This window comes from Spirosoma pomorum (assembly GCF_054776615.1).
The window spans coordinates 173015-221232 of the sequence record NZ_BAAHBP010000003.1 but is presented as its reverse complement, the minus strand read 5'-3'; the positions used below and the strand labels follow the sequence as shown (position 1 = coordinate 221232).

Sequence of the window (48218 nt, the reverse complement as noted above, 5' to 3'; positions counted from 1 at the left end):
TATCGTGGGTGCGGTTCTCGTTGCTCCAGGGCGTATTGGCCTGCCAGCTCAGACTGATCCGGCCCTGGCTGGGACTCACCGACAAGCGCACGCTCGAGGCCGGATCGGCCACGTCAGCCAACTGGGTGAGCTGGCCGTTGGGGGCGGTGTAGAAGAACTGGACGCGGTAGCGGTAGGCGTTGGCCACCGTGTTGAGGGCCGTCGTCGAGCTGCCCCGGTCTACGTAGAGTGTGTCGGGTGCCCCGGCCTGCAGGGTGGTGTTGATGGTGGTAACGGTGGTCCAATTCTCCCCGGCCAGGCCCGTGGCCCGCTGCAAACGGTACTGGTAGGGACCGCCCAGATCCGCGGGATTGAAACCCAGGGGGCGGGTCCAGCGGACGGTGATCTGGCCCCGGCGGGTGGCCTCGGGGCCGGTGCTGTCGACGGTGACCTGGGTAAGGACGGGGGCCAGCAGGGGCAGCTCGACGCAGGCGTTGGTGGAGGAGACGCTGGCCCCGCCATTGTTGCCGCCGTTGCGGTCGGGGTACTCGGCCACCAGCACGTAGGAGTAGGCCCCGCCCCGGCTCAGGGCGGTGGTGTCGATGAAGGAGGTGGCGCTGGCGGATGTGGTGCCAACGCGTTGGTAGCCCGCCGGTGGGCCCGTTACGCAGGGTTCGATCGTCACCGGTTCACAACCCTGGCGTCGGTAGATGACCAGACGGGTGGTGTCGGATCCGTAGCGGGGGGCGCAGCTGTAGGGCGTCCAGTTGAGCTGCACGGCCCGACTGCCAGCCGAGGCTGTGGGGCGGGCCTGTAGTCCTTTGACGGAGGGCCCCACAATGCGAATGCTGAAGGTCTGGAAAGTTACCAGCGAGACGGCTCGGCCGCCGGGTACGTCGTTGGCCTTGAACGTAACATCATAGGGCTGCTGGCGGATGTGGTTGCAGCTGGTCTGCCAGGTGAAGGTGGCCGTGCCGGGCTGGTTGATCGCCACGCCCCCGTTGACCAGGCGGGCGTACTCGGGCTGGATAAGTTCGCCCGCGGGCAGGGGCTGGCCATCCTGGCCCACGTTGAAGACGCCCCCGAAGCCGTTGATGATGACTCGGTTACCGTCGGGATCGGTGGCGGAGACGGCCTGTCGGATCAGGGTGCCGGCCTCGACGCAGATGGGGGGGATGGGGGCCAGCACGGGCTGGCGGTTTGGCTGGTCGACGACGATGATCTGCATGTCGCGGGTGACCTCGCCGATGAGCACGCCGTTGCGCCACTCTTCGACGATGAAGGCGAAGTTGAACTGGCCCTCCTCGCCGGGGGCGTCCCAGGCCAACTCACCGGTGCGGGGGTTGATCGAGAAGGTCGGTGTGCCACCAGCTTCGCTGGTGCGGCTAAAGCGGGTCGGGTCCTGGTAGACCGAAATAGGTCGATTACGAGGACAATCTTCGCCCAGTCCTTCTTTTGGCACGCTCAGGCGGAAGGCCAGGCTGTCGCCATCGGCGTCGAAGGCGGCCGGGTTGTGGACGAAGCGCTGGCCCACGCGGGCCGAGTCAAGGGGCGGGTTGAGCAGGACAGGCGTCGAGTTCAGGCCCAGCTGGGCATTAATGAGAATCGTCGTCGAAACGAAAAAACTAATGTTAAATGACTGGGAGGCTGGAGGTAGGTTTTTTGTATCCGCATTACGGTTGACAACCGTGACCGAAATCGTGTAGGGCGCGGCCGCCGGAAAGGTATGAGTCGTTCGGTAGACGTTGATGGATGAGGTACGGCCGTTGATATAACGCCGGGGCAATCGGCTCACCCGCGTTGAGGTTCCATCCCCAAAGCAGATCAGGTAGTCATTGGCGACGTCGGCCGCTGGCTTTCCCTTGTTTTCGTCAAAGTAAGCGGTAAACGTAATTTCGTAAGTCAGCGAGGTCGCGGATATCCGTCGGGTTGTAATCTCCCCGGCCCGTACGTGGGTTGCCTGACTGACAGTTGGCTTTAGCAACAGGGTAAACAACAAGCCAAGAAAGGTGAGGGTGTAGAAGAACCGCATAGAGGAAATCCATTTCCCCAACAACGGTTTTACCCATCGAAATTGTATCGTCCGTAACCCTTAATCGCGGCTATTTCTAGCCTGATAGTCAAAACCAGAAAAATCTGGATTAACGAATAATCGAGTTGCCTACCTTAGTGGTATCACAAGTACAGTTTGCGACTAGCTAACCGCATCAGTAGTTGACTAAAACTAACTTTGTGCAACCGTTTATCAGTGCCAATAGTGGGTAGTAGTATTACCAATCGATGGCGTACTCTCGAACCCAAAATCTATCTGGAACGAAAACGTAAAATTAGCTTTATGAACAGGTTTCTATCAGTTGTACTCCTCGCCGGCATTTCGGCTTTCGTTTCAATCAGCGCGAACGGCCAGGCAAAAAACACATTGAGTAAATCGCCTGACTACTCGATCAAAGCTGTTCATCCCAAACCTGATTCGATCAAACCTGCCTTTGGCCTATCCACAAACCTCTTTCGTAACGTTAGCGATTCGGCGAATAACTCACCAATAAAAAAAGACCTACCAGATTATTTATGAATTACTCAATATAAGTAGACGGATCAACTCGCAACGTGTTGTAGGCCAGACTCTACTCGGCACCTCTCCTACTGGTAAGAAGTAGAAGTTAGATTTTTCAAACCGTTACCTCTCTTTCGGTCTGAGCGTTGATTTTTTAGCGTTTCTCAAATACTAACGTCTTGCCATTATCGGGATCACCAATAAAGTAGAAAAGTACCGGCGATTTATTCACTTGGTAAATCTGATATTCGATATTTAAGCCGGGTTTACGGATTCCTGCCTTTTGAAGATCTCTTTTATCAAACATCAGTTGAAGTCCCCATTCTGTTGGGGCATTTGAATTGGTCGAGTCAACTTCCCATGTTCCAGTCGCATCCATTAGTTTACCATTAATAGGATGCCCAAAGTCATCGGCAACCAGGTCTGGTAGATTAATTATTTTGAACGTTCCGTTTGACCGAATAGACAAGGTTATCGAGTCGACAGGGTAAACGTTTTGCTCTTTTATGAACGAGTAACAGAAACGATTTAATTTCCATAATCCTACCAAGTCGTCTTCTGTTGGCTTTTCTTTAGTGGGTTTGTAGTAGGACTCATCAATAACACCAAACGGATTTACGCCCCAACAACCGATTAGGCTATAAAGCATTCCTAAGTATAAAATTCCTTTTCTCGCCAGTTTCTGATAAACAGACAAACGCTTCAACTTCTTTTCTATCACGACTTTTTGATCGTTGGCTGCTCGAAAAAATGTCGCATAAACAGGAGTTGATACATGACGGCGTTGCTCCAGTAATTCCAGTCGTGAACCCCTGGTCGGCTGATGAAGCTGTGGGCAATGTTACGTTCCAGCAACTGCTCGTGCAGGTTCGTGTTGGCTCGATAGAAAAAATCGCCTGTTCCGCAGTCGATAATAAGCGATAACGCATTTGGCGTCAGCAGATAAAGCATGTTTACGACCGTATTCCGTTCCCAGTTTTCGGGTTCCTTCGCGTACGGTCCCAGCCGTTTGGCAATATCCCAGTTGTTGGGAAACGGACGTATATCGACGCCCCCACTCATGCTCCCAGCGGCTCCAAACGTATCCTGATTGCGAAAGGCCAGGTACAGCGCCCCGTGACCGCCCATGCTGAGGCCCGTGATAGCCCGCCCCGTTCGATTGCGGATGGTTTTGTAGCGACTATCGATCCAGTTCACCAGCTCGTGGGCAACGTACGTTTCATAGCGGGACGTCGAATCAATGGGGCTGTCGAAATACCAGCTGGAGTAGTTCCCGTCGGGGCAAACGACAATGAGCTGTTGCGTATCAACCGCCTGGCGCAAAGCGGGTACTTTCTTGATCCAGTCGGCGTAATTACCGCTGTACCCGTGCAGCAGGTAAACTACGGGCAACTCACGGGCATTGGTGTAGCTGTCGGGGGTTATCACAACGGCTTTGATGTTCTTTTTCATCGACTCGCTGTACGTAGCGACGGTATCCACCTTAGCCGCCCACAAAAGACTCGTCAAACAACAAAACAGGCCTGTCAGGAAAGTAATACGTAAGAAATTCATCGGTTCGTTTGCTTCCGGGTCAGCGTCTCCTGCACTAGAGACGCTATTCTATAGCCACAAAAATAAGCAGAGAGTTTCCTAAGTGCCTATCCAGCTGCATCTACTGCAACTAATTTCAGTCATGCATGGCCGTCAGATAACGCGTTATTTCTTTCCGTCGATAGCATAGAAACGCCATTTTGTTTTGAAATCCCGGTCGAGCTGCTGATTGATCAGGATGGCGCGGATCAGTTCGACAGGCATCGAGTTCATCTGCATAATCGAGTCGTGGAACTGTTTGTAAGTCATTTTACCACTATCGACCAGTTCTTTTTTAAGGGCGTAAAATTGAAAGCCACCCGTCATGTATGCCAGCTGGTAGAGTGGCTCATATCCCCCTACGAACGACCGACGCACTTCCCCTTCGGCATTGGCCCGTTCGTGCCCTACCCGATCCACCAGGAAATCGATACACTGCTGCGGCCCCCATTTGCCCAGGTGGTAATTGAGCGAGAAAATAATCCGGGCACAGCGATGCATCCGCCAGAACAGCATCCCAACCCGATCTTCGGGCGACTGCGGGAAGTTCATGTCCCACAGTATCATCTCCCAGTAGAGCGCCCATCCTTCGGTCCAGAATGGCGTTCGAAAGCGCCGGTACGTCTTGTAGCGATTGTTCATGAAGCCCTGGAGGTGGTGCCCCGCGATCAGTTCGTGATGCACCGTTGACCGCGAAAAATGGGGATTGTTGCCCCGCATACTCATCAGCTTGTCTTCGTGCGACATGCTGGACGTCGGGTACGAAATCAGGATCGTTTCGCCCCCCAGGAAGAACGGACTTACTTTCTGCCGCTCGGCCGACATCATGTTCATGCGCCAGGTTTCCTCGGCAATGGGAGGTATCGTGATCAGATCTTTCTGCTTAAGAAACGCAATCGACTCATTGTACAGCCGCAGGATCAATTCCGGCTGCTTGCCCACCGGCACGATGCTGTTTTTTACCTTCTCCTGGGCCGCTTTCCAATTCTCCCCAAACCCCATCTCGCGCGACGCTTTCAGCAACTCGCGGTCGCACCAGGCAAACTCTTTATTGGCGATCTCGATCAGTTCTTCGGGGGAGTACGGTATGTATTCAAAAGCCAGTTGCTGCATCAACGCATCGCGGCCAACGGCTACCCCGGCAATACCGCTACCATCGTCTTTGACCGGTGGTGGGACTTTTGCCTTTTTAGCAAAAAAAGCGGCATAACCTGCCAGCAGGCTATCGGTTTTGCGGTACGGCTCCGGCACCCACCACGTAAATAGGGGATCGTAGTTGTTGTAGAACTCATAAACACTTTTCAGCGCCGAGCGCAGGCCGTTGGCCGTGCCTTCGGCCCGTTGCGCCAGCGCCGGGTCGATCTTATCCAGCTTCTCTGTTGCTTTACGTGCTTCGGCAATGTCGCGGCCCCACTGCGTCAGATCGCGGGCCACCTGCTCGCCATTCATAGTCGTTCCCCGCCGACGTAATTTTTCCAGCGCGTAGAACTTGTCGGCAAACGGAAACCAGGCTTTAGTCTTTTCAACTTCAGCAGCTTCATCGGCCAATTCCCGTTGATCAACCTGAATGGTGCGTTGGAATAGGACGTAATCCACCTGACTATCGACGGAAAGCTGATTAAACTTCAGTTGCTGAAGTTGCTGTAGATAATCGGTGTTCAGTTTTTGAAACCGTTCCCGACGCTCGGGTGAGTTTTCGATGGTATAAAACCGGTTCAGACTCCCCCGATCGGCGCCATACTGCGTCATCAGGAAATGCACATCGCTGGTCTGCGGATTGATGGTAGCCAGTGGCGCGGGCTGGGGCTGCGCAGTTGTCGACAGGTTCGTCAGCAACGTAATACTGGCCGCCAGTGCTAGTGGCAGCTGACTCAAGCGTAGTTGTTTTGGCATCGGTAGGCAGTAATTAGGTCAGGAAAGCGATTCAACCAAAAATACGCGAACCTCCCCGATCCCTGTCGTGCCACCTTCGCGAAAACTGATATTATTTTATCATTCTTCCAGTAGCGTTGCCTATCGAGTTTTTCCTGCTCTTACCGCTGAATGCGTCGATCCTGAATAAACTCGGGACGTGGCCCCATGCCAACCATACGCCCGATCAACCGACGTAACGCGGGCACATGTCCCAGCAACCAGAACACAACCGGTGGAACTGACCCACCAGTAGCGTTGGCGATATACCGATGAGCAACTAGCTGCGCCCGTTGGATGATGCGCACGGGAAATAGACGACGCCGTTGAATACGCTCGAATACCGACTCGTTTACGTTCCCCTTCTGTAAGGGTCCCGCCAGATAGCGAGCTGCGGCTACAGCATCCTGAATGGCTAGGTTTACCCCAACGCCCCCGGCGGGCGACATCGCGTGAGCGGCATCACCAATGCATAGCAAACCCGGCCGATACCATCTTATCAGTCGATCAATCTTAACCGTCAGTAAACTGATTTTGTCCCAGGTATCCAGCTCCCGTACGTGCTCACCGACGAAGGGGGCAAGTTTCAGAATACTTTCCTGAAGCGCCGGTAAGCCTTGCTGCTTGACCCTTTCGAACTGCCCTTTCGGAATCAGATAGCCAGCCTGAAAGTAGTCGTGCCGATCGATGAGCACCATAAATTTCCCGTCGTACACGTACGCCAGCGCCTGTTCGGTCAGGGTTGGATCTTTGGGAATGCGCATCCATAATGCGCATCCATAATACGTCAATGGGAGCCCTAAAATCTTGTACGGTCATCTTCGCCTTCTCGCGCACCCGTGAATGCCGCCCGTCGGTACCCACAACCAGGTCGGCGTTAATTATGACCTCGCCCGTTGGCGACGACGCCCGTACGCCGATCGCCCGACCAGAGCAAATCGGTCATCTCGGTTTCCATCAGGAGCGTGAATGAGGGGAAGGCTTTTGCCTTTGCGCTGAGGAAATTCAAAAAATCCCACTGCGGCATAAAGACAATAAACTGCTTGTGAACCGGCAGGCTCGAAAACTCGGCGATTGGCACAACGCGCGGCCCTGATGCCAGATTGACCCGGTGCAACTCCTGATGAGGCTGTCGAAGAAATTCATCAACCAGACCAAGGTCATACAACAGTTCCAGCGTCGATGGGTGAATGGTGTCACCCCGGAAATCGCGCAGGAAATCGGCATGTTTTTCCAGCACGGTAACGGCTACTCCCGCCCGAGCCAGCAGAAAGCCCAACATCATTCCAGCGGGGCCGCCCCCTACAATGCAGCAGGTTGTTTGGTGCGTATTCATAGGCATTACTCAATGGATGATAGACCAGCATCATCTGGACTTAGGTCATGAGGTTACTGCTGCCCAGAAATCAGCCAAGCTAATCCGAATAACAAACTAGCGAACCTTACCATCCAGAGCAGATAAATACTTAGATTATATACTTACGCTTTTAAAAACTTAAAATGCAATTAAAAGTAAATATCACTTGTATTTACATCATTTACATACCATATATTTGACAAAGTATCATTAATACCAAATGATATTCTGATCAGCAAAAAAAGAAAATCTAAATCTTCGCTTTTTCTATCGGCTGCTGATCTTCTTTCTAACCTAACTAAATTATTGGTAAGCTTATGAGGAAGTTTTTATTCCTGAGTCTGCTCTTGCTGTGTTTCTGCGGTATCAATGCCTGGGCGCAGGGGCGAAGAATTATTGGTAAAGTTACTTCAGCCGAGGACAATTCACCCCTTCCTGGTGTGTCCGTTGTCATCAAAGGGTCTAACCGGGGGGCCACTACCGATGCCGCCGGCATTTATGATATAACCATTCCGGATGCTAAAGGCGCCATACTGGTATTCAGCTATGTGGGCGTTAAAACGCAGGAAATCAGAATCGGTAACGAATCCGAACTAAACGTTAGCCTGGTTTCCGATTCGCAGACGCTTACAGAGGTTGTTGTGACCGGTAGTGGGGTCGAAACTAGCAAAGCCAAATTGGGTATCGCCGTTGAAAGCGTATCTGGCAAAAATCTGCCCCAGACACCCCAGGCTTCTATCGACCAGGCACTGATTGGTAAGATTCCGGGCGCGCAGATTTCGTCGGTCAGCGGTAACCCCGGCGATCCGGTCAACATTCTGTTACGTGGTATCAACTCCGTGCAGGGCGGTACCAAACCGTTGATCATGGTCGACGGAGTGCAGGTGGCCGCCACGGACATCAACTCACTCGATCTGAGCAACGTAGACCGGATTGAAGTAGCCCAGGGCGCGGCATCAGCCTCAATCTACGGCGCGCAGGGAGCCAACGGGGTTATCCAGGTATTTACCAAGAAAGGAAAGAAAGGCCGCGTGTCGGTTAACTATACGACCAGCTTCTCGACGAATGAATTTCTTAATACGGGCAACGTGCACAAAGCCGATCGGCACCCGTACCTGACCGACGCCAACAATAACATCGTTGATGCCACGGGCAAAGTTTTATCGGTGAACGATCTGGGTTCGCTGACGGGGATTTCCTACCAGTACGGTGGTGCCACGCGTTACGCCATCCAGGACATTCGTAACGACGCCAGCAAGGCCTATGACGCGAACCTGAAGTACTACGACCATTTCAAACAGGTATTTCAGGCCGGAACAACGACCAATAATACGCTAAATATTTCGGGCGCTTCGGAGAAAAGCGATTTCAACATCTCGGTTGCCAACAACCATAACGTTACGCCAATTCTGAAGAACGGCTATATCGACCGTAGCAACCTCTCGGCCAACCTGGGAACGGAACTGTTTAAGGGCTTTACGATCCGGTCGACGACGCAATTAGTTTATACCAAGAATACCCTGAAACCTGGCCTCGGTGCAGCCGGTGGTCCGCTTTACGGTCAGGGTAACTCGCTGGGCAACATTGGTTCGGTCTATGGTTTTCTGAACACCTCGCCATTCTTCGATCTGACGGCAAAGCTGCCGGATGGCAACTACCCGCGCATTCAGCGTGCCGACTTTGTCAGCATAAACGCCAGCAACCCGTACTATAATCTACAATACACGGACGGGATCGATAATAAAATCGACGTTCTCCAGAATTTTGACGCGAACTATAAAGTCAACAAATTCCTGGAACTGGATGCCAAATACGGCATCAACTATCGGAACGAGAACGCACGATGGACGTACTACAATCAGTCGACTAATACCAACTCGGCTTACTACAACACGTATTCAAGTTATTATGCGCCAGACAACAAAGGCGAAATTGATAACTGGCAGTACAGCACGACCTTCCAGAATTTTCTGGGCACGGCATACATTCGGACTGACTTCCAGAATGATTTTCACATCAATCTTCCTATTCAGACCAGCACGCAGGTTTCGTTCGACTACCGAAAGAACAAATACACCGAGTACGATACGTATGGTCTAGGCCTAGGGACGGCTCCGCCCTACAACATCCAAGCTACGTCAACGCAGGCAGTAGCTCTGGATTACGTTCGTCCGTTCGTCACATACGGCTATCTAGTTAACCAGAAAGTTGATTTTGGCGACTACGGCGGTATCACCGCGGGCTTCCGTAGTGACTGGTCGTCGGCGTTCGGTGGCGGCTCGACCCCGTTCACCTTTCCGCACTTCGACGGGCACATTGCTCCCCTGTCCTTCTTCAAGAACAGCACCATCACGAACGCTATTCCGTACTTCAAACTGCGGGCGGCTTACGGCGAAGCGGGTATTCAGCCCGGTGCATTTGATCGGTACCCCGTGCTGAGTCAGCAAAACCTGGGCACCTCGCTGGTGTACTCAGTTCCTATGACCAACAACAATCCAAATCTGAAAGTAGAGGTCTCGAAAGAGCTGGAAATGGGGACAGACTTCACGATTGGTGGTACTTCCGGTCGGACCTGGCTGAATTCAATATCGGGTTCGTTCACCTACTGGAAGCGCAAGAGCGAAAACGTAATTTACACGGTCAGCGCCCCTCCTTCCACTGGTTCGACGGGACAACTAACCAACGCTATCAATATGTCGTCGAACGGGGTTCAGTTCTCTTTGTCGCTGCCCATCTACAAATCCCGTGACCTGACCTGGGACTTCACGACGAACTTCGGCCACCAGATTTCCAGAATCGATGCCATTTCGGGCGGGGCCGATATCATCCTGACCTCAAACGCGGGCAGTACGGCACTAGTACTGACGCCTGGTCAGCAAATCGGCCAGATTTACGGCTACAAGGCGCTAACGAGCCTGGACTATACCAACCAGGAAGGACAGCGCTACATTACGGCGGCCAACGAAGGCAATTATACCCTCGTGGACGGGCGGGTAGTTGATAAGCGAACGTACCAGATTCAGTTCACGAACGAAACATACCCACTGGCGAACCCCAACCCAAAATTCAATGCGTCGTTCATCAATGGTATCAGCTTCCGGAACTTCCTGACCCTGAATTTCCAGTTTGACTGGGTATACGGTAACCACCTCTACAACCAGACGAAAGAGTGGATGTACCGCGACGGTATCAGCGGTGATTTCAGCAAGCCTGTCACCATCGACGGCAAAACGGGCGCCTATACGGCCTACTGGTCCAGTGCTTACTACGGTCTTTGGGGCAGCCTGCGGGGCGCTGGCAACAACGCGACCAAAGATTTCTTCCTGGAAGATGCCTCCTTCGTCCGGCTACGTAATATTTCGCTGGCCTTCGACCTGGCTAAAGTGGTTAAGCTGCCTTACCTCAACAAATGCCAGCTGGTGCTGACGGGCCGGAACATCATGACCTGGACCAAGTACACCGGCTATGATCCGGAAATCAGTTCGGGTTCGTCCAACTCGTCGTTCGACCGGGGTGTCGACCACAGTACCCTACCCAATACGAAATCGTACCAGGTGGGTCTGAACATCGGCTTCTAATCATTCAACTCTTTTGCATCCATGAAACTCGGAAATACGACTAAATTTCTTACCACCGTTTGTTTGACAACCTTACTGCTGGGCGCCGTTTCCTGCAAAGATCAACTGGATGTCGGCAACCCAAACGCCCCCACGGTTTCGGCCAACGTCAATACGGAAACCGGGCTGATTGATTTCGCCCAGGGCGCTGTCTACATCAACGGCTTCGCCAACGGCGATGGCTGGCTGGGCGATAGCTATTTCTCCCTGCCCTGGGGGTACAGCGAACTAATGGCAGACATGGTCGGTGCCGACGCGTCGAATAACCAGGTGACCACCATTGGCCAGCCCGACTACATCATTCTGGACGACGGCACTAAATTGACGAACTCGTCTCCGCAGATTGGCATTATCCGGTCGTACAACAGCCGGGCGGCTACTGGGGCGGGCAACAATCCGCTGTATTACCAGTGGTTGAACATGTACGCTCTGAACAACGCCTGTAACCAGGTTTTGAGTCTGGTCGATGGCATTAAGTTCGGCGGTGACGCCACCTCGCGGGCCAATACGGTCAAGGCGTGGTGCTACTGGTGGAAGGGCTACGCCTACGCATCAATTGGCTCGATGTACTACGCCGGCCTGATTAATGACGCAGCGAGTACAATGAATGGGAACTATGTACAGCATGATGCGATCATTAACCAGTCGAATACGTATTTCAACATGGCTGCCACAACGCTGGGCAGCATCTCCAGCGCCAGTGATTACCAAACGGTACTAGGTGAGCTGATTCCATCGGCTAACCAGGTCGGCAACGGTGGCGTCCTGACGATAGACATGTGGAAGCGGAACATCAACACGATGCTGGCGCGGAACATCCTGGTTAACAAGCTAGCCCCTTTTGTCAAAGGTAATCCCAGTGCAACAATCACTAAATCGTCGGCGACAGCTATGACAACCGCCGACTGGAATAACGTACTCACCTTAACTACCAACGGTATCCAGTCGGGTGATAAGGTCTTTACGGGACGTAGCACAAAAGCTAACTCTTTCTTCTCGGCAACCGGCGGCACAGTGGCGTCGCTGACGACGGGGCCAAATAGCGGAACGACGTTCAAAATCAGCGAACGGTTTGTTCAGAATTTCAACTCAGGCGACAAGCGTCTGTCGAACAACTTCAACACGGCCACTACGTACAAAAACAACTACATCTACACGACACGTTACAACCTAATTGATGGGGGTAATGGGGCTTCCGGGGTATATTCGTATGGTAGCCGGACGGTAGGTGCTTACGAGTTGTTTATTGCCGGTAGTTACGAAGAGAACACCCTGATGATGGCCGAAGCCAACATGCGCCTGGGTACTATCGAAACGGGCCTAAAATCGGTTGACGCTGTTCGTTCGTACCAGGGAGCTGGAGTGGCGGCAGTAGCAGGTACCAGCCTGACGCTGGCAAAAGCCCTCACGGAGTTGACGAAAGAACGGCGCACGGCGCTGTTCAGCCGGGGACTGGCCTACTACGACAGCCGTCGTTGGGGCTGGACCTACGACATCGCTAACGGCGGGGGTAGTTACGGCAACACCGTCGTTACGTCGTCGGGAACCGTTAACAAGAACGTAACGATCAACTACAACTTTCTGGACTACTGGGACGTACCCGCCGACGAGGCCGTACTGAACCCTTCCAGCTCCAGCGTAGCGACCAAGAATCCCAATTTTTAATACTAACTCATAGATAATTTGGCTTTAGAGGGTACCGGCGCTGCTGGTACCCTCTTTCATTTTCTGGCTTTCGAGCCCGAATCACTCCTCTATTCACGTTATTATACACACAAGCGCAACAACAAAATGCGAAAACTCGCCCTGTCGCTGCGCTTGTGCGTTGGTTAATTAAACTATTACTCGCCCGACCGCGAGGAGGAAATCTTAGAGGCCGTCGCTTTTTCTTTGGCTATCTGTTTTTTTACCGCTTCCCGCTGATCATCCCGTACGGTTGGGTACGTAATTTTCAGCTGCTCCAGGTACGTTTTGTATTTGCCCGGATCATAATAGAACGGCTCCAGCTTCGGTTTGAACTCAGCCATAATCTTCTGGTTGAGGTAGATCGCGGGCTTTTCTTTCGACGTAATAAGTGGCTCATACTTGATATCTTTCGTCTGTTCGTCTTTGTAATACGCCCAGGCCTCTTTGATGATCTCGGGTTTCATCAGCATATCCAGCAGCGTCATGGCTTCGGCCTTGGCCCCGGCCACGATTCCTTTATGGGCGATGGGTGTGGCCATTGAAATAGCGTTTGCCCAGTGGTGACCCGGTAAGCCCGGAATGTTACTGGGGTAACGTAATACCACCGTCGGCAATGACCACGAAATATCCGCGATGTCGTCCGAGCCACCACCCATCGGCGTCATGGCCTGGCCACCCATCATCACGACGGGGGCTGACGACGTTGGTAAGCCGACCGAATCCAGTTTCATGGCCAGTCCCTCCATTTTGGGAGCCTGCAATTCGAGCTGCGAAGCACGCGCCAGCAGTTGATCCTCGTCCGACCAGGCCGGAAGTCCTACTTTCTTGATGTTGTCGTACATCGCGGCCGCAATCGGGCGATTGGTGTGTACGGGCCAGGCCGACCCCAGAATTTCGTAGGTAAACTTCGTGTCGGTCATCAGAGCGGCCCCCTCGGCTATTTTGATTCCCGTTTCGAAAAGTTTTTTGATTTTGGGATACGTCCGCTCCCGGAAGTAGTACCAGACAGCCGCTTTCGACGGTACAACGTTTGGCTGGTCGCCCCCGTCTGAAATAACGTAATGCGAGCGCTGGGTTAACTCCAGGTGTTCGCGCCGGAAGTTCCAGCCGATATTCATTAGCTCGACCGCGTCCAGGGCACTACGTCCGCGCCAGGGAGCCCCGGCCGCATGAGCCGCCTGTCCTTCGAAATTGAATTTGACGGATACCAGTCCATTATTCCCATTGTCTCCCCACGACACGGCCAGGTTGTTACCGACGTGGGTAAAAATGCAGGCGTCAACATCCTTAAAATACCCGTCCCGAACGTAAAAAGCTTTGGTTCCGACCAATTCTTCGGCCACACCGGGCCAGAGCATTAACGTACCGGGAATCTTCTCGCGCTCCATCAGTTTTTTGACCGCCAGCACCGCCACGATGTTGAGCGCCTGGCCGGAGTTATGCCCTTCTCCGTGGCCGGGAGCACCTTCTACAATCGGATCTTTGTAGGCGACACCGGGTTTCTGGCTCGCTTTTGGAATGCAGTCGATGTCGGAACCAACGGCAATTAATGGCTTGCCCGATCCCCAGGTGGCGATCCAGGCTGTCGGAATACCCGAAATACCTTTCTGCACCGTAAAGCCTTCTTTTTCGAGCAGATCCGTCAGATACTTGAACGACTCTTCCTCTTGGAAGCCCAGTTCGGAGAAGCTGAACAGCATATCGTTAATCTGCTGCGCCTGCACTTTATTGGATTCGACGGCGGCCACGGCTTCGGCTTTGAGCTTGTCGAGCCGGCTATCGGTCGACTTAGTTTTCTTTGCCTGCCCAAATACCAATATCGGCATCAGGACAACCAGTACGAGTAAATTTATTCTACATTTCATACGTAAATCAAAATTTTACAGATGCAAATAAACACTTAGTAAGCTAAATATACGGCACAAAGCATCTATACATCAATTATGCAGAAATTTTTATTGCGTATCGGCTGATCGACTCTTTTGCTTTCTTTTGCTGGGGGCTAAGTACGCGGTGCATCTCCATTATTTTTGCGCGTAACATCCTAAGCTGGTGTTCGTACGCTATGACCATCTGGTATCTGACCGACTTAGTCGGCACGAGTGTTTTTGCTATTTCAGGCGCCCTCTCGGCCTTGCGCAAGAAAATGTACCACGACCTGTTCGGTATATTCTTCGTCGCTTTTCTGACGGCCATCGGCGGTGGTACGGTTCGCGATATTATCATGGGAGCGCACCCAATTGCCTGGATTCGGGACCCCAATTACCTGATCGTCATCATCGCCAGCGTTGTCGTGGCCGTCTTTTGCCGGAAGTGGTGGCTGGGATTGTTGCACCGTCCCTTACTGCTGTTCGATACGTTAGGAATTGGCATTTACGCCATTCTCGGGATGCAAAAAGCGCTGGCTCACGGCGTTAACAACTGGGCGGCTATGCTGCTGGGTATCATCTCAGCGCTCTTCGGCGGGGTTATTCGGGATACGCTGGTCAACGATTTGCCGGTTATTTTCGACCGGCAGCTGTATGCTACGCCCTGCCTGGCTGGCGTCATTGTTTATCAGATTGGCTGGTCGATGCAGATCGATCCCACACTGAACTTTATCGTTTCGGCTGGCACGATCACCATTTTTCGTCTGCTCGCCATCCGCAACAACTGGTCGCTGCCCCGCATCAATGTGTAACGGATGCCTTATTCGGGAATGTGGTACCCCAGATTGTGTTTGATTTCTTTGAGGACGAACGTACTGTTGAGCACGCCAATGTTCTCGATCTGGGATAGTTTGTACTTCACGAAATCATGGTAATCGCTCAGGCTACCGACGTGGATTTTGAGCAGAAAATCAACCTGACCGGCCATGTGGTAGCATTCCTGTACTTCTTCCAGTTTCTGCACTTCCTCCTCAAATTTGTCGATAAACGCTTTGTCGTGGTAACGCATCGACACCTGGCAGAAGGTGGTGATTGGCTGACCCAGCATGCCTTTGTCCAGCACCGCTACGTACTGCTTGATAAAACCGAGTCCTTCCAGCCGTTTGATTCGCTCATAAACGGGCGAGAGCGTTAGTCCCAGCTGAGCAGCTAGCTCTTTCGTAGTCAGCTTGGCGTCCTGCTGGAGCAGGCGCAAAAGTTTTTTATCGGTATCGTCCAGAGCGTCCATAAATTGTAGGAGGTCGGTAGGTAAGCAAAGGTAGGCTGGACTTTGGCAAAACGGATAATTTTGCTCGTAAACAGGCAAGTCAGATCTCGCCCGATATCGGTTACTCGGTTACGAAATAGCTCCGCAGTTTCTATTCCATCAGACGCTCCAGTTCAGCCCGCAGCAATTTGTTGCTGGGTCGTTTGGCATTGGCCGAAACCAGTTTGCCTTTCCGATCGAACAACACGTATCGGGGAATCCCTTTCAGTTGATACTGCTTAGCCAGGGCTGATCGAAACGAGTTGGTCAGCAGATAACTGGGCGCTTGTTCCAGACCAACCTGTCGAACGGCGTTTGACCAGGCATTAGGATCTTCGTCCATTGACACGTAAACGAACGTTACTTTCTTTTCAGGCAACGCGTTACGTAGCTGGTGCGACGCGGGCAACTCGGCCCGGCAGGGTGCACACCAACTCGCCCAGAAATCCACGTAGACGACGCGTCCGCGCTGAGCGGCTAATAACTCGTTCCAGGTTAGCGAATTTCCTGACGCATCACGTAATTTCGTCTCGTTCGGAACGGGTTTGCGCGCTGCCGTGGCCACATTGATCAACTCGTCAATGTATTGAACGTACGATGCCTGCTGACAGTCAATTTTGAATTGCGGAAGCAGGCGGGTAGCCAGCGCCAGGTCAAAGTCAGGATTCGGTAATTTATCCTGTTTGGACTGACTCAGGAGTTTCATCAGACCGAACAGTACGTAATCGCGGGTAGCTCCGGTCAATGAACGGTTGGCGGACTGGTACGCAGCCGAAAAGTTGATCGTACCCGACGGGTCACTGTTCATGACCTGAGCTAAACGTGTAGCAGCGGCTCGATAGTCAGGAATGTAAAGTTTAGTGTCATCCTGAAAAAAACTGACGTACTTGTTAACTGAATCGCGGGGAATCTGAGCTGGCTTATGAAACAGTAACCCACGGATATACTGGTAAAAAAAGTAGTCCTTCCAGGGGCTTAATTGCGGCAAACTTACGTGCTGCTGCTGGGCGTACTGGTTCAGAAAAGCCAGGCGACTTTGGTAACGCTCCCGTAGTCGATCAGCCCGTTGCGCAAATGTGAGCTTACTGTAAGTAGGACCCAGTAAGTGCTCATAGCCACCTTCCTGGGCCGGTTGAGCCGCCAGGTAAATTTGGTGACAGTTCGCGACGGCGTCGACCTCACGCGCCGACGTTTTTGCCGTCAGAAAGCGGTTGGTTCCTTTGGTTAAGGTATACGATGTCCCAGGCGTCAGGAAGTACATAGCCTGACTTCGGTAGTCAGCATCCCGCAAGAAGATAGGTTGGTCGGTTGACCACTGTACCTTTCGATGAGAAGGCGTTAAAATCGTTAGCTGGTTATTGCCGAAGCGATCAACGTATTCCAGATAGGTTTGCCCGTTGGTCTTCCCTTCCAGGACCATATCTATCGTCGTTTGGGCGAAACCAACCTGGCAGAGCCAGATAAAACCCAGGATGATTCCGATTCTTTTCATGCAGAAGCTCTTTTGCGCTGTTACTCTGTCTCCCAAAAGGTTGTGTTCCTGTTGTTCTAACTACACGCTCTGATTAGAACAACAGGAAAATCCGACAAGCAGACGTATTCCTGTCCATCATTCATCCCCCAAAAAATACATTCATCCAGCCAACTCGAACGCTCATCGTCTTTGGTTTTCAGGCCCGTGTTTGTCCGTGCAACTTTGACTCATCGAAACGACGAAATAACAGATAGTCAGGCCGCCGGATCGCTCAAACGAGAAAACAAACAACCAATACAAGCCATGAAAAAAGTACTTATGTTGATGCTGGGTCTGGTAGCCGGAACCACATCGTTCGCTAATTCATCAGATGTTACCCCTTCTGCCCCGGAAGCCCGTTCAACCCGCCTGGTTATGACGACCGATCATAAAATCAAGCTGTATGTTCAGCCGGTTCAGGACAAGGCTAATCTGGCGATTCGGGACGCTGATGGCCGTGTTCTTTACAAGACTGCGGTATCACTTCAGAAAGGATTACAGCAACAGTTCGACATCTCCAGCCTGGAAACAGGAACATATCAGTTAACGCTAACAACAGACCATGAGACACGAACCAAAACATTTGTGGTACAGGCTGATCCCAACACAAGCTTCGTTGTTCAGGACCAACAGTAGTCCGGCGAATCGCTTGCTTCCTCATAACTTGCTCGTCGAAGCCGGTACCCATACCGGTTTCGACGCTTGCCTGTGAGTAGTCGAATGCCAGTAGTACGCTTTCACGTTTACAAACTCCCCTGACGGGTGATGTCACGCTCGGACCAGATTTATGCCTAACCGTCTTACCGCGTTTCAGCGATGGCAGATCGCGCTGTACCTACTGGGTCTTTTCGCGCCTTTGTTACTATACGTTAATCTACCGGATTCGGCCCGCAACTGGTCCGCCATCGTTCGTATTCTGCCTTTCGTTGCCGTCTTTTTACTCATCAACCTGGTTCTGTTCTACATCAGCGTTACAGCAGCAGATTGGTGTCAGCGGCAATTAAGTCGTCACCTGGGTAACGATTTTTTGATGGCGTTCAACGGCAAATCATTTCTGATAACCTTCGTTGTGTCGCTCCTGCTGGCCCTTCTATTTATTCAGTTGCTTCACTGGGTTCTTGGCGGTATTGCGTTTATCGCCCACCAAATCTGGCCGCCATCGACGCAGCCGGCAAAGCCGTCGCCGTTTACTCCCGAAGTACTCATATATATACAACGCGCGCACAATGTTTTTTCGGTTATCATCATGCTCTCCGCTTTTTACCTGACCATCAGCATGCGGGCGTTTCAGCAGTTACGGGATGTCCAGTTGAAGGCCGAGCGACTGGAAAAAGAAGCCTTACTAAGCCAGTTTGAAGCGTTAAAAAATCAGCTAAGCCCGCACTTCCTCTTCAACAGCCTGAGCATTTTGACCTCCCTTATTCACGAGGACATTAACCTATCCGAGCAGTTCATCAAACGATTGTCCAAAGCGTACCGCTACATTCTGGAACAACGTGATCATGACAAGGTGCTTCTGAAAACCGAACTAGACTTTATTCAGGCTTACACGTTCCTGCTCCAGATTCGGTTCGAGAATAAATTCGAGGTGCAGATTGACGTTCCCCCGGAAGACCAGCTCCGGTGCTGGATTGCGCCACTCACGTTACAGCTACTCGTTGAAAATGCGGTGAAGCACAACCGCATGTCGCTTCAGGAGCGGCTTCTGGTACGTATCTACACGCAGGGCGACTGGCTGGTTGTCGAAAATCCCATTCAGGCGAGAGACCAGCCCGAACCGTCGACCGGCGTAGGCCTCCGGAACATTGTCAACCGCTATACCCTTCTCACTGACCAACCGGTTACGGTCAGCCAGGGGGGAAATTCCTTTGTCGTAAACATTCCCCTTTTAACTTAAAGAGCGAAAAAATGAAAGAGCGATACCATCCGGATGACTTCGCTCCTTACCGAAAACGGTTTCACATGTCAACCATCGCTCTTTCATTCTTTCGCTCTTTCACTCTTTACCCATGAACGTACTTATCATCGAAGACGAAGCTCGCTCGGCCCGCCAGCTTGAACGGATGCTGAAAAACTACGACCCATCCATTCAGGTACTGGCCCAACTCCCGTCGGTGCGCGAATCCGTCGATTGGTTTACCAAGCAAAGCAACAGCCCGGCGCCGGGACTCGATCTGGTGCTGATGGATATTCATCTGGAAGACGGGCTGGCTTTTTCGATCTTCGATCAGATCAATCTAACCGTACCGATCATTTTCACGACGGCTTACGACGAGTACATGATCAAGGCGTTCAAGGTTAACAGCATCGATTACCTGCTCAAACCGGTTGACGAAGACGAACTGGTCAACGCGCTCAATAAATACAGGACGTTACGAAGTTCAACCACCAGCCCGGATCTGACGCAGCTCATGCACGTAATGCAGCAGTTCAGGGAGCCAGCGCCAACGTTCAAAGAGCGATTTATGGTCAGCATCGGCACCCGAATTCGCAGCGTAGAAACCGTCGATATTGCTTATTTCTATTCGGAAGAGAAAGCCACGTTTCTGATGACCAAAGAAGGACAGTTTCTACCGCTCGACTACAGCCTCGATCAGTTGGCGGGGCTGCTGAATCCGTCGCAGTTTTTTCGGGTCAACCGGCAGTTTCTGGTCGCCCGTAGCGCCTTACGGAATATCCAGACGTACTCAGCGGGGAAAGTAAAACTGGATCTACAGCCCTCTACCCGACAGGAAATCTTTGTCAGCATACACCGCTTGACTGAATTCAAAGACTGGCTGGGTCGGTAAATTACCTACTGTCAGGACAGCTTATTTCATCTTACCGACGTACAAGGAAAGGTTCAAGCCAATAAAAGAGCGTTTGCCGTTCATGTTCCCGAAGCCGGTTACCCCGATGCCAACGTCCTTTGTCGACGTAATAAATCGGATTTCCGCTGGTACGCCGATCGTCTTATAGCGAATTCGTTCGTAGACCTGACTGCCGTAAATAAGTGGATCAGGATCAGCAAACAGAAACATACCCCGGTTGGTCCCCCAGACTCCACTCAGCCCGGCGGAGAACCGAAATTTGTTTACCCGTAGCCCGTATAGCAATCCCAACTCATTTACGCTGGTACCTGGTTGGCGATCCGAAAAGATTTCCCCGTTAACCACGTAACGGGCAATCAGCTGAGTTGGCTTGTTGGCAAATTCGTAACCAAGGGCCATCATCCCACTGGGAAACTGGCTTTTCCCAAGCCCCACCCCCAACCAATAATTATTCTTGTAGAACGATTGCGCGTGAGTGGTATTCGTGCCCAGAAAGCCCAGTAAAGCAACCCATAGAAACAGATCGTATTTTTTCATCATTCGCATGGTTGTGGTTGAACAGAATAGAGAAGCCTATGCTGCAGATAGAGCCGTAAAGATATACTTCACGGCTCCGTACCCCCTACCATATGATAAAGTATTTATCTGACTACGACGGTTTCCCGATCGGCTCACTTCAGCACAACCAGGTTGTGGGGCGGTTGCCAGGTGCCATTCTGCCAGGTGAATTCGAACGACTCTTCGCTGATGGCCCACATGGACCATTTACCCGCGTGAACGGTATTGCTTACGTTCAGGCGGTACTGCTTGGCTACTACTTTCGTAGAGTGGGCGATCTGGTTATCCGTTCCCTGTTCCGGCAAACTGCTATAGGCTTTTTCGTATGCCTGCTGATTGATGATGTATTCTATCTGTTGGTCTTGTCGTGCCATGTTCTCGCTGTCTTGCCCGCTAACTTATTAAAAAAAGTCTGGCCAGTTTCATCACCACAACCATCGAAAAGCGCTGGACGTTACAACCCTTTTTACACGCCAATTCAGAAGTTTTTTTCGCCTGATCAACCAACACCATTTTATATTCTACTAAATCGTTTATCCGTAAATTAATATCAGACAGAAGAAGCGTTGAGCCAAACATAAAATAGTACTAAACCGTTAAAAAGTAGACCAAAAAATTTTCTACCCATTCCTTACCGACACTTATTTTTTAGAAATTTTCACGGGCAATAATCAATAATGCAACAATATTTACTTAATTATTAAATCGTACTCATCTTATTATCGGCAAAAGTAACTTTGCACCGGAAATAGTACGCAACTATACTATTTCTTTTTAATCCGTTCGTATTCACAATCTTATTCTACCTGGTGATGCAGCGCGAAACCGTTTTAATCATTGGAGCTAACGGGCAGATCGGCACGGCCCTTCTCCCCCGCTTACGGGCTCAGTTTGGCAGTAGCAATGTTATTGCGGCCGACCTACGAAAACCGGCAACCGACTCGGGTCTGTTCACCCTGCTGGATGCCACCAATCCCGAGGCCCTGACCGAAATCGTTCGGCAGTATCGGGTGACTCAGATCTACCATCTGGCGGCAATTCTGTCGGCAAAAGGCGAAAGCGATCCGATTGGGTCCTGGAACCTCAACATGCAGACGTTACTTAACGTACTGGAGGTTTCTCGGCTGCATAAGGTCCGGAAGGTATTCGTTCCCAGTTCGATTGCCGCGTTTGGCGAACATGCCCCCAAGTACGACACGCCACAGAACGCCTACCTGGACCCCACGACGGTGTATGGCATCAGTAAGGTAGCCGCCGAAAACTGGTCAATGTACTACCACAAACGCTACGGACTCGACGTGCGCTCGTTACGTTACCCAGGCGTTATCAGCTACGAGTCGATGCCGGGTGGCGGCACTACCGATTATGCCGTGGCTATCTACCATGCCGCCGTGCAGGGGCAGTCGTTCGATTGTTTTCTGGACGCCGATACGCGCCTGCCCATGATTTATATGGACGACGCGCTCCGGGCTACGCTGGAACTGATGGACGCCCCCGAAGCGCAGATCAGCGTTCGGACGTCGTACAATCTGGCCGGGATGAGCTTTACACCCGCCGAGCAGACAGCCTCTATTCAGGCTTATTTTCCGGATTTTGTTACGCAGTATAAGCCCGATTTTCGGCAGGCCATTGCCGAGTCATGGCCCAGAAGCATCGACGATTCGGTTGCCCGGCAGGACTGGGGCTGGAAGCCCGCCTTCGATCTGCCCCGGATGACCCAAGAAATGATTTCAAACCTGACTGCGGTCTATCAGCCGCTGGTCACAACAGTATAAACACCATGTACGGAGCCATCAAAGAGCAACTTCAGCAGGAGCTGAACAGTATCAAAGAAGCGGGACTGTACAAGTCCGAACGTATCATTGTTTCACCCCAGTCGTCGGTCATTGCCGTGCGCGACGGTCGGGAAGTACTAAATTTCTGCGCCAATAACTACCTTGGTCTGTCGTCTGATCCGACCGTAATCGAAGCCGCTCACCAGACGCTGGACAGTCACGGCTTTGGTATGTCGTCGGTACGCTTTATTTGCGGTACGCAGGATATTCACAAGGAACTGGAGCAGAAAACGGCCGAGTTCGTCGGCGCGGAAGACTGTATTCTGTACGCAGCCGCTTTCGATGCCAACGGTGGTGTGTTTGAACCCCTATTAGGCGAGCAGGATGCCATCATTTCGGACGAGCTAAACCACGCGTCGATCATCGACGGAATTCGGTTGAGCAAAGCGAAACGCTTCCGCTATAAGCATAACGATATGGCTGACCTGGAAACCCAGTTGCAGGCAGCGTCGTCGGCCCGGCGGACGCTGATCGTAACCGACGGTGTTTTCTCGATGGATGGTACGATCGCTCAGCTAGACAAAATCTGTGATCTGGCCGACCAGTACGGTGCGATGGTCATGGTCGACGAATGCCACGCCAGTGGTTTTGTTGGCAAGACCGGCCGTGGCACACCCGAGTTCCGGAATGTGTTTGGCCGTATCGACATCATCACCGGTACGTATGGTAAGGCGCTGGGTGGAGCCTCGGGCGGATTTACGGCGGCACGTAAAGAAATTGTCGACCTGTTGCGGCAACGTTCGCGTCCGTATCTGTTCTCTAATACGTTAGCGCCAACCATCGTGGGCGCGTCGCTCAAAGTGCTGGATATGCTGAAGGCATCGACCGCGCTACGTGACAAACTGGAAAACAACACCCGTTATTTCCGGGATGCCATGACCGCTGCCGGTTTTGACATTCTGCCCGGCGAGCACCCGATCGTACCCATCATGCTGTACGAAGCGCCACTGGCGCAGGAGTTTGCCGCCCGGTTGCTGGAAGAAGGCATTTACGTGATCGGCTTCTTCTACCCCGTCGTACCAAACGGCAAAGCCCGGATTCGGGTGCAGATTTCGGCGGGTCACGAACAGGAGCACCTGGAACGCGCCGTAGCGGCCTTCACTAAAGTTGGCCAGGAACTGGGCGTCCTCAAGGCAGCCGAAACGATCAACTAGACATTTCCGAACACCCTTAACGAAACAGCCCGGCCATCTGGTCGGGCTGTCTGTTTGTGAGCAATACCAATTCCGCAAAGCCATTGAATCAGCTGCTCTGGCAAAGGCCCGTACCGTTCGTTATTGATGCACTGCGTGAGCGATCAACGCGGCTGTTTTAGCCCTATCCTAAAAAGGGCTAAAGTTTATTTGGAATTTTTCTAAACGAGCAGTCGTTCAACACACAGTACGCTGTATATTTGCAGTAACAGATCAGCAGGACTAACTAATTATCGTGACTAGTAACGTAACCACCTGGCAAGAACTCTTTCGGACAAAAAACGGAGCGATCTATCAATGTGACGTTACGAATCGGCTAATTCTGGAATTCTGGGAAACTCACACGGCCTTTTCGGCCCAGGATTTCCTCCAGTTCAAACGCATGGTCGAAACGGTTGACCTTCGTCAGATGGCGCTGAGCACCGACGATTCACATGACCTGGAAATCCTGTCCATGCCGCGGACTGAGCGCTGCTTCGTCCTAACACTATGCGAAATTGTTCACTTGCGTGAATTGTTGGATGGCGCCCGGCTGATGCTGGAATTGAACACTCTATTGCGCGAACGGGGCTGCGAACTACCAGCCTGATAAGTCGCTGATTAAGTATTATTTAGACTGCCTACATATTTCGTATTTCGAAACCGGCTTTTGAACAGAGCCGGTTTTTTTGTCGTTACTTTGTCACAGCACAACGAAATATCACAACCGATATATAGATATGAAAGATCTGATTAGAATCCGGACATCGATGAAAGAAGCCATTGAGCAACTGCTAAATCAGCAGATTCAGATGGAATTTATCTCGTCGTCGAAGTACCTGGCTATGGCTGGCTGGTGCGATCGGAATGGTTTCGATTACAGCGCTGGGTTCTTCTATAAACAGGCGGAAGAAGAGCGTGCTCATGGCATGAAGATATTCCATTACCTCTGCGACCAGGGTGGTACGGCTTATTCGCCGGAAGTACCCGCCGTTGAGCAGGAATTTGATTCGCTCCGGTCGATCTTCGAAGCCGCTCTGGATCAGGAAATTGCCGTTACGAACTCAATCAACCGGCTAATGGGCGCCTGCCACCGCGAGAACGACTACGCTACGGCCGAGTTGCTGAAATGGTATGTTAAAGAGCAAATGGAAGAAGAATACATCGCCCGTCGTTGCCTGGATCTGTTCAACCAGATTCCTGCCGACCAGCTCTACTACCTGGACAAGAAAGTATCCAGCGTTACGTACGACGGTAACGTATTCGAAGAATAGATCAGATCTCATCTGTCATACGGAAAGGGACGTTTGCAAAAGCAAACGTCCCTTTCTTTTTTAGCGTATTCTATTCCTGAAAGACAGGCCTCTACTATGCTCCGTTTGTTCTGTTTTCCCTGCCTGTGGTTATTGGTATCGATAGCACCGGTCTGCGCTCGGCTACGCATTCAGGGCTTTATTTTCGACAAAAAAAACAATCAGCCACTGGCGTATGTCAACATTGGGATACCCGGCAAAGCGGTTGGTATGCTGTCGAACCCTGACGGTAGTTTTGCTATGCAACTAGCTGATCGCTATAAGAATGATTCGCTCCTTATTTCTCACCTGGGGTACTCTCCTCAAAAAATAGCTCTGCTGGATTTGAATTACCTCATGACGCGCATTGACATGACCCCCAGTGTCATTCAACTACCAACTGTTCATGTATTGTCTAAACGGAAACAGAAGCTTTTTGAGCTGGGGAATAAGCTGGCAAACAACTCATTTATTATTACCGATACGTTGCAGGCAGGCTCGGCGATGGCGTTGCTGATTGAGAATAAGTATCCTCAGTTTCACCCCAAGCTAGCCCCTCCCTTTATCGTCCAGAAAGCCAGTGTACAGATTGCGGGGAGCACGTTCTCATCCTATAAGCTCCGAATACGGCTGATGGACTATGATTCACTTACCGAACTGCCCGGTCGCGATTTGCTGGAACGCAGCGTCGTGATTCACTCACGTCGGCAGCAAGGGGGCTGGCTGGAAGTGGATCTGTCAGACTTTGATCTACGCATCGACCAACCTCGTTTCTTTCTGGTTGTGGAGTGGATTATGGATGAGCTAGACCAGCGCTGGCTAGTCGATCAGTACCGACAGTTCGCCAGTACCAATCCAAAACTAGTCAAAGTTGACACGACCGTAGTTGAAGGCCGCCGTATTCCGTACACCCACTGGGTTGGTTACCAGCAGGGTACCTCTATCAGTACATCAACACTTCCCTACTCCGTAAAAAATTATCGGTGCTATTACCGACTAACAAGCCAAGACAGCTGGAAACGTTCCGCTCATATTTTATCCGCCCGCATTACGGTATCTCAGTAGCTCATAAAAAGGGGGAGGAAAGCAGGAGAGGAGGAAAGAATGCTGACGCTCCTTTTTTTTACCTTTCCTGCTTTCCTGCCCCTCCTGCTTTAAAATGTCAATTTTTGCTTATCAGCCAATAATGCTTTTTCCAGCGTAGCGTACGGCAATCGCTGGGGCGTTACGTTGTTCTGCATGGCCAGCACGGCCGCCGTTGCCGCCGACTGGCCCAGAATCATAAAGACCGGCTCCATTCGAATCGAACCAAAGGCGATGTGTGTACTCGACAGACAGACCGGCACAAACAGATTTTTGCACTCGCTTTCCTTCGGCACAATCGATTTATACGCAATGGAATAAGGCTTGTCGGGATGGACGCCGATATCACCTTCGTTCTGGACGAAGCCATCCTTTTTGACATAACGCTGGGCATTGTGGGCATCCAGGGCATATGAGCCCATACCAATCGGTTCAGGGACTGTAGTTTTCCCGAGGGCGTCGGCTTCTTTCATCACAAAATCGCTGATCATCCGCCGGGCTTCGCGAATGTACAGTTGGTGGGGCCAGCCACCGTTGTCCTTGAACTCGTCTTTGGGCAGACCCCACTGCTGCATTTTCTCGTGCACGTCGGCAGGAACGCGCGGGTCGTTTTGCAGGAAATACATCAGCCCTTTCTGATACAGCTCATGGTCTTTGATGATGGCTTTCCGTCGTTCGTACGTCGCTTCGGGATAATCGTAATTCTTGCCAATGTAATCCGTACTGACCGGTCCGTGGTTATTCGTGTCAGTCTTCCGGTTGGGGATCGGATCGTACTTATCGAAAGTTTCGCGCCAGCCCGACGCAAATACCCGCGCTAATAGCTCGTATCGATCGGCGTTATAGCCCGCCGGTTTGGCAAACGGAACCCGGTTGTCGGGGTGGTTACTCAGGCACATCCGGAAGCAGTACGCCTGAATTTTGTTGTCGCCCGCGCCGTATTCACCCGGTGCCTCCGCCGACACTTCAGGCAACAGACCGCTCTTCGAATCACCCGCTATCTTGTAGGGGCTAACGTTGGTTTTAAAATGGTGGCCGTGTTGAAAAACTTCCGTTTGGACGCCGTCCCATTTCTCACCGTAAACGCTGTTGGCTTCCCGCCCAACGTGGTATTTAACCCCAGCGGCTGCCATCAGGTCACCTTCGTACGTAACGTCGATAAACATTTTTCCCTGGTACACATTCCCGCTCAGCGTCCGGAAGGACTGAATCGACCCATTACGTTTGCTTACGCCCTTGGGCGATCGGTCCAGCCACTCGTCCCGGTAAATGGTCAGCTTGTACTCCTTCACAAAGTCCTCGAATACCTGTTCGGCCGCGTGGGGTTCAAAAATCCACATGGTCCGGGAGCTACCGTCAATGGCGGGCGTTCCCTGGCCCTTGTTGCCGTATTCTTCCTTTTTCTGCCATTGCCAGGAATTTGGTTGCTGGTAGTGCTGATACAGACGTTGGTAAAATTCGCGGGCTAGTCCACCAATCACTTCCTTGTTTCCCGTATCGGTGAAGCCCAGCCCCCCCGACGACAGCCCGCCCAGGTGTTTGTCGGGAGACACGACGATGACAGATTTGCCCATCTTTTTGACCTGCACGGCCGCCGTGATAGCCGCCGACGTCCCCCCGTAAATGATTACATCGGCCTGCCGGACGGCTGCCGGACGTACTACCGGAGCAGAATTCGGAGCGGGGGAAAAAGCGGGAGAAAACAGACTCACGCCAAAGAGGCAGCCAGCCGCCATCCATTTTTTACTGGAATAGCGAACAATGTCGGGGACAAAATGCGAAAGAAATGTCATGGGTTCAATGAATCAGGCAGTGACTAATTGTTGCAGGTAAGCCGGATAATTCCGTCCCTGGTCGTCGCCTTTGGTAATGCTATCGCCAAAGCAGACGATGCGGTTTTTAAGTAGTTTGTTCTGAACAAGAAACGTGTAGATAACAACGGCCATGGTCCGGTAGCCATCGGGCGTGGGGTGCACCCCGTCGGTCTTGTTGCTGTTGGCTTCGTTTTTTAGCAGGCTGCTGGCATCCAGTCCAATGTTACCCACGGTATTGAAAATGTGGTGCATGTCCAGTAAAGGCAGGCGGTTGTCCGTAGCTACTTTCCGAATGGCGTCATTCATGGCCGTTTTTCGGGCTGCGTGGCCATCGGGCTGATAGAACGCTGGATCGTGCCGGGTCATCAGATACGGCTCATATACGGGCAGAATCGTCATCAGTACCACCTGGCTGTTACTATCCAGCAGCTTTTTGACCATCGTGCGAAGATTCCGCTCATAGTCGGGCAGCGGTACGTATTTCTTGCTGTTTACGTCGTTCGTCCCCGCCATCAGGATCGTCAGTTCCGGGCGCTGCGACAGACAGTCAGCATCCATCCGGGCGAGTAGATCGACGGTATTGTTACCCCCCACCCCCGCATTGATAATTTCGGGCTTTACGCTGCTCTGGCCAGACGTACCAGTCATCACCTGCCCACCCCAGACCAGCGGAGCAGCCACCAATGAACGTTGTAAAAAAGATCGACGGAGCATAAATTGAAGGAGGAAAGGGAGGAGGGGGAAGAAAGGGAGGAAAGGAAAATGAGATGAGACTGTGGCAGAAAAGTGGACTGGCGGTCAGTTTAGCGTCAGCCCCCTTTCCTCCTTCCTCCCTCTCCTCCCCTTCCTCCTCCTATTAATACCCCGGATTCTGCGTTAGTTGTGGATTGACGTCGCGTTCGGTTTGCGGAATTGGATAGAGATAGTGGCGCTCTTCGACCTGCAACGTTGAATTCTGTGCTTTGATGGCACTGATCAGCCGCTTAGTGCGCACCAGGTCATACCAGCGGTGTCCTTCGAAGGCCAACTCCAACCGCCGTTCCAGCAGCAGACTGTCGCGAAACTGCGCCTGGCTCAAGTTCGCCGTTAGGTTAGGCAATCCCGCCCGATTCCGTACGCGATTGATGGCCGTATAAGCCGCCGAATTATTGCCCCCCTGCTCATTTAGCGCTTCGGCGTACATCAGCAGCACATCGGAATAACGCTCGATGGGAAAATTGTTGCCGCCATCACTGTTGCTGGTAGCTGTGGGGTCCAGATACTTATTAATGTAACAGGGAAACAAGATGCTGGCCGGAGCTGCAGGGGTACTAGTAGCCGTGTAGAGCCGTAGGTTGACGTTACGTCGTCGGTCATCGGCGCGGTAGGCCCGGTAAATGCTTTCCGTCGGGGGATCATCACCGAAACCAGCAATCCCATTGATCCGATCGAAGTTAGGGCGCATGTACCCCTGCATCCAGCTTCCTTCGCCATTGCCTCCGCTCAAGGCCTGCATCTCGAAAATGGCTTCTTTCCCGTTCTTGTTGGCAATCAGAAAGGCTTCGGCGTAGGTAGCCCATAGATCATAAGTATTCAGATCCATTACTTCTTTCGCCTTCGCCGACGCATTCGCCCAGTCCTGACGTGTCAGGTAGACTTTAGCCAGGAACGTCTTCGCGGCCCCTTTCGTCGCCCGCCCGCGGTCAACGGTCGAGTACGTAACGGGCAGCACGCTTTCGGCGTCGGTGAAATCCTGAATGATCTGCTTGTATACGTCATCCGCCGACGCCCGGGCTATGTTCAGGTTATTAAGCGACGTTGTTTCTGCCGTAATAATGGGCACGCCACCAAACAACCGGACCAGCGTAAAGTAATAGAAGGCCCGCATAAACTTGGCCTCGGCCAGATACTGCGCTTTCAGGCTTTCATCCATACTGATAGCGGGCACCCGCGTCAGCACCGTGTTAGCCCGGTTGATGGCGTTATAAAGTGTACCCCAGATCGATTGAAATGTACTGGTGGCGGGGGTAAACGTAAATTTATCCAGGTCATTTTTGGGTTGGTTTGCCGTGGAGCGACCATTTCCCCATTCGGCATCATCCGTCGCCTGATCCTGCAAAATCCACATGATCTGCCCGTACATATTCGGTGAGTTTAGCGGATCGTACACCGCACTCACAGCCGCCTTGGCATCGTCGGCGTTTTTATAAAAATTCGTGGGCGTAAAGTTCGACTCAGGTGTCTGCTCCAGTACTTCGCAAGCGTTCAGGGCAACGAGCGAAAGTGTAAAAGAGAGAAAGAGCGAAAGCTTTCGCCGGACGGTAGCACTCAATTTTATCGGTAATTCCATGTCTATGAGAAGTTAAGCAATGAACCGAAGAGGAAAAGCCAGCGTCACGTATCAATACACCGGCTTGACTTTTCGCTCTTTCGCTCTATCACACTTTCGCTCTTTGATTAAAATCCAACGTTCAGACCGAACAGGAACGTCTTGGCCGCCGGGTAGCTGGCGTAGTCGAAGCCCTGACTCCGGCTGTCCTGGCCAAAGCGGTTCACTTCCGGATCGTAGCCCGAGTAGTTTGTCCAGGTCAGAAAGTTCTGCGCCGTTGCGTACACCCGTAGCGACTGTAACTTCAGCTTGTTAAGGACGGGCGTTGGCAGGTTGTAAGCCAGTTGCAGGTTTTTCAGCCGCAGGTACGAGCCGTCCTCAATCTGCCGGGTCGAGATGCGGTTGGCCGGACGCGTGGTCGACGCCCGAGGAATATCGGTGTTCGTGTTGGTTGGCGTCCATCGGTTCAGTACGTCACGATCCTGGTTGGTCGTCGCATTCAGGTATTCCAGCTCGAAGCGGTTCGCGTTCAGGATATTATTCCCGTAAACACCCTGAAAAAATACCGTCAGTTCCAGCCCTTTGTAGGAGAAGGTGTTGTTGAAACCGCCAATGAACTTAGGCTGCGCCCGCCCGATGATGGTTCGGTCGTTGTCATCGATTTTCTTATCACCGTTCAGATCGAGATACTTACGGTCACCCGGCTTGCGCGCCTGCGGATCGACCAGGACCGTCAGTTCTTCGTTGCTCTGGTACAGCCCGTTCGTTACGTAGCCGAAGAACGAGCCCAGCGGCTCCCCTACCCGAATAATCCCTGAATTAATGTTCTGCCCAATGTTGGCCACGCTACCAGCAAAAATTTGCGGTGCACCACCAATATCAAGCACGGTATTCCGGTTGATGGCAATATTCAGATCGGTATTCCATTTAAAGGCGCCGTCGATGTTCCGCGATGAAATGCTCAGCTCCAGCCCTTTGTTCTGCACTCGGCCCAGGTTCTTGATGGCGCTCGAATAGCCGGACGTGCTGGGGATCGTTACGGCCAGCAGCAGATCGCGGGTGCGTTTCAGATACACATCGGCCGTTAACGTAATGCGGTTGTTTAGCACACCCACGTCCACGCCCATATCGGCCTGGGTCGTTGTTTCCCACGATAAGTCGGGATTGGCAATCTGGCCCGGTCCCAGGCCAGTCGATACCGTATTGCCGAAGACGTAGTTTTGCGTGGCTAGCAGCGAATAAGACGGGTAGTTGCCAATACCGTCCTGGTTACCCGTTAGGCCGTAGGTTGCCCGGAGTTTTAGATCGCTCAGGACATTGACATTCTTCAGGAACGGCTCTTCCGACACGCGCCAGGCCAGAGCCGCCGAGGGGAAATAGCCGTAGCGTTTATTCGCTCCGAAACGCGAGGAACCATCCGCCCGAAATGAGGCCGTCAGCAGGTACCGGTCTTTATAACCATAGTTGATCCGACCGAGATACGACTGTAGTCCCCAGGTGCCAATGTTCGACGAAGGGGTCAGTGGTACCGATCCCGATCCCAGATTTCCCGATCCCAGATTGTCGTTCACGAAGTTACGGGCCGACGCAAAACTGCTTTCGTACCGGCTGGCCTGCTGGGTAAACCCAACGAGCGCATTGATGGCGTGTACTTCGCCGATGGTCCGGGTGTAGGTTAGCAGGTTTTCGTTCAGCCAGGTGATCGACTGCGAATTGAAAATACTGGCCGCTCCCCCCTGCGCCAGCCCACTCGATACGGAGCGGGGCGCATACGCGTCCTGCTTCTGCAAAATCCCGTCGATACCCAGCGACACCCGCAGATTTAGCCCGTCAATGGGTTGGTAGTCACCGAAGATGCTGCCGAAGACGCGATAAGCTGTGTTTCGGTTCTTTCCATCACGCGCCAGCGCCACCGGGTTATCGGCGGTGAAGTTCAGGGCTGGATTCGTAATCAGGTATGTACCGTCCGAATTGCGCACCGGCAGGATGGGCGGGAATTGTAACGCGGCAATCGTTACCACGCCCGCGCTCCCCAGATCGGCGTCCGAGCGCGACTGGTTGGTCACGGTACGGTTTACGGTCAGGTTATTACCGATCTTGATTTTGTTGTTCAGTTTCCGGTCCAGATTCACCCGGAACGAGTACCGGTCAAAATTCGAGTTAATGACGACGCCGTCCTGCCGGAAGTAGCCCCCGCCAATGGCGTACTGCGTACGTTCGTCCCCACCACTCATCGACAGTTGATAGTTCTGAATGGGTGCCTGCTGGAAAATTTCGTTCTGCCAGTCGGTTCCTTCGCCGAAAGCCGCTACCTGCTCGGGGGTGTACACGGCAGGACGCCCTTCGTTGGTGTTGGCGTCGTTTACAAACTGGGCGTATTCGCGACCGTTCAGGACGGGGTACTTCCGGCGCACCTGCTGAACCCCATAGTACGTTTCAAAATTAACCGTCGACTTACCAGCTTTGCCGCGTTTGGTCGTGATAATGACCACGCCGTTGGCCCCCCTCGATCCGTAAATCGCTGTCGACGAGGCATCTTTCAAAACCGTCATCGACTCGATATCGCTGGGGTTCAACGTACTCAATACGTTGAAACTGGACCCACTACTGGCGCCGTCGTTCTTGAACGGAATTCCGTCGATGACGTACAGCGGTTCGTTGTCCCCCTGAATGGAGTTCCCGCCCCGAATCCGAATCGTCGTGCTGCCACCCGGCTGGCCCGAGTTCTGCGTAATCTGCACACCGGCTGCCCGTCCCTGCAAAGCCTGGTCGAGCGACGTAACGGCTACTTTCTTTATCTCATCAACGGGCACCGTCGCCACAGACCCCGTCAGGTCGCTTTTCTTTACCTGTCCGTACCCGACCACAACAACCTCATTCAACGACTTCGTATCAGGTTGCAACTGTACGTTGATCGTCGACCGATTACTAATAGCCAGCTCCTGACTAACGTAGCCAACAAAACTGTACACCAGCGTAGCCGTCCCATCCGGCGCGCTCAGTTGATAACGCCCGTCGGCATCCGTTGTGGTGCCTCGCGTTGTTCCTTTCACCAGGACGGTCACGCCCGGCAAACCTTCACCCGCTTCACCCGTCACCCGCCCCGTTATCCGTACGTCCGTCGAAACGATTTCCGTTACGGCACCGACTGTTATTCGTTGCAGATCGGGCAGAGCGATAGGAGCAGAACTTGTTGCCGACGCGGAGCCACTCAGTCCCACCAGCGGTTTATCACTACCCTTCGATAAAATCAGGTACGCCCCGGAGCGCAGCTTTTTAAACCGCAGTCCATACGGCTTCAGCAGAGTGTTCAGGTTCGTTTCCAGCCGCGCATTCAGGTTGATCGACTCCGGCAACGCAACTGACTGCACGCCCGACACAACCGACTCTTCGAATAGAATATCGGCCTGATAATGCGTTTTTAGCTGCAGCAGGGTCTGCTTCAGTGACTGTCCAGTTGGAATAGTGCGCTTCGCCAGATCGGTTTGCACGCTACCCACCCGATGCGTACTTCGGGCAAATACCAGCGGCTGGGCAACGGCATAACCATAGCTCATACCCAGTAACCAGCCGGTAGCCAGTGTCAACGGTACTGATTTTCTCATTGTGTCAATTGGGGTTCAGTAGGAATAGAAAAGACAAGCGTCTGTCCACGCTGATTCAGGCGCAGATTCAGTAGTTCGGCCAGGGCTTCGGCCAGCTCGGTCGACGAACCCGCCCGGATGGTGCCCGTCAGAGTTCGTCGGGCCAGGGCCGGATCAGCCAGTTGCACAGTCACGCCAAACACACGCTGCATCTGCCGGGCTACGTCACTGAGTGGGGTAGCGTTAAAACTGAAGGAACGATAGCGCCAATGAGCAAACTGGGCTGTATCCGCTTTGACCTGCAATCGCATGCCGCTCTGTTCAGTCAGCGTAACCCGGTCGCCGGGTTTCATCGCCAGCGTCTGCGCGGGTTGCTTGTTACGTTCGTAATGGAGATTGACACGCCCCCGACGCAGTACCACTTCAGCCCGTGCGTGACGACTCCGTACCGAAAACTCCGTACCGAGCACTTCCACCGCCAGACCATCTTCGGTTTCGACCACGAATGTCTGATCATCAGGCAAATGTTTCACGTCAAAGACGGCATCGCCCGTCAGGCGCACCCGGCGCGACAACCAGCCGTATCCCATCCGGGGGATCTGTAGCGAGGACTGGCTATTCATCGCGACGGTAGAGCCATCGGGCAGTTTCAGCGAACGCAGCTGCTGGCTATTCGTGCTAATGGTTGTATACAGGAACGAATCGCGCCACAACCAGCCAGCCGTACAACAGACCAGCAGGACGGTAGCTGCCACGAGCCAGCGTCCCGGATACCAGATCGGACGCGGAGTCTCGTCCAGCGCACAGCTCGACGAATTCGATGGAATTATCGGTTGATCAATCCGCTGGCGAAACTGCGTAATGTGTTCAGCCGTGTCGGGTACGTACTGCGGGAAACGGCGTTCCCATTCGTCAAGCCAGGTAAAATAAATTTCCTGATTTTCGGGTCGGGCTAGCCAGTCGCTGACCACCCGCTGTTGCAAGGGGGTAGCGGTACCGGAAAAATAACTGAATACTAACTCCTTAGGAGGTTGCATGGTCGTATTAATTGTTAGAGCAGCGAGGTCAGCGTGAGCAGGCCCCAGCTAATCAGGTTCTGTTGGCGTAGACTCTGGCGAATGATAGCGATCGCCTGGAGCAGATGATTTTCTACCGTCTTGGGAGCGAGATTGAGGGCCAGGGCAATTTCCTTGTACGACTTCCCTTCGAAGCGACTCATCAGAAAGACCCGTTGCCGCTGGGGTGACAACTGCTGCACCGCCTGCTCCAGGCCCCAGTATAGTTCGTCCTGCTGCATCAACCGATCAGGCTGGGTAGCTTCCGTATCGGCCTGATCCAGTTCGTCCGGCAAGCTTTCCTGCCGACCCAGTTCCCAGCGCAGACTGTTGTAGGCCCGGTTCCGTACGGCCTGGTAGAGATACGCCCGGTACGAGCCTTTTACCTGCTGGTAGAATCCCTTCGTGTAGAACGTAAAGAAAATATCGGCAACGATGTCCTCGGCGACCTGCCGGTCGTACACAAACCGAATGGCATGACTGCATAAGGGAGCGAAGTACTGCCGAAACAGCAGTTCACAGCCCTGCCGGGCGTCCGTTTCAAACGCCTTTCGAATGAAGAGTTCATTATCAGCAGGTGGAGTTGAGGACGCGTCCGTATCCCCCCGGGGAAAGGGGGCGGGCTCGTTGCTGCTGTTGTCAGCAGGTTGCCCAAAGGAAAAAGCACTGGCAGACATCATCAAAAGGGTTTAGTACTGATAAGACAAAGTACTCGCCCATATCCCCCAATCGTTTTTTATTTTTTATTTATAAAGTACAAAAAGGCTTTCTGTGAATCCGGCTTTTCAGGGTAGAAATACTTAGTTACCTGATTATATGTTGTTTAGCGGCTTTAACTCACATTCTAATAAAAATAATTCAAGGAAATGTCGATACGAAAAGTAAATTCGCCCAGTCTATCGCTTGATTGACGATAGATTATTTCTCACTTACCCAAAATCACTTCATTTTTTATGATCAAACCTTTACTTCGAGGTTGGGGCTCTGCTGCGCTGTTAGCGTTTACGCTGTCGGCATCTCCTTTCCTGGTTCAGGCGCAGACGCCTAACCCCGCCAAAGCAGCTTCGCAGGCTGCTAAAGTCACCCCAGCCCTGCTGAATCTCCAGATCAGAGCTACCGGTGCCATTCTTCCTCCTGATCGCGACCAGGAGGTTCAGAACGAATACGTCATCGTCGACGGGGCCGTCGCCATCGAAGCCTCTGCCAGCGACCGAAATGGGCAGGCGCTGCTGGCCCAGTTACAGGCGCTTGGCCTCCGGCAGGGGGTTGCGTTCAAAAGCATGATCTTCGGTTATCTGCCCATCGACAAGCTGGATCAGCTGAAGAACATCAGTAACCTGACCTACGCCCATCCGTTTTACAAACCCGATCTGAACGTCGGTAAGGTAACGTCGCAGGGTGACAAAGCCCTCCGGGCCGACATTGCCCGGCAGACACTGGGCGTTGATGGCACGGGCACGAAGGTTGGCGTCATTTCCGATTCGTATAATTATCTGGGGGGCGCAGCCGCCGGTGTCGCATCGGGCGATCTGCCAGCGGCAGGAGTTCAGGTGCTTGATGACTACCTGGTAGCGGGTGCTTCAGATGAAGGTCGGGCCATGGCGGAGATCGTACACGACGTAGCACCGGGTGCCGCCATTGCCTTCAATACGGCCAACCGGGGCCAGGCGGGTTTTGCGCAGGGCATTAAAAATCTGGCAGCCGCGGGCTGTAACGTCATTGTCGATGATATTATCTACCTGAATGAGCCGTTCTTCCAGGATGGTATCGTCGGTCAGGCGGTTAACGAGGTGGTCGCCAACGATTCGAAGCTGACTTATTTCTCGTCGGCGGGTAACCGGGCGCGGGTGTCTTACGAAAAAGAATACGTACCGGGGCCACTGGTTTCGGCACCCGGAAATGCCACCAACGTACTGGGTTACGCGCACGACTTCGGCGGTAAGTACAGCCAGCGTATCACCGTACCGGCCCGGGGTACCCTCCGGCTCGTCTTGCAGTGGGACCAGCCTTTCCGCTCGGTGAGCGGGGGCACAGGCGCTACGACCGACATGGATATTCTGGTCTATCGGGGAAATACGCTGGTAGCTTCGGGTGTGGCCAACAACATCGCCAATGGTGATCCGGTCGAAGTAACGGGTACATACACCAACTCCACAACCGCAGCGGTGGGCGTCGACGTGTATATCGTTAAGTACGAAGGTCCCGATCCGGGCCGCATCAAGTGGGTAAACTTCGGCAGCACGGGTATTGGCATTGAATTCAACACCAACAGTGGCGCTTCATTCGGGCATAACATGGCTGCGGGTTGTATCAGCGTAGCCGCGGCTCCCTACTATAATACGCCAGCTTTCAACGTAAACCTGACAACTCCCCGGGTTGAGTCATTCTCATCGGCGGGTGGTACGCCGATGCTGTTCGATGCAGCCGGTAACCGCCTGGCACAGCCCGAGTATCGGCAAAAGCCAGAAATAACCTCGGTCGATGGCGGCAACAATACGTTCTTCGGCTCAGACTATGAAAATGACGGATTCCCGAACTTCTTCGGTACGTCGGCAGCGGCACCGCATGCAGCGGCCGTAGCGGCTCTGATGCAGCAAAAAGCAGGTAATAACCTGATTCGCAGCAGCGTTCTGACGATCATGCAGCAGACCGCGCTGGACATGGACGATCCGCTTACGCCTAATTTCGACACCGGCTTTGATTACCGCACCGGATACGGCTTTATTCAGGCCGATAAAGCGATTCAGGCGATCGCCCAGCCACTGGCGCTGGTTGAACCTAAATTTAACTGCCAGACGGGTGCCCTGACGTTCCAGACCACCGGTGGCGATGGCTCGCCAATCGAGTATCAGGGTATTGGTATCACCGACTGGAATCCCAATCCGAACCAGTTCCTGGACGCGCCCGTCCTGGCCGATCAGAACTCGAAAACGGTTGAACTGAAAGCGCGTCAGAACGGTAAAGTTGTTACGTACGTATTCAACTTCCGGGTGTACTGCCAGGGATCGGATGGCAATCAGCCTCCCGTTCTGGCTACCCCGCTGGAAAATCAGTTTGCGCGCCGGGGAGCGGCTTTTGCCTACCAGATTCCGACAACCACCTTCTCGGATCCTAACGGAGACGTGCTGACCTACTCGGTTTCGGGTTTACCAGACGGCTTAAGTTTCAACGCCACCACCCGCCGTATTTCGGGTACGCCCACGCAGGTAGGTACGTTCCCAATCATCGTTACGGCAACGGATCCAGGTAATTTGTCGGCTCAGGCGATGCTGGACATTATTGTTGTTACCACCGATGCGGCCCAGCCACTGGCGCTGATCGCTCCGCTGTACAATTGTTCGACGGGTGCGATCTCGTTCCGAACCACCAACGGTGATGGTACCCCCATTACGTACTTCGCCATTGGTATCAGCCGCGACGCGCCAACTAACCCAAATGGCGTTGTTGAGGCAGAACTGCGGGCCGATCCGAAGCCAATTGTTATTCAGGCCACTCAAAGCGGGGTAACCGTTAGCTACACCTTTGATTTAGCCGGTGCCTGTGGTTCGACTAGCGCTCAGTTCCGCCTGATCGAACCGACGTATAGCTGCGCTACGGGTATCTTTACGTTCCGGGTGGCCAACGCAGCAGCGGGCAAAACGGTAGAATACTACTCGGTGCCAGGTATCACGGGCTGGACCACCAATCCAACGCACCAGTTCGACAGCGATTTGCGCACAGCGGGTGACGTCAGACCGTTTACGCTCCGCGCTCGTTACGTAGGTGAACCAGCATCGGAAGTAACGCTCGAATGGGTACGCCCTGCTCCCTGCTCGTCGGGCGCTCGTGTTGCGCTCTCCGAGCAATCGCTCCAGGTTCAGGTGCTCGGCAACCCAACCAGCAACGATCACGTGGATATCAACGTAACGGGCATTCAGGGCCAGACGCTACAACTACGCGTGCTGGACGCGCTGGGCAAATCACTCAGCGAACAGTCGCTGGAAGTAAGCGGCACTAGCCAGCGTCAGCGGATCAGCCTGGGCCGCTCGCCGGGTATATACTTACTACAGGCGGGGGATGCAACGCAGCTGAAAACCATAAAGCTGATCAAGCAGTAGTAGCTCAAGCAATAACTTTTGAACAGACGGCACCAGGACAGCAAACTGGTGCCGTTTTTTTGTGTCAATCATTCTGTAGTTCCCGTTGTGGGTCCCCCCGCCCCGGCGGTATCTTTGACCATGTCTTCACCGCCTGTTTCTACTGCAACCCTGTTGGTTATTGTACTGGCCCAATTTGCGGGTACGTCGCTTTGGTTTGCGGGAAACGCAATTCTACCAGATCTGATACCGCTACTCAACGCACCAGGACTCAACGGCTGGATTACGTCGGCAGTACAGATTGGTTTTGTCAGTGGTACGCTCCTGTACGCTTTGCTCGGCGTTCCAGATCGCTTTCTGAGCACACGGGTGTTTCTTTCTTCGGTTGTACTGGCGGCACTGGCTAACGTAGGCTGGCTGTTTTTCCCTATCCGGGCTGACACGGTATTAATTAGTCGATTCGTAACGGGTTTCTTTCTGGCGGGTGTTTATCCGATTGGGATGAAGATTGCCGCCGACTGGTTCAAACCCGTACTGAGTCGGGCGATGGGGTTTCTGGTGGGAGCGCTGGTACTGGGCACCGCTTTCCCGCACTTGATCCGCGGATTAGGCGCTGATTTACCCTACCGAACGCTGATGCTGGCCATAAGTATACTGGCCGTGAGCGGAGGCATCCTGCTGGTTTCGTTCGTACCCGCCAAACCGGTTCAGAATCATCGATCGTCGTTACAACTGCGCACCGTAACAAAGCTCTTTCGTCCATCGGCTTTTCGTCCGGCCATGCTGGGCTACTTCGGGCATATGTGGGAGTTGTATACGTTCTGGGCATTTCTGCCGGCGCTCGTAGCAGCTTACAATGTCAAGAGGGAGAACTCGGTGAGTCCTTCCCTTGTCTCCTTTCTAATCATCGCAGCCGGTATGGTGGGTTGTGTAGCGGGCGGTTTCCGGGCTTTGCGAATTGGTAGCCACCGAACGGCGCAACTGCTTTTGTTCACGTCAGGAAGCTGCATTGTACTCATGCCGGTTTTCATACGAATGCCTTTTCCTGTGTTTATCAGCTTTCTGTTGCTGTGGGGCGCTGCCGCTGCGGGCGACTCTCCCCAGTTCTCGACGCTGGTGGCCGCTAACGCTCCCATTGACAAGCGGGGCAGTATCTTAACGCTTGTGACCAGTCTGGGTTTTCTTCTAACGGTCGTTTCTATTCAACTGATGGCCTGGCTCGTAGAGCAGTTTGGCTTTTCGCCGTTCCTATTTTATGTCTTGCTCCCTGGCCCCCTGCTGGGTCTATGGGCTATGAGGACAGATCAGTCGTAAGCGAATCGGGCGGTCAACAATACGTAATCTATACTAACAACTCATTTAAACTCAAGAAGCCCGATCATCGTGACCGGGCTTCTATTCAGTGTTCCTATTTGGCTTGATTACTTGGTTGGCACCAGCAGGGCACGTAACGCGGCCTCATCGTGGAAGCCGATTTCTCGTTTCTCCAGCTTGCCATTCCGAAAGACTAGCAGCGTTGGCAGGTCTTCGACCTGGTAAGCCGCCAGCATGGCCTTTTCAGTATCGGCGTTGAACTTAGCAACGGTCAGCTGACCAGTCATTTCAGTAGCCAGTTTATCAACCAGCGGCATCATCTTTTTACAAGGTGCGCACCAGCGGGCGTACACATCAACCAGCACCAACGGCTGCGTCTGAATCAGGCTGTCAAACCGGGCCGTCGACCACTGGGCTTTGTCCGTCGATCGATTTACCCCCTCGACCGGCATCATTCGCGACGCCCATTTGAGGTAACCGCCTTTCAGTTCGTATACCTGGTCGTAACCCAGTTCATGCAGTTTCTCGACCGCTCCTTTACTCCGTCCACCCGACATGCAGTAGACGTAAACAGGTTGATTTTTATCAAGTTTGCTCAGCGACTGCGTAAAGTCTGCGCCCTGCGAGTTGATATTGGTCGCGTTCGGCAGGTGCCCGTCCCCGAACTCAGCGGGCGTTCGCACATCAATCAGCTGTGGTTTCTGAACCTTCTTCAGGGCCAGGGCAAACGTATCGGGCGCTACCGTCTGCGCATAGCCAAAGCGGCCCAAAGTCAGTAAAACGACAACCAGTACTAATCTCATGGTCATGTGGGTTTGTAACGCTTCTTTAGTTAATAACGCAAGTTCGGAATAAGTTATCTCATCACGGACAGAAACTCGTTTAGTTCTTAGGTTTTATTAGCTGAGAAAGTACTTGGAATAAGTTACGGCCCATAATATTAGTCGCCAGTACTTTACCCTGGGGATCCAGCAGCACCGTTGTCGGGTAACTGTTTACCTGATACGCTTCCGCTATTTTGTCGGCCTCATCGGAGAGAAGTTGCGGCCAGGTAATTTTCTCCTGATCGAGATACTGGCGCAGCTTTTCCGGCGTGTCGTTTGTGACAATGCCAATAAACTCGACCTGGCTCCGATCGAACTGTTCATAAGCCCGCTTTAAACTTGGCATTTCAGCCCGACAGGGGGCGCACCAGGTTCCCCAAAAATCGAGTAATACGTATTTGCCTCGCAAACTAGCCAGTGACAGCGGCTTTTGGGTCGCAAACTCAACCGCCGTGAATGGTGGGGCCAGAAATCCCCGCTGTGTCGAATACAACGTATCATTCCGATTCATTTTCTTCAGCCGAATCACCTGTCTGCTTAGATCAACACCCGCGTATTTATAGGTTTCCTGATTTATTGACAAGTACTCTCCTTCCTTACTCATTCCTCTCGTCCACACACGTTTGCCAGGCTCTTTAGCCCGCTGTATCATACTGTCGGTCAATACGGTAGCAACGGAATTGATAAAGTTGGGATTAGCGCAGTTCGTAGCGACAACCGCTATCCGTTCGCCCGACCCCGGGAAGGTAGCCTGCGCATAAAGCGGAAAACTTATTTTGATTTCGTCTGCCGAGCGCCAGATTGCCAGCTTCGAGGTCGCCTTAACTACTTTCCTGTTCAGGTATCGCTCAAATTGAATCGAACGGATAGTGCCCGTTTCAGGTGAGTTGAACATGTTTGAGTAGATAGCGGGTTCAAACGGTTGCTCGTCGCTTACGTCCAGGTTATTATTACTGTCAATTACAACCTGGAACCGGCCCTGTTCATCAACGCCAGTTACGGCGTACACAAAGCACTGAATCGGGGCCAACGACAGCTCCCGGGGGAAAGTTGACCAATGGCTCTCTGCCTGAAAGTCCTTATACTCCTCATCAGTAATCTCTCCAGCTTTACTACGCTGAAATGTATACTGGTTATTATCTAATGGAATAGCTCCCTGTTTTGTCCCTTTCCAAGAACCGGGAATTCCTTTTAGCAAATGATATGATCGTTTGGATTTTACCTGGGCCAGAGGTACTAAATTAACAGTAAGATAACCGGGCGAAAATGGCCCGAACGTATCAACGATCTGAAAGGGAATTTCTATCGAACCGGTCTGCCCATGCGCTGTTGCTATCGACAGAAAGATTCCAAAGAGGTAGAAGAGTTTTTGTTTCATTCGTCTGCGTTGTTAGTATGTTGGATAGAATCAAATAAAAAATGTTTTACGTTAGAAGTACAGATAGTCACTGCGTAACAGTCCTGTTTAAGCTAGATGATTGCAGCTATGAAATTTCCTAATTTTACTTCTATCGCCATACACTACCGTAGTGCACGAAAAATTACGAACACATATCGAGAAAATAGTTTCGCTAACGGACGATGAATTCGCCTTCGTGATCCCCCATTTCACTCAAAAACGCTTCAGACGGCACCAGTTTCTTATTCAAGTAGGAGAACCCGTACGCTACGTTTACTTTGTTGTTTCAGGCTTGTTGAAGCTAGTCTATACCGACGATTCGGGGAAGGAACATATCGTTTCGTTTGCTATGGATGACTGGTGGGAAAGCGATTTTCAGGCTTATTACACTCAAAGCGCAGCGACCTTTTCCCTGGACTGCATTGAGGATACAGACGTACTTTGCCTATCGCTGGACGATTACAAAAAACTCGGCAACAGCTTGCCCAAGATAGAGCATTTCTTTCTTCAGAAGTCGATTCTCGGCTCGATTGCTTCGCAGCAACGCCTACTATCGCTCCTGACTACCAACGCCAAAGAACGGTATGAACAATTGCTGAAACAGCAGCCTTTTTTGATTCAACGTGTACCCAAAACCATGCTGGCTTCTTATCTGGGTGTCTCGCGCGAAACACTGAGTCGACTAGCCCCGTAGTGTGATATACGTCACCAGAAAGTTGTGCGCTACGTCACGATCGGCGTCCAGACTTATGCTGAACTTTGCCCATCAATTTTTCAGTATAAGCACATGGAAAAACGAATCATCAACCCCTGGACATGGCAGGATGAACGCAGTTACGTACAGGCCGTTGACGTAAAGCAGGTAACAAGTACGTTGTACTGCTCGGGCCAGGCAGCCGTTTATCCCGATGGCCGGTCGAGTACCGACGATATGAAAACGCAGCTGATGCTGGCCATACGAAATCTGGAGCAGATTATCGACGAAGCCGGGTATGACTGCCAGAACATTGTGCGACTAAATATTTTCACAACATCGTCGTCTGAATTTATGGCCTGCTTTCCCGTACTTCAGGAATGGATCACAAAGCACCGAATCAAACAAGCCACGACTCTTATCGAAGTAAATAGCCTGTTTGACACCTTGACCGTCGAACTAGAAGCTACCGTAGTGAAGTAAAAAAGGCTTGTCGAGTCTCCCCGCCGGGGAGACTCGACAAGCCCTTAATCAGCTTGCTCCGTGCTTCTTGATTTAGATCATCAGCACAGTCAGTCTAGCCAGCGTTTTGAAACAATAGCAGACACCCAACCGGCACCAGCACCAGCGAGATGATGGACGAGAAGGCCACCAGCACCGACGCGTTTTCCGTTTCGGTATCCAGAAACGAGGCAAAAACGACGAGGTTAGCGGCAATGGGGAACGTGGCCATCAACAGCATTAGTTTCTGTTCTTCACCTTCGAGTTGGCCGATCAGTATAGATTCCAGCCAGACCAACGCCCCCAGCAGCACAGCGGCTGCAACGTATCGCACAGCCATCAGCTTACTGAACTGTTTATAATCGACTTCCTTGAACTTAACCTGCGTTAGGGTAATGCCAATGATCATCATGCCCAGCGCCGACAGCGTCCAGCTTGCCCCTTTCGTGACGGGTTCCAGACTCTCCGGCATCTTGAACCCGAGTAAGTTGGCAATAATGGCAACAATCAGAGCGTAAATCGCCGGGATCTTCAGGACGTTCTTGATAGAGTCGCTGACGGGCAGGTCTTTGCTGCGCGATACCAGATAATAGCCGACGGTGTCCCCGTACAAGACATTACCCATGTACGCGCTGATAATCAGCGGCATCTTCTCTTCGCCAAACAGCGCCATCACGACCGGGATTCCGAACCAGCCGATATTGAAATACGAATAGGAACAGTTCAGTAAATCCTGGTTCATGTCCTTGCCGAAAAAACGTCCGGCCAGCTGGGCGGGAATATTCATCAGCGCGGCCAGCAGAAAAATGACGGACATGGCCACGGCCAGCTGGGTCATTTCGGCTTTCAGGATATTATCGAAAATAACCAGCGGAATCAAAACGTAAAGCAGCAACTTGGAAATTGGCTTGCTTTCCAAACCAAGCCATCGATTCGCCACGTACCCCAGAATGATAAAGCCGTACAGCGGCACAACGCTGGTCAGCAGTTCATTTAGTACGTTCATGCGTCAGGCGTTTGAGGATGGATGTAGTCATCGGGTCGACCTGTTCAACGTTGAACCAGACGGCGTTCGTGTCAAACAACTCGCCCACCAGCAGATGACCGATACCGTACACTGGCGCGTCCTTTACGTCAGGAACGCATATCTGCATGGTGTTGACATCAGCCTCTGCCCCACCCGCGTCGCAGGGAAGCAGGTATCCTTTTTTCAGCATCTGCTGCAAAATCGGCACATCCATCTTTTCAAGATCCATGGCGGGGCCGGTAGCGTTGATTACATAGTCGGCCTCATCGGTATACCCTTTTTCGGTCGTCAGCGTAAATTGTTCCGTTTCCTCATTCCAGTCTATCTCATCGGAATAGGCCGTTACGGTCAATTGCCCTGAAGCCAACAGATCCCGGAGCTTGTAAGCATTCTGTAAAGGAATCGCGTGCCGGTTGATGTCAGTATAGGGTTTCAGCCATTTAAAAAACAGCTTCCGCTGGTCGGGCGGCAGGAGCTGCCAGGTTTCAAACGAGATGTAACGGGTCGAGTACAGAATATTCTGGAAGATACTTTCTCCCTTCTCAGCCAGCGCGATATCTTCGTTAATCAACTCAAGCTGCGACCGGCCCACGCGCCGGAACTGTTTCCAGTCCTGCGGTCCCTCTACGCGTTCCACTTCTTCCTGAAACAGCCGGAATAAGTCTTTTGTCTGCAACGGCCGTTTGTTCTCCCGAATCACTTTGCGGATGTTAGCCAGCGTCAGTACCTGCCGATCGAATGGTACTTCCTTCGGCGACTGCGCCCGGGGCAATAGCCCGTCTTTCGAGTACATCTTGATGGGGCCGCGGTGGCCATTATTGACCAGCGTAATCACGGCATCCAGCGCCGTCAGGCTGGCCCCGAGGACGCAGACCGACGCGTCTTTATCCGTCACCGTATTCAGAATCCGGCTGGCAGGCCAGGGCGAATCCAGGTACTTGGGGGATGATTCCAGGGACGTAAAATTATTAGGTCGGGGCGTTCCCGTAGCCAGCACAAGTACATCGGCCGGAATCGTATGACCAGACTCCAGCGTAACGCTCACCTGATTTTCGGTCAGGTCGGCATCGACGGCCATCTCCTGGTGAATATCGACGGTCATCTGATGCTGGCGGGCCAGCGTTACGTACTCGTCAAACACGTCCTTGAGGTAAACGCCGTAGAGTTGGCGGGGTGGGTAGCCATCAGCGCTGGTTTCCGTTTCGGGAAAGTGTTCGTCGATGAATTCCTTGTGTTCCGCCATCCACTCCACAAAGTGGCCAGGCTCTTCGGCAAAGATGCCCATTAGCCCGGCGGACGTATTGAGCAGATGCCCCTTCTGACCTGTTCCGTAGGCCAGGCCGGGACCTATTTCGTCCCGTTTTTCAACGACCACAAAAGAAACTGGATCACGTTCGGGTTCAATGATGAGCTTTAGAACAAGGTGGACAAACGTAGCGACGCCACAGGCACCTCCACCTACGATAATAATAGTCTTTGGATTCATGCAAAAAAAAGCGTCAGGCCATGCCGACGTTGTGCCGACATGGCCTGACGCGGGGTTGTTTACTATCATTAGAAGCAACCCCTTGTTAGCCCTGATTGTTAGCGCTTATTGAGCACCTGCTACCTGCATGTTCAGGGTGTAGACCGATTTAGACGCGGTGATGAACAGCGTTTTCCGGTCTTTACCGGCAAAACAGATATTTCCGGTCCAACCTTCCGGTACGGGTATCGTCAGAATCAGTTCACCGGCCGGATTGTAGACCATCACGCCTTTTCCGGTCAGGTACACGTTTCCTTTTTCGTCCAGCGTCATCCCGTCGGAGCCCTGGTTGGTAAATAGTTGGCGGTTGCTTAAGCTCCCGTCGCCGTTGATCTGGTATTTGTACGTTTTGCTGTCGCCAATGTCAGCGACGTATAGGGTTTTCCCGTCGGGCGTACCAATGATCCCATTGGGGCGTTTGTAATTTCCGTCGAACAGGATGGGATCTTTCTTACCCTTAGGCAGAAAAAACAGGTTCTGACCGTCTACTTCGGGACCGCTGTGCGTCCAGTAATCCCGTTTGTAGAATGGATCGGTGAAGTAGCAATTTCCCTTAGCGTCCACCCATACGTCATTCGGTCCGTTAAGCCGTTTACCCTGGTAACCCGACATCAGTACCGTTACTTTTTTATCCGGACTGATCGACCAGAGTTCGTTGTTCGCATCAGCGCAGGAAATCAGATTGCCCGCCTTGTCGAAGTACATTCCGTTCGAACGACCGGCATTGTCCATGAACAGGCTCAGTTTTCCATCTGTGCTGTAATGCCAGATTTTGTTGTTGGGCTGGTCAGTGAAATACACGTTACCATCTTTATCGACGGCGGGACCTTCCGTAAATGAAAACTGATCAGACACGCGTTGCAGTGTAGCTCCTGGCGCAATCAGATTTGCCGAGTCAGCTTCCGATGTGTACGCCACGGAGACGGGCTGCGGAGAAGGATTAGTCATAAGCACAGAACTTAAAAAGAGACTGATAAAGTAATAAGCGTGCATGGGCGACAGACAATAATGTAGGGTCAGACGATACGTAACAATGGTAATCAGAGCCCCGATCAGACAATGATCAGATTCTCCAATTTTCTTAAGTAGTACTAGTTTCTATTCTACTTTATAGATAGATGTTACCAGGCAGTTACGCCCGGTTATTCTCCTTGTCACGCATCAACCCTGCTGTCGCGCACAAGGCAACACCAGCATTTCTTCTGACTATACTACCGACCAACGGGGCTCAATGTTTATGAAACGACTACTGGTTTTGCTTTCGCTGATGCTAAGCGTTTTGCACATTCATGCTCAAACGCCGTACCTGATCTCGGGCACAGTACTTGATTCGACCACCAAACAACCCCTGGCCCGGGCGGCAATCGTGCTGGACTACGAGAAGTCAACCCGGGGAACTTATACGGATGCCGCCGGGCACTTTTCCATCAATGTAAGTCCTGGTCGCCACGTGCTCGTCGTGCGTTACGTAGGGTACGTTCCCTACCGCGAAATCCTTTCCGTTCACGACAATAAATCGCTGGCAATACAACTATCCTCGGTGGCCAGTCAACTGGAGGAAGTGGCCGTCACCAGCAAAGGATTTGACCGGAACGTACGCCAGCCGCTACTCGGCGTCAGTCAGATCAGTATGACAGCGATCAAGAAAATGCCCGCAGCGCTCGGCGAGACCGACATTCTGCGCAGCCTGCAGATGCTGCCCGGTGTTAGTAGCGTGGGCGAAGCGGCCAACGGTGTCAATATCCGGGGCGGCACCACCGATCAAAACTTGATTCTACTCGACGATACGCCGATCTTCAACCCCACCCACATGTTCGGCCTGTTTTCGGTCTTCCCGCCCGACGCCGTCAGCGGCCTTGACCTGTACAAAGGCAACGTGCCAGCCCGTTACGGGGGCCGGGCGGCCTCGGTACTCGACGTCAACCTCCGAAACCCTGACCTGTACCAGGCGAAGCTCGATGGGGGCGCTAGCCTGGTGGCAAAC

General features: G+C 52.5%; 39 protein-coding genes and 1 pseudogene (1 of these 40 cut by a window edge). 19 read left to right on the top strand and 21 right to left on the bottom strand.

Annotation, left to right across the window (positions count from 1 at the left end; genetic code table 11):
* The 3 genes and pseudogenes from ACYVAD_RS09020 to ACYVAD_RS09010 form a co-directional block, all read left to right on the top strand.
* Positions 1-796 (top strand): annotated as a pseudogene (locus tag ACYVAD_RS09020) (hypothetical protein); the annotation flags it as partial.
* A 120-nt stretch (positions 797-916) separates the two neighbouring features.
* Complete coding sequence (locus ACYVAD_RS09015) at positions 917-1618, top strand: hypothetical protein (RefSeq protein WP_461139169.1); 702 nt, start codon at positions 917-919, stop codon at positions 1616-1618.
* A gap of 696 nt (positions 1619-2314) precedes the next feature.
* Positions 2315-2551, top strand: a complete 237-nt coding sequence (locus ACYVAD_RS09010; RefSeq protein ID WP_461139168.1) for a hypothetical protein — start codon at positions 2315-2317, stop codon at positions 2549-2551.
* Positions 2552-2687: 136 nt separating this feature from the next.
* On the opposite strand, the gene ACYVAD_RS09005 is transcribed toward ACYVAD_RS09010, so the two are convergent.
* The 5 genes from ACYVAD_RS09005 to ACYVAD_RS08985 form a co-directional block, all read right to left on the bottom strand.
* A complete protein-coding gene (locus tag ACYVAD_RS09005) occupies positions 2688-3254 on the bottom strand; it encodes a hypothetical protein (protein ID WP_461139167.1) in 567 nt (188 codons plus the stop codon).
* Positions 3251-4087 (bottom strand): alpha/beta hydrolase, encoded by an 837-nt coding sequence (locus ACYVAD_RS09000; RefSeq protein ID WP_461139166.1) that lies wholly within the window; start codon positions 4085-4087, stop codon positions 3251-3253. The genes ACYVAD_RS09005 and ACYVAD_RS09000 overlap by 4 nt, the downstream gene beginning before the upstream one ends.
* 144 nt (positions 4088-4231) lie before the next feature.
* The gene (locus tag ACYVAD_RS08995; protein ID WP_461139165.1) at positions 4232-5998 is read right to left on the bottom strand and encodes a DUF885 family protein; all 1767 of its coding nucleotides are present in this window, start codon (positions 5996-5998) and stop codon (positions 4232-4234) included.
* A gap of 140 nt (positions 5999-6138) precedes the next feature.
* Positions 6139-6780 (bottom strand): FAD-dependent monooxygenase, encoded by a 642-nt coding sequence (locus tag ACYVAD_RS08990; protein ID WP_461139164.1) that lies wholly within the window; start codon positions 6778-6780, stop codon positions 6139-6141.
* A 113-nt stretch (positions 6781-6893) separates the two neighbouring features.
* Complete coding sequence (locus ACYVAD_RS08985) at positions 6894-7352, bottom strand: FAD-dependent monooxygenase (protein WP_461139163.1); 459 nt, start codon at positions 7350-7352, stop codon at positions 6894-6896.
* A 338-nt stretch (positions 7353-7690) separates the two neighbouring features.
* On the opposite strand from ACYVAD_RS08985, the gene ACYVAD_RS08980 reads away from it, so the two are divergent.
* Positions 7691-10951 (top strand): SusC/RagA family TonB-linked outer membrane protein, encoded by a 3261-nt coding sequence (locus tag ACYVAD_RS08980; protein ID WP_461139162.1) that lies wholly within the window; start codon positions 7691-7693, stop codon positions 10949-10951.
* Between the two features lie 21 nt (positions 10952-10972).
* Positions 10973-12655, top strand: a complete 1683-nt coding sequence (locus tag ACYVAD_RS08975) for a RagB/SusD family nutrient uptake outer membrane protein (protein ID WP_461139161.1) — start codon at positions 10973-10975, stop codon at positions 12653-12655.
* A gap of 176 nt (positions 12656-12831) precedes the next feature.
* Here the strand turns inward: ACYVAD_RS08975 and ACYVAD_RS08970 are convergent, their stop codons facing one another.
* The gene (locus ACYVAD_RS08970) at positions 12832-14541 is read right to left on the bottom strand and encodes an amidohydrolase (protein WP_461139160.1); all 1710 of its coding nucleotides are present in this window, start codon (positions 14539-14541) and stop codon (positions 12832-12834) included.
* 200 nt (positions 14542-14741) lie between these two features.
* Between ACYVAD_RS08970 and ACYVAD_RS08965 the strand changes: the two genes are divergently transcribed.
* Positions 14742-15356: a trimeric intracellular cation channel family protein gene (locus ACYVAD_RS08965; protein ID WP_461139159.1), complete on the top strand. Its 615-nt coding sequence runs from the start codon at positions 14742-14744 to the stop codon at positions 15354-15356.
* Positions 15357-15364: 8 nt separating this feature from the next.
* Here the strand turns inward: ACYVAD_RS08965 and ACYVAD_RS08960 are convergent, their stop codons facing one another.
* A complete protein-coding gene (locus tag ACYVAD_RS08960; protein ID WP_176569296.1) occupies positions 15365-15832 on the bottom strand; it encodes an Lrp/AsnC family transcriptional regulator in 468 nt (155 codons plus the stop codon).
* A 130-nt stretch (positions 15833-15962) separates the two neighbouring features.
* Complete coding sequence (locus ACYVAD_RS08955) at positions 15963-17342, bottom strand: TlpA family protein disulfide reductase (protein WP_461139158.1); 1380 nt, start codon at positions 17340-17342, stop codon at positions 15963-15965.
* A 285-nt stretch (positions 17343-17627) separates the two neighbouring features.
* Here ACYVAD_RS08955 and ACYVAD_RS08950 point away from each other — a divergent pair, with 285 nt between their 5' ends.
* The 3 genes from ACYVAD_RS08950 to ACYVAD_RS08940 all read left to right on the top strand — a co-directional run bounded on the left by ACYVAD_RS08950 (position 17628) and on the right by ACYVAD_RS08940 (position 20152).
* Entirely contained in the window at positions 17628-17999 is a 372-nt protein-coding gene (locus tag ACYVAD_RS08950) for a T9SS type A sorting domain-containing protein (protein WP_461139157.1), read from the top strand.
* Positions 18000-18150: 151 nt separating this feature from the next.
* Positions 18151-19260, top strand: a complete 1110-nt coding sequence (locus tag ACYVAD_RS08945; protein ID WP_461139156.1) for a sensor histidine kinase — start codon at positions 18151-18153, stop codon at positions 19258-19260.
* Between the two features lie 112 nt (positions 19261-19372).
* Positions 19373-20152: a LytR/AlgR family response regulator transcription factor gene (locus tag ACYVAD_RS08940; protein ID WP_461139155.1), complete on the top strand. Its 780-nt coding sequence runs from the start codon at positions 19373-19375 to the stop codon at positions 20150-20152.
* A gap of 21 nt (positions 20153-20173) precedes the next feature.
* On the opposite strand, the gene ACYVAD_RS08935 is transcribed toward ACYVAD_RS08940, so the two are convergent.
* Positions 20174-20710, bottom strand: coding sequence for a hypothetical protein (locus tag ACYVAD_RS08935; RefSeq protein ID WP_461139154.1), 537 nt, complete (start codon positions 20708-20710; stop codon positions 20174-20176).
* A 134-nt stretch (positions 20711-20844) separates the two neighbouring features.
* The gene (locus ACYVAD_RS08930) at positions 20845-21105 is read right to left on the bottom strand and encodes a hypothetical protein (RefSeq protein WP_461139153.1); all 261 of its coding nucleotides are present in this window, start codon (positions 21103-21105) and stop codon (positions 20845-20847) included.
* Between the two features lie 438 nt (positions 21106-21543).
* Here ACYVAD_RS08930 and ACYVAD_RS08925 point away from each other — a divergent pair, with 438 nt between their 5' ends.
* The 5 genes from ACYVAD_RS08925 to ACYVAD_RS08905 all read left to right on the top strand — a co-directional run bounded on the left by ACYVAD_RS08925 (position 21544) and on the right by ACYVAD_RS08905 (position 26095).
* On the top strand, positions 21544-22506 hold the full coding sequence (locus tag ACYVAD_RS08925) for an NAD-dependent epimerase/dehydratase family protein (protein ID WP_461139152.1): 963 nt from the start codon (positions 21544-21546) through the stop codon (positions 22504-22506).
* Positions 22507-22511: 5 nt separating this feature from the next.
* The gene (gene kbl / locus ACYVAD_RS08920; protein WP_461139151.1) at positions 22512-23720 is read left to right on the top strand and encodes a glycine C-acetyltransferase; all 1209 of its coding nucleotides are present in this window, start codon (positions 22512-22514) and stop codon (positions 23718-23720) included.
* A 274-nt stretch (positions 23721-23994) separates the two neighbouring features.
* Entirely contained in the window at positions 23995-24348 is a 354-nt protein-coding gene (locus ACYVAD_RS08915; protein ID WP_461139150.1) for a DUF6686 family protein, read from the top strand.
* Between the two features lie 130 nt (positions 24349-24478).
* Entirely contained in the window at positions 24479-25012 is a 534-nt protein-coding gene (locus ACYVAD_RS08910) for a ferritin (RefSeq protein ID WP_461139149.1), read from the top strand.
* Between the two features lie 96 nt (positions 25013-25108).
* Positions 25109-26095 (top strand): carboxypeptidase-like regulatory domain-containing protein, encoded by a 987-nt coding sequence (locus ACYVAD_RS08905; RefSeq protein WP_461139148.1) that lies wholly within the window; start codon positions 25109-25111, stop codon positions 26093-26095.
* Positions 26096-26184: 89 nt separating this feature from the next.
* Here the strand turns inward: ACYVAD_RS08905 and ACYVAD_RS08900 are convergent, their stop codons facing one another.
* From ACYVAD_RS08900 to ACYVAD_RS08875, 6 genes are all read right to left on the bottom strand, one after another.
* On the bottom strand, positions 26185-27906 hold the full coding sequence (locus ACYVAD_RS08900) for an FAD-dependent oxidoreductase (RefSeq protein WP_461139147.1): 1722 nt from the start codon (positions 27904-27906) through the stop codon (positions 26185-26187).
* Positions 27907-27918: 12 nt separating this feature from the next.
* Positions 27919-28641, bottom strand: a complete 723-nt coding sequence (locus ACYVAD_RS08895; protein ID WP_461139146.1) for an SGNH/GDSL hydrolase family protein — start codon at positions 28639-28641, stop codon at positions 27919-27921.
* Between the two features lie 142 nt (positions 28642-28783).
* Positions 28784-30256: a RagB/SusD family nutrient uptake outer membrane protein gene (locus ACYVAD_RS08890; RefSeq protein ID WP_461139145.1), complete on the bottom strand. Its 1473-nt coding sequence runs from the start codon at positions 30254-30256 to the stop codon at positions 28784-28786.
* A 107-nt stretch (positions 30257-30363) separates the two neighbouring features.
* The gene (locus ACYVAD_RS08885) at positions 30364-33840 is read right to left on the bottom strand and encodes a SusC/RagA family TonB-linked outer membrane protein (protein WP_461139144.1); all 3477 of its coding nucleotides are present in this window, start codon (positions 33838-33840) and stop codon (positions 30364-30366) included.
* Positions 33837-34856 (bottom strand): FecR family protein, encoded by a 1020-nt coding sequence (locus ACYVAD_RS08880; protein ID WP_461139143.1) that lies wholly within the window; start codon positions 34854-34856, stop codon positions 33837-33839. The genes ACYVAD_RS08885 and ACYVAD_RS08880 overlap by 4 nt, the downstream gene beginning before the upstream one ends.
* Positions 34857-34870: 14 nt before the next feature.
* The gene (locus tag ACYVAD_RS08875) at positions 34871-35554 is read right to left on the bottom strand and encodes a sigma-70 family RNA polymerase sigma factor (protein WP_461139142.1); all 684 of its coding nucleotides are present in this window, start codon (positions 35552-35554) and stop codon (positions 34871-34873) included.
* A 273-nt stretch (positions 35555-35827) separates the two neighbouring features.
* On the opposite strand from ACYVAD_RS08875, the gene ACYVAD_RS08870 reads away from it, so the two are divergent.
* Both ACYVAD_RS08870 and ACYVAD_RS08865 read left to right on the top strand, forming a co-directional pair.
* Positions 35828-38971: a putative Ig domain-containing protein gene (locus ACYVAD_RS08870; RefSeq protein ID WP_461139141.1), complete on the top strand. Its 3144-nt coding sequence runs from the start codon at positions 35828-35830 to the stop codon at positions 38969-38971.
* A gap of 120 nt (positions 38972-39091) precedes the next feature.
* Positions 39092-40264 carry an MFS transporter gene (locus ACYVAD_RS08865; protein WP_461139140.1) on the top strand — a complete coding sequence of 391 codons (1173 nt, stop codon included), beginning with the start codon at positions 39092-39094 and terminating at the stop codon, positions 40262-40264.
* Between the two features lie 107 nt (positions 40265-40371).
* Here ACYVAD_RS08865 and ACYVAD_RS08860 read toward each other — a convergent pair whose 3' ends face one another.
* Positions 40372-41067 (bottom strand): thioredoxin domain-containing protein, encoded by a 696-nt coding sequence (locus ACYVAD_RS08860; RefSeq protein ID WP_461139139.1) that lies wholly within the window; start codon positions 41065-41067, stop codon positions 40372-40374.
* 79 nt (positions 41068-41146) lie between these two features.
* On the bottom strand, positions 41147-42466 hold the full coding sequence (locus ACYVAD_RS08855; RefSeq protein ID WP_461139138.1) for a TlpA family protein disulfide reductase: 1320 nt from the start codon (positions 42464-42466) through the stop codon (positions 41147-41149).
* A 151-nt stretch (positions 42467-42617) separates the two neighbouring features.
* On the opposite strand from ACYVAD_RS08855, the gene ACYVAD_RS08850 reads away from it, so the two are divergent.
* Positions 42618-43181: a Crp/Fnr family transcriptional regulator gene (locus ACYVAD_RS08850; RefSeq protein ID WP_461139137.1), complete on the top strand. Its 564-nt coding sequence runs from the start codon at positions 42618-42620 to the stop codon at positions 43179-43181.
* Between the two features lie 93 nt (positions 43182-43274).
* Entirely contained in the window at positions 43275-43664 is a 390-nt protein-coding gene (locus ACYVAD_RS08845) for a RidA family protein (protein ID WP_461139136.1), read from the top strand.
* A gap of 94 nt (positions 43665-43758) precedes the next feature.
* On the opposite strand, the gene ACYVAD_RS08840 is transcribed toward ACYVAD_RS08845, so the two are convergent.
* The 3 genes from ACYVAD_RS08840 to ACYVAD_RS08830 form a co-directional block, all read right to left on the bottom strand.
* Positions 43759-44688 carry an AEC family transporter gene (locus ACYVAD_RS08840; RefSeq protein ID WP_461139135.1) on the bottom strand — a complete coding sequence of 310 codons (930 nt, stop codon included), beginning with the start codon at positions 44686-44688 and terminating at the stop codon, positions 43759-43761.
* Positions 44672-46195: an FAD/NAD(P)-binding protein gene (locus ACYVAD_RS08835; protein ID WP_461139134.1), complete on the bottom strand. Its 1524-nt coding sequence runs from the start codon at positions 46193-46195 to the stop codon at positions 44672-44674. Before ACYVAD_RS08835 ends, ACYVAD_RS08840 begins: the two co-directional genes overlap by 17 nt.
* 105 nt (positions 46196-46300) lie before the next feature.
* Entirely contained in the window at positions 46301-47182 is an 882-nt protein-coding gene (locus tag ACYVAD_RS08830; protein ID WP_461139133.1) for an SMP-30/gluconolactonase/LRE family protein, read from the bottom strand.
* Positions 47183-47471: 289 nt separating this feature from the next.
* Between ACYVAD_RS08830 and ACYVAD_RS08825 the strand changes: the two genes are divergently transcribed.
* Positions 47472-48218, top strand: the beginning of a protein-coding gene (locus ACYVAD_RS08825; RefSeq protein ID WP_461139132.1) for a TonB-dependent receptor. Its footprint extends 1650 nt past the window's final position; only the first 747 of its 2397 coding nucleotides appear in the window; its start codon is at positions 47472-47474; its stop codon lies off the right edge, out of view.

Coding starts and splice junctions, on each gene's coding strand:
- ACYVAD_RS09010 (WP_461139168.1), top strand. CDS start 2,315: ATGAACAGGTTTCTATCAGTTGTACTCCTCGCCGGCATTTCGGCTTTC.
- ACYVAD_RS09000 (WP_461139166.1), bottom strand. CDS start 4,087: ATGAATTTCTTACGTATTACTTTCCTGACAGGCCTGTTTTGTTGTTTG.
- ACYVAD_RS08995 (WP_461139165.1), bottom strand. CDS start 5,998: ATGCCAAAACAACTACGCTTGAGTCAGCTGCCACTAGCACTGGCGGCC.
- ACYVAD_RS08990 (WP_461139164.1), bottom strand. CDS start 6,780: ATGCGCATTCCCAAAGATCCAACCCTGACCGAACAGGCGCTGGCGTAC.
- ACYVAD_RS08985 (WP_461139163.1), bottom strand. CDS start 7,352: ATGAATACGCACCAAACAACCTGCTGCATTGTAGGGGGCGGCCCCGCT.
- ACYVAD_RS08980 (WP_461139162.1), top strand. CDS start 7,691: ATGAGGAAGTTTTTATTCCTGAGTCTGCTCTTGCTGTGTTTCTGCGGT.
- ACYVAD_RS08975 (WP_461139161.1), top strand. CDS start 10,973: ATGAAACTCGGAAATACGACTAAATTTCTTACCACCGTTTGTTTGACA.
- ACYVAD_RS08970 (WP_461139160.1), bottom strand. CDS start 14,541: ATGAAATGTAGAATAAATTTACTCGTACTGGTTGTCCTGATGCCGATA.
- ACYVAD_RS08965 (WP_461139159.1), top strand. CDS start 14,742: ATGACCATCTGGTATCTGACCGACTTAGTCGGCACGAGTGTTTTTGCT.
- ACYVAD_RS08960 (WP_176569296.1), bottom strand. CDS start 15,832: ATGGACGCTCTGGACGATACCGATAAAAAACTTTTGCGCCTGCTCCAG.
- ACYVAD_RS08955 (WP_461139158.1), bottom strand. CDS start 17,342: ATGAAAAGAATCGGAATCATCCTGGGTTTTATCTGGCTCTGCCAGGTT.
- ACYVAD_RS08950 (WP_461139157.1), top strand. CDS start 17,628: ATGAAAAAAGTACTTATGTTGATGCTGGGTCTGGTAGCCGGAACCACA.
- ACYVAD_RS08945 (WP_461139156.1), top strand. CDS start 18,151: ATGCCTAACCGTCTTACCGCGTTTCAGCGATGGCAGATCGCGCTGTAC.
- ACYVAD_RS08940 (WP_461139155.1), top strand. CDS start 19,373: ATGAACGTACTTATCATCGAAGACGAAGCTCGCTCGGCCCGCCAGCTT.
- ACYVAD_RS08935 (WP_461139154.1), bottom strand. CDS start 20,710: ATGAAAAAATACGATCTGTTTCTATGGGTTGCTTTACTGGGCTTTCTG.
- ACYVAD_RS08930 (WP_461139153.1), bottom strand. CDS start 21,105: ATGGCACGACAAGACCAACAGATAGAATACATCATCAATCAGCAGGCA.
- ACYVAD_RS08925 (WP_461139152.1), top strand. CDS start 21,544: ATGCAGCGCGAAACCGTTTTAATCATTGGAGCTAACGGGCAGATCGGC.
- kbl (WP_461139151.1), top strand. CDS start 22,512: ATGTACGGAGCCATCAAAGAGCAACTTCAGCAGGAGCTGAACAGTATC.
- ACYVAD_RS08910 (WP_461139149.1), top strand. CDS start 24,479: ATGAAAGATCTGATTAGAATCCGGACATCGATGAAAGAAGCCATTGAG.
- ACYVAD_RS08905 (WP_461139148.1), top strand. CDS start 25,109: ATGCTCCGTTTGTTCTGTTTTCCCTGCCTGTGGTTATTGGTATCGATA.
- ACYVAD_RS08900 (WP_461139147.1), bottom strand. CDS start 27,906: ATGACATTTCTTTCGCATTTTGTCCCCGACATTGTTCGCTATTCCAGT.
- ACYVAD_RS08895 (WP_461139146.1), bottom strand. CDS start 28,641: ATGCTCCGTCGATCTTTTTTACAACGTTCATTGGTGGCTGCTCCGCTG.
- ACYVAD_RS08890 (WP_461139145.1), bottom strand. CDS start 30,256: ATGGAATTACCGATAAAATTGAGTGCTACCGTCCGGCGAAAGCTTTCG.
- ACYVAD_RS08885 (WP_461139144.1), bottom strand. CDS start 33,840: ATGAGAAAATCAGTACCGTTGACACTGGCTACCGGCTGGTTACTGGGT.
- ACYVAD_RS08880 (WP_461139143.1), bottom strand. CDS start 34,856: ATGCAACCTCCTAAGGAGTTAGTATTCAGTTATTTTTCCGGTACCGCT.
- ACYVAD_RS08875 (WP_461139142.1), bottom strand. CDS start 35,554: ATGATGTCTGCCAGTGCTTTTTCCTTTGGGCAACCTGCTGACAACAGC.
- ACYVAD_RS08870 (WP_461139141.1), top strand. CDS start 35,828: ATGATCAAACCTTTACTTCGAGGTTGGGGCTCTGCTGCGCTGTTAGCG.
- ACYVAD_RS08865 (WP_461139140.1), top strand. CDS start 39,092: ATGTCTTCACCGCCTGTTTCTACTGCAACCCTGTTGGTTATTGTACTG.
- ACYVAD_RS08860 (WP_461139139.1), bottom strand. CDS start 41,067: ATGAGATTAGTACTGGTTGTCGTTTTACTGACTTTGGGCCGCTTTGGC.
- ACYVAD_RS08855 (WP_461139138.1), bottom strand. CDS start 42,466: ATGAAACAAAAACTCTTCTACCTCTTTGGAATCTTTCTGTCGATAGCA.
- ACYVAD_RS08845 (WP_461139136.1), top strand. CDS start 43,275: ATGGAAAAACGAATCATCAACCCCTGGACATGGCAGGATGAACGCAGT.
- ACYVAD_RS08840 (WP_461139135.1), bottom strand. CDS start 44,688: ATGAACGTACTAAATGAACTGCTGACCAGCGTTGTGCCGCTGTACGGC.
- ACYVAD_RS08835 (WP_461139134.1), bottom strand. CDS start 46,195: ATGAATCCAAAGACTATTATTATCGTAGGTGGAGGTGCCTGTGGCGTC.
- ACYVAD_RS08830 (WP_461139133.1), bottom strand. CDS start 47,182: ATGACTAATCCTTCTCCGCAGCCCGTCTCCGTGGCGTACACATCGGAA.